Below are 54140 nucleotides of genomic sequence, written 5' to 3' on the forward strand. Positions count from 1 at the left end.
CTCGGCATCTCCAAATCCACTGTCAGCGAGATAGCCAGCTACGCGCGCGTGGCCGGCGTGGACTGGGCACTGGCCCAGAGCCTGAACGACGACGAACTCCAGGCCCGGCTCTACAAGCCACCCGTGGCGCGCGAGTCCCGGCACCTTGAACCCGACCACGCCCACATCCACCGCGAACTGCGCCGACCTGGCGTGACGCTGCAGTTGCTTTGGGAGGAATACCAGCAACAGCACAGCGGGCAGGCGTACAAGTACAGCGCCTTCTGCGAGAAGTACAAGGCCTGGGCCCGGCGCCTGCAGCGCTCCATGCGCCAGACCCACACGGGCGGTGACAAGCTCTTTGTGGACTACGCCGGCCAGACCGTTCCCGTGGTGGATGCTGACACTGGCGAGATACGCCAGGCCCAGGTCTTCGTGGCCGTGCTGGGCGCATCGAACTACACCTACGCCTGCGCCACCGCCAGCCAGAAGGCCACCGACTGGGTGGCCAGCATCATTAGCGCGCTGGAGTTCATCGGCGGCGTGCCCCGCCTGCTGGTGCCTGACCAGCCGCGCGCCCTCATGGCCCGACCCGACCGTTACGAGCCCACCGCGCACCGCCTGCTCGAAGAGCTCTGTGCGCACTACAGCCTGGCCGTGATGCCCGCGCGCCCGGCCAAGCCACGCGACAAACCCAAGGTGGAGGTCGCTGTGCAGGTGGTCGAGCGCTGGATTCTGGCCAGGCTGCGCCACCAGACCTTCTTCAGCCTGGCCGAGCTCAACCGGGCGATTGCCGCCTTGCTGGTGGACTTGAACCAGCGCGCGTTCAAGAAGCTGCCGGGCAACCGCACTAGCGCCTTCGCCGAACTCGACCGGCCAGCCCTGCGCCCCCTGCCGCCGGTGCGCATGCCCATCGCGCGCTTCAAACCCGCCCGCGTCAACATCGATTACCACGTTGAGCTCGATGGCCACTACTACTCGGTGCCCCACGCCCTGGTGGGTGAGCCGGTGGAGTTGCGCATCACGGCCGGCACGCTCGAAGTCCTGCACGGCAGCAAACGCGTGGCCGCCCACGCCCTCAATCCCCGACGGGGTGCACACACCACCACGCCCGAGCACATGCCGGCCTCGCACCGGGCGCACCTGCAGTGGACGCCGGCCAAGCTCATCGCCTGGGGTGAGCGCGTGGGCGCGGCCACCGCCGCCGTGGTGCGCTGGCAGATGGAGCACCGCCAGCATCCCGAGCAGGGTTACCGCTCCTGTCTGGGCCTCATGCGCCTGGGCCGTGAGTACGGGGCTGACCGGCTGGAGGCCGCCTGTGCGCGGGCGCAGTCGATTCGCTCACCGTCCTACAAGAGCATCGCCTCCATCCTGGGCTGCGGCCTGGACCAGCGGCCGCTGGATGCGCCGATGGCCGCACAGGCGAGCCTGCCGCTGCACGAGAACGTGCGCGGGCCGGGCTACTACCACTGAACTCCAACGTGCAAGCAAACCTAACAAGGAAGAACCATGCTCAACGAACAGACCTTGAACCAACTGCGCGCCCTGCGCCTGGACGGCATGGTGGCCGCCCTCAGCGACGCGGCCACCCACATCACGGCCAGCGAGCTGCCCTTTGAACAACGCCTGGCGCTGCTGGTGCAGCGCGAGGTGGACTGGCGTGACAGCAAGCGCCTGGAGCGCCTGTTGAAGGCGGCCCGCCTGAAGGTCTCCAGTGCCTGCCTGGAGGACATCGACTGGCGCGCCAGCCGGGGCCTGAGCCGAGAGGTCATCACCAGCCTGGCCGGCGGGGACTGGCTGCGCCATGGCCACAACGTGCTGCTCACCGGCGCCACCGGGTGCGGCAAGACGTGGCTCGCCTGCGCACTGGGGCAGCAGGCCGCGCGCCTGGGCTTCTCGGTGCTCTACACCCGCGCGCCACGGCTGCTGCAGGAGCTGCACGTGGCCCACGGCGATGGCAGCCTGGGCAAACGGCTGGCGCAACTGGCGCGGCTGGACCTGCTCATCCTGGACGACTTCGGCATCGCGCCGATTGCCGCGCACGAGCGAAACGACCTGCTGGAATTGCTGGACGACCGGGTGGGCACGCGCTCGACGCTCATCACCAGCCAGTTGCCGGTGACGGCCTGGCACGCCTGGCTGGACGAGCCCACGCTGGCCGACGCCATCCTGGACCGCATCGTGCACGGCTCGCACAAGATAGCCCTCAAGGGCGAGTCGATGCGCAAGCTCACCAAGGCCGTCTGAGCCGGCCGCGCCGACCGCCATTCCACGCTGATGGCGGACACTTCGGCTACGATTTGAGCGTCACTCAGGACACCCGCGCAACGTGTCCGCCATCGCCTGGAACGCTGTCCGCGATGGAAATGGAATCACTGTCCGCCATCAGTGGAATGCGCACCCAGCGGCCGGCCACGGCAGGCGGCCAGATGCCAGGCCAGCGCGTATTGGCCCACGGCCACGGTCAGCGCGATGTTCGGCAGCCGTGCCAGCAGCGGCACGCGCCACGCGGGGGCGCATTCGGGGCGGGGCGGTGCATCGCCCGAGGCGCCACGGCCCGGATAGCAAAAGCCCATCGGCACGATGGCCACGCGCGCCGGGTCATAGAACGTCTCCCGCGTCAGCCCCAGCCACGTGCGCAGGCGCTCGCCGCTCGCGTCATCAAAGGGGATGCCCGAGGCATGCACCTTGCGCCCCGGTGCCTGCCCCACGATCAGCAGGCGCGCGCGTGCATCGGCCTGCAGCACGGGGCGTGGGCCCAGCGGCAGGTAGGGCGCGCAGATCGTGCAGGCGCGCACGCGGCGCAGCAACGCATCCAGCGGCTCGTCGCGGCGTGTTTCGTCGCGCGGCAGTCCGTTGCGCGGCAATGCATGACCCGGCAATTCGTTGCGCGGTGGCTTCGCCATCAGTCCGCAATGCGTGCGCCGGCTTCGGACAGCAGCGCGCGCAACACCGAGCGGTGGCAGCGCGCCTCGTCCTCGCAGTAGCAGCCCACCGAGAAATTGTTGTGCTGCGACAGCGCGGCCAGCAGCGCGATGGTGTGGCGGTTCTCCGGCGTGGCCATCTCCTGGCGGAACTGCTGGGTGAAGGCGGCCCATTCCTTGGGCGTCTGCGCGGCCTGGGCGCGCTTGACGGTCTCGGGGCTGGGCGAGAGGTTGGGGTACCACACGTCATACCAGTCCTGCGCCGCGAACTGCTCCTTGGGCACTCCGCGCGGCGGGCGGCGCACGGTGCCGATGCGCGTGCCTTCGTCGCGTGCGCGGGGAGTGCCGAGGCGGACGATGCGGATGGGCATGGTGGGTACAGATACGGGCGACAGGAAGAGCTAACACCTGAACTCAGCCGCGCTGCACAGTGGCGGCAACGCATGCTAGCGTAGCGCATGCACGCGACTGCTGCCACGAACCAACGTCTAACACTCGCGGCAAGCCGCGCCGGACTGCGAAGCACGGAGGTCACCCGCAAGCGGAGTTTGCCGGCGTCGGCTTGTCCAATTGGTCAGGCAGCCCCAGCCATGCCAATTGTTAGGCATACGCTACCCACCCGCGGAACGTAAAAGCGGCGTAGAACAAGGAAACGCGCTTGAAGCCGGCTTTGCGCATCAGTTCTTCGTCCTGCATCGGCGACAGGATTTCCAGCCGCTCACCTATTGCTCGCACCAGCTGAGCCTTCGCAGGGTCTACGCCCGAAGAGGTCGTAAATGCTGCGTAGCGGGAAAGCCAGGCGTTTCGTAATTCGGGCTCTTGATCAAAGCTCAGATGCATGACAACCAGCGGCGCTCCTGGTTTCAAACGCCGGTGGATCTCTTGCAACGTTCTCAGCCGCTCTGGTGCTGATGTGAAATGCAGTGTCTGAAGACAGGATGCGGCGTCGAAGGGATCTTGGGGCGCAACATCAACATAACCCTCGTGCAGTCGGATGCGTGACATCAGTTCGCCAAGGGTTGATCGGGCCAGCTGAAGCATCTCCGAAGAGGGGTCGACGCCTTCGAAGTGCCAGCCTGGCTGGGCTTCGGCAAAACACTTGAGCTCTAAACCACCGCCTGCGCCCACAACAAGAACTCTGCCGTTGAATGGCGTATGTTCTGCAAGCAGCAGCGCAGCCATACGCCGCATGTCCAATAGCCCAGGAACGAGGCGACACGTGTTTTGCGCGTAATCAGCAATGTTGTGCGGGTCAGCGTTGGTGGTCATATGCGGGTATTGAGGCGGCCTACGTTGGCGATGAAAGGCGGCGCCCGGTTTGCCGGGTGACGTTCTCTCCATTGAGGCTTAGAGCTCACTTGGCACGGCTGCTACTTCATCTGGGCAATAGCCCCATGAAGATCGGCGTTGCCCCAGTGCTCAACGTACTGGCCATTCTTTATACGAACGATGTCAGTCACGCGGATGGTGATGCGGCGCCCCGTGGGAGGGACTCCGAGGAACACGCCTTGGTGAGTACCGGAAATCGTCTTCCGAGTTACGACCTTGTCTCCTTCGGCGATTTGATCGTGCAACTCGACGGTCAGATCAGGAAGGGCTGGACGAAGGATGTCTGTAAAGAATGCAGCGAAGCCATCGGGCCCTTTGGGCGTATCTGGTGGTGCAGTGTGGTTGACGAAGTCGGAGGCCACCAGTTCGTTGAATGCGTGCATGTCGCCTTGCTCAATGACCTCGCGATTGAAGCGCGCGACGATTTGTTTGTTTGCAGAGGAAGTATTCATGGCAGTGCTGAAATTGCGTGATCTCTAACGTTCGAGGTAAGGGCGGCTTGCACGAATGCGCAAGACGTCCCCATGACTGAGGGGTTAGGCCGCAGATGCATGCGACCCCTTGAGAACCTTGCGCATCAATGCATTCGGGACTGCGACGCCACGGATGACAGGTGTTCGCTGCTCGACGACCTCGAACCCGAAGCGGTGAAAGAACGGCTGGGCAGTGCGACTGACGTCAGATGTGAGTTCTGCGACCCCGAGTTGTCTTGCTTCAGACTCAAGCACTGCCATCAGCGCCTTTCCAATGTCTTGGCGAGGATGCCGACCTGAGACAAAGAAGTGATCGATGTACCCGTTTTCTTGAACATCGGCGTAGCCAACAGGCTTACCGTCAATCTCTGCAACAAACGGATTGATTCCGCGAATCTTGTTCTTCCAAAGGTCTTGATCCAGATCACCGAAGCCGTGAGCAACCAAGAGAGCAGGATTGCAACGCGGGACATAAGCAACCTGAGCTTTCTAACGGACTAGGTAAGCGGGCCGCCGAAGGCGGATCCGCTTGACCGCTGGGTTAGACACATCGGGTGAAAAGGTGCGTGGCAGCACAGGCAACGCGCTAGGAAAACAAGAGCTGCTGGCGCAGGTGGGATAAGAACCTGAGGTCAAAAAGACCACAAAACCACGCGCCAGGCCCCGGCAAGAAAAAAGGCGAAGCCCGATGCAACGCCAAACACCCAGCGCAAAAGCGCTTGCGAAGGTGAATGGGGCTTGGATATTCATGGACTTGAATGAGCTGGATATTGGCGGGACTAACGCCCGCGCTAACAGGCGACTATCAGCGAAGCTGGTTGACGTCCTGTTGAACAACCAGTTAGGCATTCTTTGCGGTGAACCTGTAGGTGCCATTAGATTGACCGCATTCGCAAGTTACTCTGAGAGCACCGGCGCCATTGTCAGGTTTCCGCATGACTGGTTTGACTGTGAGAGTGCCCCCGCATGTTCGGCATCGCGTATCCACTGGACTGCCACTGCGATAGCTAGATAGTGCTTGAAATATTGCGTCGGTGTCCGGAAGAGCATTCTCTGCTAACACCTCTGATGTTTCAGCTTTTCCAACACTTTTTGCAACAAGCATGGTGACCCAGAAGAGCGGGATGGCCAGCAGAGGATACGAAACGCTCCAGATATCGGTATCAGAGGTTGGCTCACATAACTTAAGAGTACGTTCACAAAACACATACGACAAGCTGGCTCCGAAGAAGAGAACCGCCCCCAAAAAGACTGATCCAAAAGCAAATGCAATCACCAACAGACAGCCATCGCTACCTCGACTAGACCTGCCAGCCATTGCGGACGCAACCAGTCCAACAGCGACGGCAATACAGGCCAGAGCGGTAATTGATGCCATGTACGGACTAACGGACTAGGTAAGCGGGCCGCCGTAGGCGGATCCGCTTGACCGCCGGGTTAGGTGTGTTAACGGCCACTAAACACCCGATATCCGGCGAAAGTAAAAACGATGCCGACCAATAGCCATAGCAGGCTGCCCAAAAGCCCACCAGCGCGAGCACCAAAGAACTGCGTGACCAATAAAGTCAAACCGCAAATGGACTTACAGCTAAGCCCACCGCTCTGCGCCGCACCGCCAAGCAGAAGGTTGGCACTTACCACGAGGGCAAAAATCCCAAGCGCCAGAACGAATGCACCTACCATTTTCGCTTCTCGTCGCATTTGAGCCTAACGGACTAGGTAAGCCGCCCGCAGCATGCGGGTCGGCTTGAGCGCCGGGTTAGACCCAAAGCGCAAAAACGAAAGTGACCGCACAGGCCACGGACTACGAAAACAATAGCTGCTTGCGCTTGCTGCACAAGGGATAGAGGCCAAAAAGGCTTGAAACTGGCGCAACCCACGCAGGCGAAGCCCGAGCGAACGCCAAACACCCAGCGGATAAACGCTTGCGAGGGTAAATGGCGTTTGAATATTCATGGGCTGAAATGAGCAGGAATAAAAAGCAGGCTAAAGCTGATGTAACCGGCGCTGCGCGGCTTTATCGCGCAGCGTCCGAGTTGACCGTCGGGGTAACTTTCTGCACGAGAAAATTTACCTCCGGATTAAGCCATGGCCCGAAAATAGAAAACGGACTCGTAATAACTTGCTGCAACCTGAACTGCGCTTGCACAAGTGCTTGTAACTTACGATAATCAAAACCCATGTGTTCGTAGTGAAAGGCAAAACCAGGTGCTATTGCCGCCACTGGACGGTCTTTCGGTGGAGAATACAGCGCAGCGAGCAAAATATTTTTGATTGAAGCATCGAATGCACCAAAACGGCGTGTCATGCGAAAAATCCCTTTGTATAGGGCTGGAATCCCAACTTCTACAGGAACACCGATAACTGCTTTGCCTTTGCTGCTCAGTAGTCTATTGAATTGCCATAGGGCGTCTTGTGTTTCTGCTTTTGGGAGATGTTCAAAGACTTCAAGACAGAAAATGAGATCAACTGAACCTTCAGTCATTTTTTCTAAATCACTACAGAAACTGACCTGTGGTAAGTCTGCCAAATTGTCCTTTGCTTCGGCCATCAGGGAGGAAGTTGGCTCGTAGCATACTATCTTCGCCTTTGGGAATTGCAAAGCAATGAGTTTGCATAACTCGCCATTTCCAGCACCAAAATCAAGGACGCATTGTGGATTGAGACTTCTATCGGCAATGCGAGAGGCAACGACAAGCCTGCGCGACTGAAGCCAACGTTTTATCGGGTTTTTGTCTTTGAACGTGATGTCTGAGTAGGCCATAAATGAAAACTAACGGCCAAGGTAAGCCGCCCGCCGTAGGCGGGTCGGCTTGAACGCAGGGTTAGACCCGAAGGCCAAAAGGGAGCGCCCGGACTTGGACCAGGGCGCAGCCCACGAAAAAGCGCTGGGCCACGAGAGCGGCGCAGCGCTGCAAGAATGATAGCTGGTGGCGCTTGCTACAAAGGCGCTGGAGGCCAAAAAGGCTTGAAAGCCTTTGGAGCAGGGCCAAGCGCTGGAACAAGTGGCTGCGCGCATAAAGAGGGGGTGATGGGACTAACGGCCAAGGTAAGCGGCCCGCAGAATGCGGGTCCGCTTGACCGCAGAGTTAGACCCGAAGGCCAAAAGGGAGCGCCCAGCCTTGAAGACGTGCGCAGCCCAAGAAAAAGCGCTGGGCCACGAAAGCGGAGCAGCGCTGCAAGAAGGATAGCTGGTGGCGCTTGCTGCACAAGCGCTGGAGGCCCAAAAGGCTTGAAAGCCTTTGGAACAGGGCAGAGCGCTGGAACGGGTGGCTGCGCGCATGAAACGGGTGATGGGACTAACGAACCAAGGTAAGCGGCGGCGAAGCCGTCCGCTTGACCGCAGAGTTAGACCCGAAGGCCAAAAGGGAGCGCCCAGCCTTGAAGATGTGCGCGGCCCAAGAAAAACCACTGGGCCACGAAAGCGGCGCAGCGCTGCAAGAAGGATAGCTGGTGGCGCTTGCTGTACAAGCGCTGGAGGCCCAAAAGGCTTGAAAGCCTTTGGAACAGGGCCGAGCGCTGGAACAGGTGGGTGCGCGCATGAAACGGGTGATGGGACTAACGGCCAAGGTAAGCCGCCCGCCGTAGGCGGGTCGGCTTGAACGCCGGGTTAGACCCGAAGGCCAAAAGGGAGCGCCCGGACTTGGACACGGGCGCAGCCCACGAAAAAGCGCTGGCCCATGAAAGCGGCGCAGCGCTGCAAGAATGATAGCTGGTAGCGCTTGCTGCAAAAGCGCTGGAGGCCAAAAAGGCTTGAAAGCCTTTGGAACAGGGCCGAGCGCTGGAGCAAGTGACTGCGCGCATAAAACGGGTGATGGGACTAACACCTGAGTTAAGCCGCGCCGCGAAGCGGCGTCGGCTTGGACGATTTGTTAGGGCGCCAAGCCTGCCGAAGCGCTGACACCCGAGCGCGAGAGCGCACACGCCGATCCTACCCGAAGTTGCTTGTGGCGTGGCGAGCAAGACAGCCCGAGCGCGCAGCGAAGATCCCGCGTGAATCAGCCTGGCGAAGCGAGATGGTCTGGTGCGGGAAAGCCGCCACAGCCCACGAGCGCAACCCGAGAACTCAAAGAACACCGAGAGCGCAGCAGCAATGCCGCGAGAACCCTCAAGAGCCCTGCTGCCGCGTGAAATGACGAGCGCGCGACCGAAACTCAATTCCTACCGACTGCGGGCAGAACAACAGGAGTTCAATTGCTTTGCAGCAGCGGAAGCAAAGCTTTTAAGCGCCCTAACACCTGAGTTAAGCCGCGCCGCGAAGCGGCGTCGGCTTGAATGAATTGTTAGCCTGCGTCCACGATGCCGAACTTGGCCTGCAGCTCACTAAGCGCGTAGACGCGAACCACTGTGGGAATTGCTGCTTCATCGGCTACAGCCATGAATCGCTTCTGGGTTGCTTCGACGTCTGATGTTCGATCGACCACGGCAACGAGGATCAGGTTAACGCTCTTGAGATTGTTGCCGAGCACGTAAGATTGGGCGCGATGCAGCACTTGCTGTAGAAGCGCTCTCGGCGGAGGTTTTGCGACGTACTTGACCTCAACAATGTTCATTCTGTTGTTGTGGACGAACGCGCCATCAAAATGCTGATTTGGTCCTGCTGAAACCTGCCGGCTGATCGGCTGGCCGAACTCTGCCTGCACGGCACGGAGTGCAAGATCCTCTGCCTGGAAGTACTGAGCGCGAAACTGCGGCGTGGGCGTCGGAGTAGCCTGCGGAGGTACAGCCGTTGGGGAAGCGGGAACGGGCTCGTCATCAGGCGCCGGAAGTGCCGGCGAGTTAGCAAGGGCGTTCGCCTCCTCAATTTCTTGGTTCGCCCTGGCAGCTTGCTCGGGAACCGATAAGGACTGCATTGCCTTGACTGAGAACGGTCCGGCAGTCACGTCACTGCCAGACTTGATCCTCTCCGTCAAAGCCTCCAAGAGCAGCTGGATGGGCTTATGAAACCGCCAGGCGATGCCGCCGATTAGGCCGACCCAAAGGAGGGTTTGTAGAAATGGTCCCCAGTGCTCCATTGTTTCCTCAGCAGGCTAACACCTGAGTTAAGCCGCGCCGCGAAGCGGCGTCGGCTTGGACGAATTGTTAGGCAGCATCACTCACACCAAACCTCACAGACCTTCTTTGTGCGCAGGTTTAGGATTTTTGCCGAAGCGCATGCGCCGTACGGACTGCCCTCCAGAAAGATGACTCGATCACCTTCTTCCATGTTGAAGCAGTAAGTTTTTGCCTCGTACTTCTCGCCATTGATAATGAAAAGCTCGTCGTCGTGCGAGACCTCAATCTCGTATTCCGTAGCTGCACTAACGGTGGATGCAACGACGAGCAGCGCTGCAGTGGCGGTCCAGCGGGTAATTCTTTTCACGGTGCGTCTCCCCTTCATGTGTGCTGCCTAACGGCCAAGGTAAGCGGCCCGCAGAATGCGGGTCCGCTTGACCGCAAAGTTAGACCCGAAGGCCAAAAGGGAACGCCCTGCCTTGAAGAAGGGCGTAGCCCACGAAAAAGAGCTGGGCCACGAAAGCGGCGCAGCGCTGCAAGCATGATAGCTCGTGGCGCTTGCTGCACAAGCGCTGGAGGCCCAAAAGGCTTGAAAGCCTTTGGAACAGGGCGGAGCGCTGGAACGGGTGGCTGCGCGCATAGAGCGGGTGATGGGACTAACGGCCAAAGTAAGCGGCTGGCCGTAGGCCAGTCCGCTTGACTGCAGAGTTAGACCCGAAGGCCAAAAGGGAGCGCCCAGCCTTGACGACGTGCGCAGCCCAAGAAAAACCGCTGGGCCACGGAAGCGGCGCAGCGCTGCAAGAATGATAGCTGGTGGCGCTTGGCTGGCAAGCGCTGGAGGCCAAAAAGGCTAGAAAGCCTTTGGAACAGGGCCGAGCGCTGAAATAAGTGGCTGCGCGCATAGAGCGGGTGATGGGACTAACAGCCCAGATAAGCCGCCCGCCGTAGGCGGGTCGGCTTGAGCGCAGAGTTAGACCCGAAGGCCAAAAGGGAACGCCCTGCCTTGAAGAAGGGCGCAGCCCACGAAAAAGCGCTGGGCCACGGAAGCGGCGCAGCACTGCAAGAATGATAGCTGGTGGCGCTTGGCTGGCAAGCGCTGGAGGCCCAAAAGACTAGAAAGCCTTTGGAACAGGGCGGAGCGCTGAAATAAGTGGCTGCGCGCATAGAGCGGGTGATGGGACTAACTAGAATTAGATCTCTGCATGCTATCGACCGGCCGCGGCCTAAGTCAAGCAGGCTGTCAAGCCTCTCCATAAACGCCCATGGCAGCGGTAATTTAGACCGCCTAAAATTTCACGGATGGATGCGCCTTCCGTTTCACGCCCACCCGCCGTGCGACAGCCGCCCCGGCTGCTGGAGTCGATGCGCGAGCGCATCCGGGTGCTGCACTATTCCATTCGCACCGAGCAGGCTTACGTGGATTGGGCGCGCCGTTTTATCTTGTTCCATGACAAGCGCCATCCGCGCGAGATGGGGGCACCGGAGGTCACCGCTTTTCTGACCCACCTGGCTGTTGAGCGCAATGTGTCCGCCTCTACGCAGAACCAAGCCAAGGCCGCCATTTTGTTTCTCTACAAAGAGGTGCTGCAGCAAGACTTGCCCTGGCTGGATGAGATTGTTTCGGCCCGCAAGGCGCGCCGCCTGCCGGTGGTGTTGACGCAGCGCGAGGTGCGCGAGCTGCTGATGCACCTGCAGGGCACGCAGTGGCTGGTTGCCTCGCTGCTGTACGGCACGGGGATGCGCATTCTGGAGGCACTGCGCCTGCGCGTGAAGGATGTGGAGTTCGAACGGCGTGAACTGATCGTGCGCGAAGGCAAGGGGAACAAGGATCGTGTGACCGTCCTGCCCGAGAATCTGATCACACCGTTGCGCGAGCAGATGGAGCGCGCCCGTGCGCTGCACCGCAAGGACTTGGATGCGGGTCTTGGTGCCGTATGGTTGCCTGATGCGTTGGCCGTGAAGTACGCGAATGCAGCCACGGCCTGGGGATGGCAGTACGTATTCCCCAGCGCGGTGCGTTCGGTGGACCCGCGCTCGGGCGTGCAGCGGCGCCATCACCTGCTGGAGCAGTCGGTGCAGAAGGCCGTGGCGCTGGCAGCGCGCCGCGCGGGCATCGACAAGCCCTGCACACCGCATGTGCTGCGGCATTCTTTTGCCACCCACATGCTGCAGGCAGGTTACGACATCCGCACCGTGCAGGAGTTGCTGGGTCACAAGGATGTGAGTACCACCATGATCTACACCCATGTCTTGAACAAGGGCGGGCGCGGGGTGTTGAGCCCGCTCGATACGCTATGAGTCGCGCTTCCCCGCTGGCCCACCAGCCCTTGGCCGAACGCCTGCGTCCGCGTTCGCTGGCCGAGGTCATTGGCCAGCAGCATGTGCTGGGGCCGGGCATGCCGCTGCGGCTGGCGTTTGAATCGGGCCGCCCGCACAGTTGCATCCTGTGGGGGCCGCCCGGCGTGGGCAAGACCACGATTGCGCGCCTGATGGCCGAGGCGTTCGATGCGCAGTTCATCAGCATCAGCGCCGTGCTGGGCGGCGTAAAGGACATCCGCGATGCCGTGCAGCTGGCCGAGAGCGCACGCGACGGGCTGATGCAGCAGCGCACCATCGTCTTCGTGGACGAGGTGCACCGCTTCAACAAGAGCCAGCAGGACGCGTTCTTGCCGCATGTGGAAAGCGGCCTGTTCACTTTCGTGGGGGCGACCACCGAGAACCCTTCGTTCGAGGTCAACTCGGCCCTGCTGTCGCGTGCCGCGGTCTATGTGCTGCAGCCTCTGGGCAGCGACGACTTGAAGCAAATTGTGGCCAAGGCCCAGGCGCTGCAAGCGCTACCAGCTATTGAAAATGCAGCGCTGGAGCGCCTCATCGCCTATGCCGACGGGGATGCGAGGCGCCTGCTCAACACGCTGGAAACCCTGGAGGTCACCGCAAGCCAGGCGGGCATCGAGCGCATCGAAGACGCCTGGCTGCTGCAGGTGCTGGGCGAGCGCATGCGCCGCTACGACAAGGGTGGCGAACAGTTCTACGACACCATCAGCGCGCTGCACAAGTCGGTGCGCGGCTCCGATCCTGATGCTGCGCTGTACTGGCTGGTGCGCATGCTCGACGGCGGGGCGGACCCCCGCTACATGGCGCGGCGCATCGTGCGCATGGCCTGGGAGGACATCGGTCTGGCCGATCCGCGCGCCATGCAGATCGCGCACGACGCTGCGCAGACCTACGAACGCCTGGGCAGCCCTGAGGGCGAGCTCGCGCTGGCGCAGGCCGTGATCTACCTCGCCGTGGCGCCCAAGAGCAATGCGGGCTACATGGCCTACAACAAGGCCCGCGCCTTCGTGAAGCAGGACGGCACGCGCCCCGTGCCGCTGCACCTGCGCAATGCGCCCACCCAACTCATGAAGCAGTTGGACTACGGCAAGGACTATCGCTACGCGCACGACGAAGAGGGCGGCTTTGCCGCGGGCGAGAACTACCTGCCCGATGGCATGGATCCGCCGGGCTTTTACGCACCGGTGCCGCGCGGGCTGGAGATCAAGATCGGCCAGAAGCTCGATGAACTGCGCGCGCGCAATGCGGCAGCGCAGCGTGGCCCCGACGACGTGCCCCCAGACGCCTAGGCTTCGAGTGGCTTCTTGTGTGAGGGGCTAGCGGCGGGCCGACCACGGTCCCGTTGCACGGCATTGTTCAGCCCAATCCATGACCCGTTGGGAATAAGCGCATTCCCTGATCGCGTCGCAATCATCAATATTTCTAATGCGCGCGGCACCCGCCTGATGGGCCCTCCAATCAAGGGAAAACCCCGTCCAAACGTGGTAGGGACGGCGTGTTTCCTCTGACTACAATTTCTTCACAAACCCGCGCAGACCCTTGCCTGGCGGGTTTTTTGCTAGATGGCGAACGGGCCCACAAGGCTGCATCGATTCGCGGTGCTTGGCTGGTGTGCACGTCAATAGTCGATACAAAGGACTCAACATATGGACATCTTGCTGCAGCAGATCATCAATGGTCTGGTTCTGGGCAGCATGTACGCCTTGATAGCCTTGGGCTACACCATGGTGTACGGCATCATCCAGCTCATCAACTTCGCGCACGGGGAAGTGCTCATGGTCGGCGCGCTGACCAGCTGGAGCTGCATCGGCCTCATGCAGGAGGCCATGCCGGGCGCGCCCGGCTGGCTCATTCTGCTGCTGGCCACGCTGATCGCCTGCGTGGTGGCGGCGGTACTCAATTTCGCCATCGAAAAAGTCGCCTACCGGCCGCTGCGCAACAGCCCGCGCCTGGCCCCCTTGATCACCGCCATCGGCATGTCGATCCTGCTGCAGACGCTGGCGATGATCATCTGGAAGCCCAACTAGAAACCGTACCCCACGCTGCTGCCCACCCAGCCGTTCCAAGTGGGCGGCGCGGTGATCACCACCACCCAGGTGCTGATCCTGGGCGTGACGGTGGTGGCGCTGGCTTCCATGGTCTACCTGGTCAACTACACACGGCTGGGCCGCGCCATGCGCGCCACGGCAGAGAACCCGCGCGTGGCCGCGCTCATGGGCGTGAAGCCCGACATGGTGATCTCGGCCACCTTCATCATCGGCGCGGTGCTGGCCGCCATCGCCGGCATCATGTGGGCCTCCAACTACGGCACGGCGCAGCACACCATGGGCTTCTTGCCGGGGCTGAAGGCGTTCACCGCGGCGGTGTTCGGCGGCATCGGCAACCTGGCTGGCGCCGTGGTGGGCGGACTTCTGCTGGGGCTCATCGAGGCCATCGGCTCCGGCTACATCGGCACCCTCACCGGGGGCGTGCTGGGCAGCCACTACACCGACATCTTCGCCTTTATCGTGCTCATCATCATCCTGACGCTGCGCCCCTCGGGCCTGCTGGGTGAGCGTGTGGCCGACCGCGCCTGAGGAGCCAACGACCATGAAAAACCACAAGATCCAATGGATCCTGGGCGGCATTGCGCTGCTGGTTCTGCCCCTGGTGCTGCAGTACTTCGGCAACGCATGGGTGCGCATCGCCGATTTGGCCCTGCTGTACGTGATGCTGGCGCTGGGCCTGAACATCGTGGTGGGCTACGCTGGCCTGCTCGACCTGGGCTACGTGGCGTTCTATGCCGTCGGTGCCTACATGTTCGGCCTGCTGGCCTCGCCGCACCTGACGGAGAACTTCGCCTGGTTTGCCGCCAATTTCCCCGACGGGCTGCACATGTCGCTGTGGATGGTGATCCCGCTAGCCCTGGTGCTGGCGGCGTGCACCGGCGTGCTGCTGGGCATACCGGTGCTCAAGCTGCGCGGCGACTACCTGGCCATCGTGACGCTGGGCTTTGGCGAAATCATCCGCATCTTCATGAACAACCTGGACCACCCGGTCAACATCACCAACGGCCCCAAGGGCCTGGGGCAGATCGATTCGGTGAAGATCTTCGGGCTGGATCTGGGCAAGCGGCTGGAGCTGTTCGGCTACGACATCAACTCCGTCACGCTGTACTACTACCTGTTCCTGTTCCTGGTGCTGGTCACCATTTTGGTGTGCTATCGCCTGCAGGATTCGCGCATTGGGCGCGCGTGGATGGCCATCCGTGAGGACGAAATCGCCGCCAAGGCCATGGGCATCAATACCCGCAACATGAAGCTGCTGGCCTTTGGCATGGGCGCTTCGTTCGGCGGTGTGGCCGGCGCCATGTTCGCGGCGTTCCAGGGATTCGTCTCGCCCGAGTCGTTCAGCCTGATGGAGTCGGTGATGATCGTTGCCATGGTGGTGCTGGGCGGCATCGGCCACATTCCCGGCGTGATCCTGGGTGCCGTGCTGCTGTCCGCGCTGCCCGAGGTGCTGCGCTATGTGGCCGGCCCGCTGCAGGCGATGACCGACGGGCGGCTGGACTCGTCCATCCTGCGCCAACTGTTGATCGCCTTGGCCATGATCATCGTGATGCTGCTGCGCCCGCGGGGCCTGTGGCCCGCGCCCGAGCATGGCAAGAGCCTTGCGCAGAAGTCCTGACACCACCGGTAGAGCAACAACATGGCAGATACATCGAAAGAAGTGGTGCTGAAGGTCGCGGGCATCTCCAAGCGTTTTGGCGGCCTGCAGGCGTTGTCCGACGTGGGCATCACCATCCAGCGCGGCCAGGTCTATGGCCTGATCGGCCCCAATGGCGCGGGCAAGACGACGTTCTTCAACGTCATCACCGGCCTGTACACGCCCGATGCGGGCAGTTTTGAACTCGCGGGCCAGCCCTACGAGCCCCGCGCTGTGCACCTGGTGGCCAAGGCGGGCATTGCGCGCACCTTTCAGAACATCCGGCTGTTCGCCGACATGACGGCGCTGGAGAACGTGATGGTGGGGCGGCACATCCGCACGCATTCCGGGCTCTTCGGGGCCATCTTCCGCACCAAGAGCTTCAAGGAGGAGGAGGCGGCCATCGCCAAGCGCGCGCAGGAGCTGCTGGACTACGTGGGCATCGGCAAGTACGCCGATTTCAAGGCGCGCACGCTGTCGTACGGCGACCAGCGCCGCCTGGAGATCGCGCGCGCCCTGGCCACCGATCCGCAACTGATCGCGCTGGACGAACCCGCCGCCGGCATGAACGCCACCGAGAAGGTGCAACTGCGCGAGCTGATCGACCGCATCCGCAACGACAACCGCACCATCTTGCTCATCGAGCACGACGTGAAGCTGGTCATGGGCCTGTGCGACCGTGTCACGGTGCTGGACTACGGCAAGCAGATTGCCGAGGGAACCCCTGCCGACGTGCAGAAGAACGAAAAAGTGATCGAGGCCTATCTGGGCACCGGCGGGCACTGAAGGACGCAAGACATGGCCGAAAAATCCAACAAAGTTCTATTGCAGGTCAAGGGCCTGAAGGTGGCCTACGGCGGCATCCAGGCCGTCAAGGGGGTGGACTTCGAGGTGCGCGAGGGCGAGCTGGTCACATTGATCGGCTCCAACGGGGCGGGCAAGACCACCACCATGAAGGCCATCACCGGCACGCTGGGCATGAACGATGGCGACATCGAGTACCTGGGCCAGAGCATCAAGGGCAAGGGCGCGTGGGACCTGGTCAAGCAGGGGCTGGTGATGGTGCCCGAGGGGCGCGGCGTGTTCGCGCGCATGACCATCACCGAGAACCTGCTCATGGGCGCCTACACGCGCGACGACAAGGCGGGGATTGCCGCCGACATCGAAAAGATGTTCACCATCTTCCCGCGCCTGCGCGAGCGCAAGGACCAGCTGGCGGGCACCATGTCCGGAGGCGAGCAGCAGATGCTGGCCATGGGCCGCGCGCTGATGAGCCAGCCCAAGGTGCTGCTGCTGGACGAGCCCTCCATGGGCCTGTCGCCCATCATGGTGGACAAGATCTTCGAGGTGGTGCGCGACGTGTATGCCCTGGGCGTGACCATCGTGCTGGTGGAGCAGAACGCCAGCCGCGCGCTGGCGATTGCCGACCGCGGCTACGTGATGGAGTCGGGCCTGATCACCATGGCCGGCGGGGGACGGGATCTGCTCAGCGATCCGCGCGTGCGCGCCGCCTACCTGGGTGAGTGAAAGGGCGGCCGCTGGCCGCTGGAACAGGCACCGCTGCGGCGGTGCTTTGTTTTTTATAGCTACCAGCGCTTGATGGATATGCGCTAGAGTGTGATTTGGCTTGTAAAATCCGCCGCGCCATGCACGCCCTGCAATCCCTGCCCATCCCCCTCCAGACCATCCTGCTGCTGGTTGCCAGCAACATCTTCATGACCATGGCCTGGTACGGCCACCTGAAGAACCTGGCCACCGCCCCGTGGTACGTGGCGGCGCTGGTGAGCTGGGGCATCGCCCTGTTCGAATACCTGTTGCAGGTGCCGGCCAACCGCATTGGGCATACGCAGTTCAGCGTGGGGCAGCTCAAGATCATGCAGGAGGTGATCACGCTGACGGTGTTCGTGCCCTTCGCCGTGTTCTACCTGAACGAGCCGCTCAAATGGGACTACCTCTGGGCGGGTTTGTGCCTCGTCGGGGCGGTGTACTTCATCTTCCGCAGCGCGTAGGAGCCGAGCCGCCCCGGCCCTGCCGGGGGCGCGGGTCTCTGCGCATCCGCTTTGACCTGGTGCGCCGGGCGGCTGTCTGGCGCCGGTTAAACTCGCGGTTTTCGCAGATTTGTCACGTCTTGGTCATCTCTGCGTCACATATACCGCCAGAAGGTTCGATCAGGAGTCGGCATGTTGTTTGGAAAGCTGTTGCCCCGCGAGGGCAATTTTTTCGAGATGTTCAACCAGCATGCAGACCGCATCGTCGAGGCCGCGCGGGCGTTCTCGCAACTGGTGGCGAACTACAGCGACACCCACCTGCGCGACCAGTACAACCAGGACGTGGACAACGCCGAGCGCGCCGCCGACCGCGTGACGCACGAGGTCAACCGCACGCTGCACAAGACCTTCATCACGCCCATCGACCGTGAGCAGATCCACTCGCTGATCAACACCATGGACGACGTGGCCGACCTGATCCAGGACTCGGCCGAGCCCATGGCGCTGTACGACATCCACCACATGACGGACGAGATCACCCGCCTGACGGACCTCAGCCTCAAGTGCTGCGAGCGCGTGCAGGACGCGGTGAAGCTGCTGTCGCGCATTGCCGATCCGGCCGTGGCCGAGGCCGCGCTCAAGACCTGCGAGGAAATCGACCGCCTGGAGGGCGACGCCGACCGCGTGCTGCGCAGCGCCATGAGCAAGCTGTTCCGCGAGGAGCCGGACGTGCGCGAGGTCATCAAGCTCAAGGCCATCTACGAGCTGCTGGAGACCATCACCGACCGCTGCGAAGACGTGGCCAACCTCATCGAGGGCATCATCCTCGAGAACTCCTGAGGCGCGGCCGCAGGCCTGCGCTTCGCATCCCTGGCAGGGCTCGCACCCTCATTCCCAGCATGGAAACAGTACAAACCGCCCTGTGGATCGTGGTCGTGCTCGTGGCGCTCGCCATCGTGTTCGACTTCATGAACGGGTTCCACGACGCCGCCAACTCCATTGCCACCGTGGTCTCCACGGGCGTGCTCAAGCCCACGCAGGCCGTGGTCTTCGCGGCCTTCTTCAACTTCGTCGCCATCTTCGTGTTCCACCTGAGCGTGGCGGCCACCATCGGCAAGGGCATCGTGGACCCGAGCGTGGTGGACACCCACGTGATCTTCGGCGCGCTGGTGGGGGCCATCACCTGGAACGTCATCACCTGGTACTACGGCATCCCCAGCAGCTCATCGCATGCACTGATCGGCGGCATCGTGGGCGCGGTGATCGCCAAGACCGGCGCGGGCGCACTGGTGGCCAGCGGCATTTTCAAGACCGTGGCCTTTATCTTCGTGTCGCCCATGCTGGGTTTCCTGCTGGGCTCGTTGATGATGCTGATCGTGGCCTGGGTCTTCCGTCGCACCAGTCCGAACCGCGTGGACAAGTGGTTCCGCCGGCTGCAGCTCGTCTCCGCCGGGGCCTACAGCCTGGGCCACGGCGGCAACGACGCGCAAAAGACCATCGGCATCATCTGGCTGCTGCTGATCGCCACGGGCTACGCCTCGGCGGGCGATGCTTCGCCCCCCATGTGGGTCATCATCTCGTGCTACGCGGCCATCGGCATGGGCACCATGTTCGGCGGCTGGCGCATCGTGAAGACCATGGGCCAGAAAATCACCAAGCTCAAGCCCGTGGGGGGCTTCTGCGCCGAGACCGGCGGCGCGATGACGCTGTTCATCGCCACTGCGCTGGGCATCCCCGTGTCCACCACCCACACCATCACGGGCGCGATCGTGGGCGTGGGTTCCACCCAGCGCGCCAGCGCCGTGCGATGGGGTGTGGCCGGCAACATTGTCTGGGCGTGGATCCTGACCATCCCCGCCAGCGCCTTCGTGGCGGCGATCGCCTATTGGGTGAGCCTGCAGCTCTATTGACGACCTTTGCGGGGGCGGCGGAGCCGGTGGACGCCAGTTCTATGCCGCAGTGCGCGGCGCCCGCGATCTGCCAGGCTGGAGTGATTTTGCTATCGTTTGAGTAGCTGCTCGCGCTTGCCTATCAAGCGCTGGATCCTGATTTCATTGTGAAATCTTGCGCGCTTCCTCGATCTGGTATTCAAAGTAGCGCTGGAAACTGAAGGCAATGCTGGCCATCAGCACGGCCGTGCCCACCAGCAGCGAGGTCGCAATGGCAAACACCGTGAACCAGTGCGTCCGCCCCGGCGCGGCGTCGGGCGCCGCAGCGGGGTTGAAGCGCGCGTTCCACCGCTCGGGCGTCATCAGACCGTAGAGGATCGCGCGCAGTGCGCAGCCTGCGATCGTGAATCCCAGCAGCGGAATCAGCATCCAGCTCAGTTGGTCGTCCTGCCCCCATTGCTGCACGCGCTGGATGCCGTACACGCCCAGGGCCGTGGGGATCGGCAGCAGCCAGCCGATCCAGTCGCCCAGTCCGTGCAGGTAAAAGCGGTGCAACCCCAGCGGGCCGCCCAGGAACGCCAGCCACGCGGCAACAGTCTTGTTCTTCATGGCCGCGATTATTGGCGCGCCTTCATTCGGGGGCGGTGGTATCGCCCGCCCCCAGGGGCTTTTCCATGAGCACGATGTCGCGCCAGGCGCCGAACTTCCAGCCCACGGAGCGCATCACGCCCACGTCGGTGAAACCTGCGGCCCGGTGCACGCCGATGGAGCCCGCATTGGCCGAGTCGCCGATCACTGCCAGCAGCTTGCGTACGCCGGCGGCCTCGGCCTGCATGGCGAGGGCCTCCAGCAACTGCCGTCCCAGGCCCCGGCCGCGTGCCGCGTCGGCGACATAGATCGAATCCTCGGCCGAGAAACGGTAGGCCGGGCGGGGCTTGAACCAGTTGCAGTAGGCAAAGCCCAGGACCTGGCCCGCTTCTTCGGCTACCAGGTAGGGCAGGCCCTTGGCCAGCACATCCGCGCGCCGCGCCGCCATGTCCTGCGCCGTGGGCGGGTCGATCTCGAAGGTGCCCGTGCCGTGCAGCACATGGTGGGTGTAGATGGCGGTGATGGCGGCGACGTCTTCGTCCCGGCTGGCGCGGATGAGGGGCATCTTTTTTGTGTTGTGGATATAATCGCGGACTTTGCAGCGTGTCGCTGGCCGGGTGGCCAAGTCGCGTGTCTCAAACGCCGCAAAACAGAGCGCAGCCACTGCTGTGTAACCACCCGAAGGATTCATTATGGTCGTGATTCGACTCTCCCGCGGCGGCTCCAAGGGCCGTCCGTTCTTCAACATCGTCGTTGCCGACAAGCGCGTGCGCCGCGACGGCCGCTTCATCGAGCGCCTGGGCTTCTACAACCCTTCCGCCAAGGAAGGCGAAGAAGGCCTGCGCATCGCCCAGGACCGCCTGACGTACTGGAAGGGCGTGGGCGCACAACCCTCTCCCACCGTGGACCGTCTGATCAAGCAAGCCGCCCAGAAGGCCGCCTGATCGTTCGCACTCCCGAAAAGGGCGGGCTCCGTTGGTGCAACTGACGGACCCCGCCTTTTTTCTTTGCCTCACCCTCGCATCCCGCCGCCATGCCTCAGCTGCCTGTCCTGGAAACCGCCGAACTGCCCTCCGACGCTGTGGAGGTGGGCCGCATCACCGATGCCTGGGGCGTGAAAGGGTGGTTCAAGGTGCTGCCCTACAGCAGCAACCCCGAGGCCCTGCTCGCCGCCAAGTCCTGGCTGTTGCAGCCGGCGGAAAAGGGCGCCAAGAGTTTTTTCACCGGCACCGTGCTGCTGCCCATCCGGCAGGCGCGCACGCATTCGGACTCCGTGGTCGCCTGGGCGCAGGGTGTGGACGACCGTGACGCAGCAGAGGCGCTGCGCGGCGCGCGCATCTTCGTGCCCCGCGCCAACTTCCCCGCGGCGGGCGATGACGAGTACTACTGGGTGGACCTGATCGGCCTGCCTGTGGTCAACCGCGAGGGCGTGGCGCTGGGCACCGTGCGCGACCTGCTGCCCACGGGGCCGCAGACCACGCTGGTGCTAGCCTACGAGCACGAAGGCAAGCCGCACGAGCGCATGATTCCCTTTGTGTCGGCCTATGTGGACAAAGTGGACCTGGCGGGGCGCTGCATCACCGTGGACTGGCAACCCGACTATTGAGGCGGTTGTCCGCGTGCCATGCGTTTCGATGTCATCACCCTGTTTCCCGAGCTGTTCGAGCCGTTTCTTGCCAGCGGCGTGACGCGGCGCGCCTACGCGTCGGGCCAGGTAGCGGTGCGGCTGTGGAACCCGCGCGACCATGCGGAGGGCAACTACCGCCGCGTGGATGACCGGCCCTTTGGCGGCGGCCCCGGCATGGTCATGCTGGCCGAGCCGCTGGCGCGCTGCCTGGCCGCCATCCGCGCCGATCGCGCCGAGGGCCAGCAGGCGCGGGCGCCCCTGGTGCTGTTCTCCCCCATTGGCCGCCGGCTGGACCATGCCGCGGTGCAGGACTGGTCCGCCGGCGCGGGTGCCATCTTGCTGTGTGGACGCTACGAAGGCGTGGACCAGCGTTTCATCGACGCCTACGTGGATGCGCAGATCAGCCTGGGCGACTTCGTGCTTTCGGGCGGCGAGATCGCGGCCATGGCGCTGCTGGATGCCGTGGCGCGTCTGCAGCCGGGCGTGCTGCACGACGAGGGCAGCCACCAGCTCGACAGCTTCAATCCCGCGCTGGACGGCCTGCTGGACTGTCCGCACTACACGCGCCCCGAGGAATGGGCCGGCCGCGCCGTGCCCGCGCCGCTGCTGTCTGGCCACCATGCGCAAATCGAGCGCTGGCGGCGCGATCAGCGCCTGCTCATCACCGCGCGCCACCGCCCGGACCTGCTGCAGGCCGCGCGCGAGCGCGGGCAGCTCACGCGCGCGGACGAGGCCCTCTTGGCGCAAAACGCAAGCTTGCTATAATCGCCTGTTCTCGATCCTCTGGCCGGCCGCTGTGGGCCTGAACCATAGCCACAAAGGCGCCAATAGGGGCGCCCTGCCAATCCTGGCGCGGACATGATCGTCGGAAACCAACCATGAACCTGATCCAGATCCTCGAGCAGGAAGAAATCGCCCGCTTGAACAAGACCATTCCCTCGTTCGCGCCTGGCGACACCGTCATCGTGAACGTGAACGTTGTGGAAGGCACCCGCAAGCGCGTGCAGGCCTACGAAGGCGTGGTGATCGCCAAGCGCAACCGTGGCCTGAACAGCGGCTTCACCGTGCGCAAGATCTCCAGCGGCGAAGGCGTGGAGCGCACGTTCCAGACCTACAGCCCGCTGATCGCCAGCATCGAAGTGAAGCGCCGCGGCGACGTGCGCCGCGCCAAGCTGTACTACCTGCGCGAGCGCAGCGGCAAGTCGGCGCGTATCAAGGAAAAGCTGCCTTCGCGCGTCAAGGCAGCTGCAGTGGCCGCATAAATACGGCTGCGCTTCCCGCGCGACTCGAAACCGCTACAGTGCGAAAGCCTGTAGCGGTTTTTTCTTTTTGAACCCCCGTGAGTTCTCATCGTCCTGTCGGCGCGTCCTCTGCGGCGGCCCTGCCTTCGCTGTCCTCGCTGCCCCACTTCGATCCGCGCACCGTGCCGCTCGTAGGGGTGGACGACCATTTACCCGCCGTGCCCCCCCATGCGCAGACGCCGGAGGCACTGCGACTGCGCTTTGCCGCGCCGCCGCCCTGGACGCCTGAGGTGCAGCGCGAGAAGAAGTTCGCGGAACGCGAGCCCGCGCACGCCGCCGTCCTCGTGCCCATCGTGCTGCGCGAGCGGCCCACGGTATTGCTCACCGAGCGCACGGCGCACCTGTCCACGCATTCCGGCCAGGTGGCCTTTCCGGGAGGGCGCACCGATCCCGAGGACCGCGATGCCGCCGCCACCGCGCTGCGCGAGGCGCAGGAGGAGGTAGGCCTGGAGCCGCACTGGGTCGAGGTGCTGGGCAACCTGTCGATGTATGTGACCGGCACCTCGTTCCTCGTCACGCCAGTGGTCGCGCTGGTGCGGCCGGGCTTCGCGCTCCAGCCCAACCCGTACGAGGTGGCCGACGTGTTCGAGGTGCCGCTGGACTTCCTGCTCAACCCCGCGCACCACGAGCGCCATCGGCTGCAGTGGCAAGGCGCGCAGCGCGAATGGTTCGCCATGCCCTACCAGGACGGCGCGACGACGCGCTACATCTGGGGTGCCACGGCTGGCATGCTGCGCAACTTCTACCGCTTCATGATGGCGTGAAGGGGGCGCCGCAGCGAGGCTGCCGCACTGTCGCCCGTGGTGTTGGGCCTTGTAACAAGCGCCAGTATGATTGCCGCATGAGTTTCTTTGCCATCCTGTTCGCATTGCTGATCGAGCAGGCGAGACCGCTCGCGCGCAGCAACCCCATCCATGCAGGACTGCGTGCCTGGGCGGTGTCGGTGAACCGCAACTGCGACGCGGGGCAGTCGCACCACGGCTGGGTGGCCTGGGGACTGGCCGTGCTGGTGCCGCCGCTGGTGGTGTTGGCGGTGCACCTGGCGCTGCTGCACTGGCTGGCGTGGCCGTTCGCCCTGGTCTGGAACGTGGCCGTGCTCTACGTGACGCTGGGCTTTCGCCAGTTCAGCCACCATTTCACGGGGATACGCGACGCGCTGGAGGAGGGCGACGCGGCCGATGCGCGGGCGCGTCTGGCGCAGTGGAAGCAGGTGGAGGTGAGCGAGCTGCCACGCAGCGAGATCGTGCGCCACGTGATCGAGTACTCGGTGATTGCGGCGCACCGCCATGTGTTTGGCGTGCTGGCGTGGTTCTCCATTCTTGCGGCGCTGGGGTTGGGCCCGACCGGGGCGGTGCTCTACCGCCTGGCGGAGTTCGTGTCGCGCTACTGGGGCGCGCGTGCGCGTGAGGCGACGCAGCCGCCCAGCGAGTCGCTGCAGCAGGCTGCGGCCCAGGCATGGACGGTGATCGATTGGCTTCCCGCACGGCTGACGGCGTTGTCCTTTGCCGTGGTGGGCAGCTTCGAGGAGGCCATCGAGGGCTGGCGCTTCCACGCACAGCGCTTCCCCAACGACAACGATGGCGTGGTGCTGGCGGCAACCGCCGGGGCCATCAATGTGCGCCTGGGCGGCGAGGCGCTGCGCAGCCGCGCAGGTGCGCAGGTGCAGCCGGGCTTCGAGGTGGACGCCGACATTGGCGACAGCGACAGTACTCCTGGCCGCGAGCCCGAAGTAGGCCACCTGCGCAGCGTGGTGGGGCTGGTGTGGCGCTCGGTCGTGGTGTGGATGCTGCTGCTGGCCTTGCTCACCTTCGCGCGGCTGCTGGGGTGATGCTCCTTATTTAATAGCTGTCAGCGCTTGCTGTATAAGCGCAAAAGCCACTTTTTGCTTCAAACTCAGTAGGGGCTCTCGCTCAACTCCGCAAACAACTCGCCATAGATGCGGTAGCGCTGGGGGCTGATGGCCTGCGCGTCCTGTTCGTCACGCACCTGGGCCTGCACCGCGCACCCGGGCTCGTGCAGGTGGGTGCAGTTGTAGAAGCGACAACCCTCGGCATGGGCTGCGATGTCGGGCATGTAGCGCGCCAGATCGGTGGGCGCGAGGTGGCGCAATCCAAATTCCTGAAAGCCGGGCGAATCGATGAGCGCCGTGGTGCGCTGCGGGTCGATCCAGTACAGCGTGGTGGTGGTGGTGGTGTGGCGGCCCGAATTGAGGGCCTGCGAGATCTCGCCCGTCTGTGCCGAGGCGCCGGGCACCAGCAGGTTGACCAGCGTGCTCTTGCCGGCGCCCGAGGGGCCCAGCACCAGCGTGGTCTTGCCGGCCAGCAGGTGCATCAGCATGTCGCGGTCCACCGCCCCCGATTCGCTGAGCGACAGCGGCAGCACGCGGTAGTGGTGCTGCGTGTCCTGCTCGCCCCCCATGTGGCGGTAGGGCCACAGGCGCTCCCAGGCGCGCGCGAACGGCTCGACCAGGTCGCTCTTGTTGAGCGCGATCAACGGCGTGATGCGCGCCGCTTCCGCGGCGATGAGGGCGCGCGCGAGTTGGCTTTCGGAGAACACAGGCTCGGCCGCGATCAGGATCAGCACCTGGTCCAGGTTGGCGGCGAACGACTTGGTGCGCACCTCGTCCTGGCGGTACAGCAGGTTGCGCCGCTCCAGCACCTTTTCGATGGTGCCCTCGTCGCCATGGCCGCGGCCCTGGCCGGGCGCGGCGGGCTGCCACAGCACGCGGTCGCCCACCACGGCCTGGCTCTTCTTGCCGCGCGGATGGCAGATGCGGCGCTCGCCGCCCGCGCTCTCCACCACGCAATGGCGGCCGTGGCTGGCGACCACCAGGCCTTCAAGGCGCGCAGGGGCTTGGGCCATGGGCTCAGGGTGCGATCAGTGCATCGATGCGCGTCGCGCAATCGATGTCGGTCGCCGAAATGCCGGCCACATCATGCGTATTCAGGCGCACCACGCAGCGGCCGTAGTGCACCGACAGATCGGGGTGGTGGTCCTGCGCATGGGCAATGAAGGCCACGGCATTCACGAAGGCCATGGTCTCGTGGTAGTTGGCGAAGCGGTAGGTCTTCTCGATGGCGACATCGGCGCCGTCGCCGGACAGTTGCCAGCCCGGCAGATCGACCAGTTTTGCTACTATTTCAGTAGCTGTCAGCGCGCGCCTGGTTTGTGTGGACCAGTCTTTCTTGGGGAACATCGAATTCATGGCTGCAAGGCCACGGGCAGACGCGCCAGGCGCTCCGTGGCGGGAGGGTGGGAGTAGTAGAACTTCGCAAACACCGGATCGGGCGTGAGCGTGGAGGCGTTGTCTTCGTAGAGCTTGAGCAGGGCGGACGCCAGGTCGCCGCCGCTGCTCTGGGCCGCGGCGTAGGCATCGGCCTGGAACTCATGGCGCCGCGAGAGCTGCGCCAGTACGGGCGTGACGAACAGCGTGAACACGGGCGCTGCAAGCAGGAACAGCAGCAGCGCCAGCGCGTCGTTGGGCGCGGCGCCGGGCACGCCCGGCAGCATCAGGTTGGGTTGCACGCCCAGGCCCGTGTAGAACCACGCGCGCGTGGACAGCCAGCCCAGCAACGCAAAGCCCGCCAGGCTGATGGCGAACATGCCGACCAGGCGCCGCGTGATGTGCTTGTGCTTGAAGTGGCCGAGTTCGTGCGCGAGCACGGCTTCCACTTCGCCGGGCGACAGCTGCTTGAGCAGCGTGTCGTAGAACACCACGCGCTTGGCCTTGCCCACACCGGTGAAATAGGCGTTGGCGTGCGCGCTGCGGCGGCTGCCGTCCATTACGAACAGGCCCTTGGCTGCGAAGCCGCAGCGTTGCATCAGCGCGGTGACGCGCGCCTTGAGCGATTCGTCCTCCAGCGGCTGGAACTTGTTGAACAGCGGCGCGATGAACAGCGGGAAGACCACCATCAGCAGCAGATTGAAGCCCATCCACGTGCCCCAGGCCCACAGCCACCACAGCGGTCCGGCGGCGCCCATGAGCCACAGGATCAGCGCCGCGATCGGTAGGCCGATCACCGCGCCCAGCAGCGTGGACTTGAGCAGGTCGGCCAGCCACAGGCGCAGGGTCATCTGGTTGAAGCCGAAGCGCTGTTCGATCACGAAGGTCTGGTACAGCGCGACGGGCAGGTCGATGGCACCCCCGATGAGCACGAAGCAGCCCAGCAGCGCCAATTGCTGCAGCATGCCACCGCCCAGCCAGGACAGCAGCGCCTGGTTCAGCGCATCCAGCCCACCCAGCAGCGTCCAGCCCAGCACCACGGCGGTAGCCAGCGCCATTTCCAGCAGGCCGAAGCGCGCCTTGGCAATGGTGTAGTCGGCCGCCTTCTGGTGCGCGGCGAGCGGAATGCGGTGGGCGAAGACCGTGGGCACGGCGCCGCGGTGCTGCGCCACGTGGCGGATCTGGCGTGTGGCCAGCCACAGGCGCAAGGCAAGGCCTGCGAGCAGCAGTCCGGCGAACACCAGTGTGGTCAGGTGAGATGGCGAGAGGAGGGAGGCGGAAGGAGGCTGCATCTGCGCGCGAGTTTAGGCCATCGGCGACAATTCCCGGCATGTCTGACACTGCCAACCCTACTGCTCCCGCGCTTGCCAAATCCGACCAGAACCTCGTCTGGCTGGACTGTGAAATGAGCGGCCTCAACCCCGAAACCGAACGCCTGCTGGAGATCGCCGTGGTCGTCACCAGTGCCGACCTCACGCTGCGCGTCGAAGGGCCGGTCTTCGCCATCCACCAGGCGGACGCGGTGCTGGACAGCATGGACGCCTGGAACAAGGGCACGCATGGCCGCAGCGGCCTCATCGACAAGGTGCGGGCCTCCACGATCACCGAGGCCGATGCCGAGCGCGAGCTGCTCGCCTTCCTGTCGCGCTATGTACCCAAAGGCGTGGTGCCGATGTGCGGCAACAGCATTGGGCAGGACCGGCGCTTCCTGGTGAAGTACATGCCCAAGCTGGAGGCGTTCTTCCACTACCGCAATGTGGACGTGAGCACGCTGAAGGAGCTGGCCAAGCGCTGGAAGCCCGAGGCCTACAGCTCGTTCAAGAAGGCGCAGCGCCACACGGCCCTGGCCGATGTGCACGAATCCATCGATGAACTACTGCACTACCGCACGCATCTGCTGGCCGTTTGATCCCCGTTTGCGGGAAAACCCGAATCGTGCGACAATTGCAGGCTTGCGTGAAAACGACTCCCAAACCCGACTGAAGGTTTGGCCGCATCGCGCAGCCCTTGCGCATCTCCCTTCTCACAATGGGTTGCGGGCCTTGAACGGTTTCCAGCGTTCCAGTGCCTGCGTCAATGACCCACCCGCCCAGCTCTCACTGCTGGTGCAGGTTTCGTTGGATGGTTGATGTTTTGATGAACCACTGACGAAGCCGCCGCGGGTTGCACCCGCGCGCTTCATACATACGACATGACAGACACCATGCACGTGCAGGGCGAGATCGCGCCTGCCCAATCCCCTATGGCCGCTTCGATTGAGGCGCCTGTTTCTCCGACCACCGCCGCGCCCGCTCTGCCCGCCGGCTTCATCGAACTGGGCCTTGCGCCCGAACTGGTGCAGGCTGTGGCCGACCTCGGCTACACCGAGCCCACGCAGGTGCAGACTCGCGCGATTCCCTTGGCCATGGGCTCGGGCGATGACGCGAGCTTCATCGATCTGATGGTCTCCAGCCAGACTGGCAGCGGCAAGACTGCGGCCTTCCTGCTGCCCGTGCTGCACACGCTGATCCGCCAACAGGCCGAGGCCGAAGTCGCCGAGCGCGCCGCTTTCGAGCGCGCCGCCGCCGAGGCGGCCGCGCGTGGCGAGGCTCCCCCAAAGCGCCCCAAGCGCAAGAACCCCACGCAGGCGCGCAACTTCAAGGCGGCGACGCCCGGTGCGCTGGTGCTGTGCCCCACGCGCGAACTGGCGCAACAGGTGGCGCACGATGCCATCGATCTGGTCAAGCACTGCAAGGGCCTGCGCATCGCCAACGTGGTGGGTGGGATGCCCTACCAGTTGCAGATCGCCAAGCTGCAGAATGCCAACCTGGTGGTGGCGACGCCGGGCCGCCTGCTGGACCTGCAGCGGTCGCAGCAGATCAAGCTGGACCAGGTGCAGTTCCTGGTGGTCGATGAGGCCGACCGCATGCTGGATCTGGGCTTCTCCGACGACCTGGCCGAGATCAACCAGCTCACCGCCCAGCGCAAGCAGACCATGATGTTCAGCGCCACCTTCGCGCCGCGCATCCAGCAGCTCGCCATGCGGGTGATGCACGACAACGGCGCATCGGTGAAGAAGATCCAGATCGACACGCCGCAGGAAAAGCACGCCAACATCAAGCAGATGCTGTACTGGGCCGACAACGCGCAGCACAAGCGCAAGCTGCTGGACCACTGGCTGCGCGATGCCTCCATCGACCAGGCCATCGTGTTCGCCAGCACCCAGGTGGAGTGCGATGGTCTGGCCAATGACCTGCAGCAGGAAGGTTTCAGTGCCGTGGCCCTGCACGGCGCACTGAGCCAGGGCCTGCGCAACCGCCGCCTGATGGCGCTGCGCAATGGCCAGGTGCAGATCCTGGTGGCGACCGACGTGGCCGCACGCGGCATCGACGTGCCGACCATCACCCACGTCTTCAACTTCGGCCTGCCCATGAAGGCCGAGGACTACACGCACCGCATCGGCCGTACGGGCCGCGCCGGCCGCGACGGTTTGGCCGTGACCTTTGCCGAGTTCCGCGACCGCCGCAAGATCTTCGACATCGAGGGCTACAGCCGCCAGCAGTTCAAGGCCGAGGTGGTCGCAGGCCTGGAGCCTACCCAGCGCTTCCCGCAAGGCGGCCGCGCAGACTTCGGCGGTCGTGGCGGGCGTGATGGCCACCGTGGCCCGCGCGAGCAGCGCTTTGGCCGCGGCGGCAGCGAGCGCGGCTTTGGTGATCGTGGTGGCTATGGCGACCGTGACCCACGTGGCAGCTTCGGCGACCGTGGCGGCTTCAATGACCGTGGCGGCTTTGCCGACCGCGGCCCGCGCGGCGCAGCCCCCCGCTCTGGCGAGGGCTATGGCGCACCGCGCGGTGGCGATCGTGGCAACAGCTTCGGCGGCCGCCGCGACGGTGAAGGCTATGGCCGCAAGAGCGGGTTTGGCGAAGCCTCCCGGTTTGGTGACGCCGGCCGCCATGGTGGTGGCCGCGGTGACGCTGCAGCACCCCGCGCAGACTTTGGCCGCAAGCCCGCGTTTGCCAAGCCGCAGGGCGCGGGCAAGCCGTTCGTACCCCACGGTGCCGGCAAGCGCCCGGCGCGCAACGACCGCTAAGCCGGCAGCGCGGACCCCATGACAAGCCAGCCCTCTCGTCCAGGGCTGGCTTTTTTATTGCGCGCCAACTCCCCGCGAAACGCACCGGGGCCGCGCAGGAGATCAACAACCCGTTCGTCCGGGCCGGGGCCGTGGACCTCTCGGAAGGCAGGCTATTGCGGCTTGAGGGGTGAGTTGCTGGACGTGGCCGTGCACCGGTCCGGGGCCGGGGAGGTAGACGCAGAAGCTGCACGACTGCGGCGCCAGGGGCGCCGGTCGCCGCGGCACACGGGGCCGCGCGCCGCTCTCAGCCCACGTGCATGGTGTGGCGGCCGATGTCCGGCCAGCGGTGGTGCAGGTAGATCCAGGACACCAGCCCCACCAGCATCAGCAGCAGTGAGGCCGCCGCCAGCGCCAGGGCCGAATGCATGACCAGCGGCGCCACTACGCCCGCCACCAGGCCGTTGGCCGTGGCGCCCACGAATGCCTGCAGCGACGAGGCCATGCCCCGGCGCTGCGGGTACAGGTCCAGCACCAGCAGCGTGACCACGGGCACCATCAGGGCCCAGCCGAACGAGAAAATGCCGATGGGCCACAGCGCCCACGACACATGCGGCGCCAGCGCCAGGTTGGCGCCCAGGTTGAGCAGCGCCATCGCCAGCATGATCACGAAGCCGTGGCGGATCTGGCGCTTGGGCGGGATGCGACCGGCCAGCCGGCCGCTGGCCCAGGCGCCGCCCATGATGCCGGCGATGTTGATCACGAAGAACCAGAAGAACTCCGTGGGCCCCAGGCCCAGCAGCTCACCCAGGAAGGCCGGGGCCGACAGCACGTACAGGAACATGCCGTTGAACGGCACGCCGCTGGCCAGCGCCAGCAGGATGAAGCGTGGGCTGGTGCCCAATTCCCAGTAGCCGCGCAGCAGGTGGCCCATGTGGATCGGCTGGCGCTTGTGCACGGGCAGCGACTCGGGCAGCAGGCGCCAGTTGGCCACCCACAGCAGCACGCCCACGCCCGTCAAAAACCAGAACACGCTGTGCCAGCCCAGGTGCACCGACAGCCAGCCGCCCACGATGGGCGCGATGGCCGGCGCCACGCCGAAGAAAATCGTCACCTGCGCCATGACGCGCTGCGCCTGCGTGGGCGGGAACATGTCGCGGATCACGGCGCGCGACACCACAATGCCCGCGCCGGCCGACAGGCCCTGCAGCGCCCGGAACGCTACCAACTGTCCGATGCTCTGCGACAGCGCGCAGCCCAGGGAAGCGAGCGTGAAAACGGCCAGGCCCCACAGCACCACGGGCCGACGCCCGAAGCTGTCGGACAGGGAGCCATGGAACAACGTCATGAAGGCGAACGCGAACAGGTAGGCCGACAGCGTCTGCTGCATCTGCACCGGTGTGGCCTGCAGCGCGCCCGCGATGGCGGGGAAGGCGGGCAGGTACGTGTCGATGGCGAACGGCCCCACCATGCCCAGCAGAGCCAGCAGGATGGCCAGTGCCCAGCGCGGCGCGCGCCACAGGTGTTCCGCGTCAGAGTGCATGGTGTGGGAAATCGGGGGAGGGCGCGCAACGCAGGCGCCGTGCAAAGCGCCGCATTATCGGCCAAGCCCCTCGTCCGCGCCCGCGATGGGTGCGTGTGGAAGCTATGCTATTGATAGCTGTCAGCGCTTGCTGTGCAAGCGCTAGAGGTCTAAAAAGCCTTCAGCCGTACCGGATGAGTCTCAATGGCCGCCGTGCGGCTTGCCATGGCCCATGGCCGGTGCGGCCGTGGCGCTGACGGCGCGCACGGGCGCCTGCAACTCCTGTGTCGTGCGTTGGCCATCCTTGGCTTCGAAAACCAGCGTCAGGGGCACGGTCGAGCCTTGGGCGACGGGCTGCTTCAGGTCCAGCAGCATGATGTGGTAGCCGCCGGGCTTGAGTTCTACGGCCTGGCCGGCTGGCAGGTCCAGCGCGGGCAGCGGGCGCATCTTCATCACGTTGTCCACGAGCTTCATTTCATGGACTTCGGTGACGCCGGCCACCGGGCTGCTGGCGCTGACCAGTCGGGCATCCTGCGCGGCCGTCAGGCGCATGAAGGCGCCGGTGGCCTTCTGTTGCGGCACCGTGGCGCGCACCCAGGCGTCCTGCACGGTGACCTGGGCGTGGGCTGCGCCGGCCACGAGCAGGGTGGCGGCGATGGCGAAGCGGGAGACGAGCGATTGGGAGAACATGAAAAATCCTTGAATAAACGATGGGGCAGGCGGTCAGCGCTGCCGTGGTATGCGAGAAGAGTGAGGGTGCACGGTGGCCCGTGCCCGCCGTTTTCAAAACGGTGCGAGGGCGAGTGGCGCCGCAGGCGGGGCGCGCGGCGGGAAAGGCGCGCGGCTGAGCGCCGGTACATGGGTCTGGCGCACCACATCCGCAGATGGGACATGCGGGAGCTGCTGCAGGCCGCGCCACGGGGGTGCATCCAGAGCGGGCAGCAGGGGCGGCAGGCACAGGGCGCAGTCCAGCGCATGCGCGGGGTCGGAGGCATCGTTGGTGCCCACCGCGCTGTTGCCGGCGGCAACCCAGCGCTCCTCGCCCGAGGCGGTGCAGACGCGCTCTAAATGGCCTGCCTGCACGAAGGGCGCTGCCGTCGCCACGCCCAGCGACACGGCAAAGCACGCCAACAACAGGCGTGCCAGGTGACGGGCGTTGCGCAGGATGTGCATGGTGGGCGCATTATCGGTGGGTGAGGGCGCGCCGGCCAGCCGCCAGCCACCCAAGTTGCGGCCCTGTGGCCAGGGCGTCAGAACGTGCGCGTGCCGGGCGCGGCGAGTTGACGCAGCTGGTGTGCATCGCACAGGCGCCAGGTGCGCCGCTCGCCGCGGATCCAGCCTTTGGCCTGCCACTGGGCGAGCAGGCGGTTCAGCGTCTCGGCGCGGATGCCCAGGCGCGCCGCCAGGTGCCGCTGGCTGGTGGGCAGCTCGACCGGCTCGCCGCCCTCGCTGCACCGCGCCACCAGGTAGGCGGCCAGGCGCTGCTGCGCATTGCTGCTGGTGAGCCAGTCCACCTCGTTCACGCAGTGGTACAGGCGCAGGCTCAGCGATTCCAGCAGCCGCAGCGCCAGCAGCGGGTGGCGCTCGCACGCCGTGCGCAACGCCTGCCGGGGAATGCGCCAGACCCGCGTGGCGCCTTGCGCGCGCGCCGTCATCGGATAGAGCCCGTGCGGCATGAACATGGCCGCCTCGGCCACCCACTGCCCGGGGGTGAAACAGTGCAGCATGCGCTCCTCGCCCGTGGCGTCATAGCGCAGCACTTCCACGGCACCCTGCGCGACCAGCAGGCAGTGGCAGGCGGCTTCGCCTTCGTGGAACAGCGTTTCCCCATCGGGGTGCGTGCGCGCGAGGGCATGCTGGGCCAGATCCTGCAATGCCGGCGCCGGCAAGCCCTGCAGCAGCGCGTTCGCAACCAACAGGCTGCTCGCCTCTCTGAAGCCGCTCTGTTGCGCGTCCGCCGCGCCGCCCGGGGGCCGCGATGGGCGCCAGGGGTGCGATGGGCCTGAATAGGTGGGGAGGAGAAGGCCCGCATCAAGCGGGCGAAGGGGCGGGAGAGCCGGGCTGGCGTGGAGCCCAGATCGCCATGAAAAAAGCCGAATCCGCGCTGCGGATTCGGCTTGGCTGTCTTTGGTGGGCCCTGAGTGACTCGAACACTCGACCAACGGATTAAGAGTCCGCTGCTCTACCAACTGAGCTAAGAGCCCTCTCTTTTCAGAGGTGCCGCGTTGCAGCACAGCCATGGATTATGCACCATTTTTTTGCCTCGCTGCGACGTCGGCCGAAAAATTTACATCAACAGGTGCTCGCCAGCGTTGTCGCCGCCCAGGATCACGTAATTCACCTTGCGGATGTCCATGAGCTTTTTGCCGCCCGAATAGCTGATGGAGCTCTGGATGTCCTGTTCCATCTCGGTCAGGGTGTCCGCCAGCTTGCCCTTGATGGGCTCCAGGATGCGCTTGCCCTCGACGTGCTTGTACTCGCCCTTGTTGAAGTCGGATGCCGAGCCGTAGTACTCCTTGTACAGCTCGCCGTCCACTTCCACGGTCTTGCCGGGCGATTCTTCGTGGCCCGCGAACAGCGAGCCCACCATCACCATCGTGGCGCCAAAGCGCACGCTTTTGGCAATATCGCCGTGGCTGCGGATGCCGCCGTCGGCAATGATGGGCTTGGTGGCCACGCGCGCGCACCACTTCAGCGCCGACAACTGCCAGCCGCCCGTGCCGAAGCCGGTCTTGAGCTTGGTGATGCACACCTTGCCGGGGCCGATACCTACCTTGGTCGCGTCCGCGCCCCAGTTCTCCAGGTCGATCACGGCCTCGGGCGTGCCCACGTTGCCGGCGATCACGAAGGCCGCGGGGATCTTGGCCTTCAGGTACGTGATCATGTTCTTCACGCTGTCGGCGTGGCCGTGCGCGATGTCGATGGTGATGTACTCGGGGCAGATGCCCTCGGCCACAAAGCGGTCCACCGTGTCGTAGTCGGGCTGCTTCACCCCGAGCGAGATCGATGCGAAGCACCCTTGCGCATGCATGTCCTTGACGAATTGCACGTTGTCCAGGTCAAAGCGGTGCATGACGTAGAAGTAGCCGTTCTGCGCCAGCCAGGTGCAGATCTTCTCGTCGACCACCGTCTTCATGTTGGCGGGCACCACGGGCAGGCGAAAGCGGCGCCCGCCCAGCTCCACGCTGGTGTCGCACTCCGAGCGGCTTTCCACGCGGCACTTGCGCGGCAGCAGCAGGATGTTGTCGTAGTCGAAGATTTCCATGAGGTTCCAAGCTCCTGTAGAGGTCGCGCGCGAGGGATTTCGCGGGCGATGGGGCGCTTGGCCTGAAGACCGGTTTCGCGGATGGACCGGTGGCTGCGGCCTCATCGAACCCCGCTGTGCGCGGGCACAAAAAACCGGGCGTCAAGAAACTTGGGCCCGGTGCGCGATTGTAGGTCCTTTGCCCGGCTTGTGGTGCTCACTCGTCCTGCGCTGCGTGCACGCAGGCGATGATGGCGCGGGTGGCGGTGCGCTCGAGCGCCTGCATGTCGGGGCCTTCGGGTGCGGCCATGCAGGCGTGGGCCACCAGACCGTAGAGGAGGGTTTGCGCGCCCAGGGCGGCCGTGGCCGGGCTGTGCCCCTCGGGCCAGTCGTTTGCGGTCTTGATCGCGTGCGCCCAGGCCTGCACGAAGCGTTCGTACATCGCGAGATAGGCCTGCAGGCTGGAAAAGTGGCGCTCCAGCAGGTAGTGCGCGGCCCACTCCCGGGGGGGGCGCTGGTGGCGCGCGAGCACGGCCCGCACGATGGCCTGCACCTTGATGGCCAGCGGCGCGCCTTCGTGCTCGGCGCCTGCGCCGCGCAGTGCCGCCAGCAGCGCCTTGCTGCGCAGGTGCAGGCTCACGCGGGCCAGATCGTCCATGCTGCTGTAGTAATCGTAGAAGCTGCCGATGGCCGTGCCCGCGACGAGCGAGACCTCGCGCACCGTGACGGCGGCGTAGCTGCGCCGCTCCACCAGAACCTGAACAAAGGCCTCGCGCAGGGCGCGCGCGGTGTGGCGCGCGCGCTCCTGCCGCGGCCTGCGACGCGTGCCCGGCGCGGCGGCTGGCGCGCGTTTTCGCGTGGCCTGGTTAGAAGAGGTTCTGGAGGGTTTCATGGACCGTCGAATCCGAACATGTTTCGGGGCTGTGCCGCCTAGAATTTTTCTGTGTTGCCGACGGGTTTGCGGGGGCCTCCCTTGGACCGGCCGGAGCCTGAACAAAACCGCCATCCAGGCCGGGCCCGGGTGGCATTACAGGAGAAGCGCATGTTGGGGATCCACCCGGACAATCAGGTGCCGGAACTCAAAGACTATAACCTCTACACCAGCGACCCGCCGCTGCAGGCTGCGGTGCAGCGCGGCGGCGCGACCTGGCGCACGCAGGAACTCGTGCGCCAGGGTGCCGAGTATGGCGCGGCCGACACCTTGCGCGCGGGGGAAGAGGCCAATACGCACCTGCCCGAGCTGCACATCTATTCACCGACGGGCGCGCGCATCGACGAGGTGCGCTTTCACCCGGCGTGGCACCGCATGATGGCGATCGCCCGGCGCAACGGCATCTGCAACCTGCCGATGTTCGATGCGCGCCCCTCGGCCTGGGTGGCGTATGGCGCGTCGATCTACATGCATTGCCAGGTCGAGGCCGGCTCCACCTGTCCGAGCACGATGACCAAGGCGAGCATTCCCCTGCTGAGAAAAAACGCCCCGCTCTGGGCGCAGCTCGAATCCAAGCTCGCATGTGACGAGTACGACGCGCGCGACGTGGTTTCTCTGGACAAACCCGCACTCACCATCGGCATGGGCATGACCGAGAAGCAGGGCGGCAGCGACTTGCGCACCAATACCACCACGGCCGTGGCCGCCGGCAGTGGCGCCTGGGGCGATGAATACCTGATCAACGGCCACAAATGGTTCTTCTCGGCGCCCATGTGCGACGGGCATCTGGTGCTGGCCAACGCCCTAGAGGGTGGTCTGACGTGCTTTTTCGTGCCGCGCTGGCGCCCGGATGGAACGAAGAACGGCGTGCACATCCTGCGCCTGAAGGACAAGGTGGGCGATCGCTCCAACGGCAGCGGCGAGGTGGAATTTCATGACGCCTGGGGCGTGCGCGTGGGCGAGCTCGGGCGCGGCATTGCCACGACGGTGGAGATGGCCAGCCAGACGCGCCTCGACTGCGCGCTTGCGGGTGCGGGCCTGATGCGCCAGGCACTGGTGCAGGCGCTGCACCATGCGCGCCACCGCTTTGCGTTTGGCAAGGCGCTGGTGGACCAGCCGGCCATGACCGTCCTGCTGGCCGACATGGCGCTGGAGGCGCAGGCCGCGCTTCTGCTGGCGATGGATCTGGCCGAGCGCCATGGCAGCGATGAAGCCGCCGACGTGACGTGGCGGCGCATCCTCACCCCGGCGGCCAAGTTCTGGAACTGCAAGCGCTCGGTGGCCTTCACGGGCGAGGCGATGGAAGTCTTTGGCGGCAATGGCTACGTGGAAACCGGCCCCATGGGGCGGCTCTTCAGGCAGGCGCCGGTCAATTCGATCTGGGAAGGCTCGGGCAACGTGATGTGCCTGGATGTGCTGCGCGCCGTCTCGCGCGAGCCGCAGGCGGCGTTGCAGTTGCTGCAGGACCTGCGCGCGCAGCTGGGCGCAGAGCCACGCGTGGCGGCACGCCTCGATGGCCTGCAGGCCGCCTTGCGCGACCCCGAGCAACTGGCGCGGCGCGCGCGCTGGTTCGCGCAGGAGCTGGTGCTGGTGGCGCAGGCCGCCCTCATGCTGCGCCATGCGAGCGCGCAGGCCGCCGCGGCCTTCGTCGCCAGCCGCTTCGGCGGCGACTGGGGCATGGTGCTGGGCGCCGACTGCGGCACCAGCGATCCGGCGGCGCTGCTGCGTGAAGCCTGGGTCGAGTGAGGGCCTGAAAGAGATTTTCATGCGAGGAGACCCATCAAGATGATCGATTTCGTTTCGGTACTGGACCAGCACGCACGCACGCGAGGCCATGAGCTGGCCTTGCGCGCCGACGGGCGCGACTGGACTTACACGCAACTGGCCGAGCAGACGCGCCGCGCGGCGCACGTGCTGGCCGACGCGGGTGTGGTGGCGGGCGAGCGCATCGCCATCTTCACGCTGAACACGCCGGGGTTCGTGTTTGCGCTCTTCGGCGCGTGGCGCCTGGGCGCGGCCGTGGTACCGGTGAACCACAAGCTGCAGGCGCCGGAGGTGCAGTACGTGCTGCAACACAGCGGCGCGCGCGTGGCCGTGGTCGACGCCGCCCTTGCGCCCGTGGCGCGGCGTGTGCAGACCGGGGTGCGTTGGCTCGCGACGGCGGGTGATGCCGAGGGCTGGGCGTCGCTTGACGCGCTGATGGCTCAGGCCGAGCCATATGGGGCCGAGCACCCCGCGCCGGCGGGCGATGTCCTGGCTGAAGTCCTCTACACCTCGGGCACCACGGGCCGGCCCAAGGGCTGTCTGCACAACCACGCCAATCTGTTCCAGACCGCGGTGTGCGCGGCGGCATCGGTCTCGCTCACGCCATCGGACCGGGTGCTCACGGCCATGCCCATCTGGCATTCGTCGCCGCTCAACAACTGGTTCCTGGGCGCGCTGCTGATTGGCGCCGCCAATGTCCTGCTGCGCGAATACACGCCGCAGGCGTTTGCCGATGCGCTGGTGCGCGAGCGCATCACCTTCACCTTCGGCGCGCCGATCGCCTTGCTCGCGCCGCTGCAGGTGGTGGCTGGCATAGGTGAATATGACTTCGGCGCGATGCGCATGTGGGCCTGCGGCGGCGGGCCGCTGAGCGCCGACAACACCCGGCGCCTGATGGCGGGTTACCGTACCAGCCGCCTGATGCAGGTCTATGGCATGACCGAATCGGGGCCCCTGGGCGCGGTGCTCTATCCCGAGGAGGCCGAGCGCAAGGCGGGCTCCATCGGCCGCTGTGGCAATCCCGGCGTACTGCTGCAACTGCGCCGCCCCGATGGGCGCCCGTGCGCGGCGGGGGAAGTGGGCGAGATCCACCTGCGCAGCGCGTCGATGATGGAGGGCTATCTGGACGATCCGCAGGCCAGCACGGCGGCGTTCACCGAGGACGGCTGGTATCGCAGCGGCGATCTGGCGCGCATCGACGAAGAGGGCTACATGTTCATCGTCGATCGCATGCGCGACATGATCGTGACCGGCGGCGAGAACGTCTACTCCAGAGAAGTGGAAGACGCGCTCTCGGGGCATCCCGATGTGGCGCAAGTGGCCATCATTGGCCGTCCGCATCCGGACTGGGGCGAGACGGTGACGGCTATCGTCGTACCCAAGCCGGGTGTGGCGTTGCGGGAAGATGAACTCAAGCAGTTCCTGGAGCCGCGTCTGGCGCGCTACAAGATTCCGCGCATTTACGAGTTTCGCGCCGAACTGCCCTGCACGCCCAGCGGCAAGGTCCAGAAGCACTTGTTGCGTCACGTAGCGTCCATCTGACACGGGAGCATCCGGGCATTTTTACAATGCCTGGATGTTTCCTGATTCGTCCGTGCCGGCTGTTGCCGCACCCTTGCTCGCCCACCTCAACCCCGAGCAGCTCGCTGCCGTCACGCTGCCCGCGGGCCATGCGCTGATTCTTGCCGGCGCGGGTTCGGGCAAGACGCGCGTGCTCACCACGCGCATCGCCTGGCTGCTGCAGACCGGGCAGGCCTCACCCGGCGGCATCCTGGCCGTCACCTTCACCAACAAGGCCGCGAAGGAGATGCTCACGCGCCTCGCCGCGATGCTGCCGATCAGCGTGCGCGGCATGTGGATCGGCACGTTCCACGGTTTGTGCAACCGCATGCTGCGCGCGCACCACAAACTAGTGGATCTGCCGCAGACTTTCCAGATCCTGGATGCGCAGGACCAGCTTTCGGCCATCAAGCGCCTGCTCAAGGCGTACAACGTTGACGAGGAGCGTCACCCGCCCAAGCAGGTCGCGTGGTTCATCAACGGTTGCAAGGAAGAGGGGCTGCGCCCGGCGGGAGTGCCCGCGCCCAATGAAGAGACGAAAAAGCGCGTGGAGCTTTACCAGCTCTACGAGGCGCAGTGCCAGCGCGAGGGCGTGGTCGATTTCGCCGAGCTGCTGCTGCGCTCGTACGAGCTGCTGCGCGACAACGACCCGGTCCGCGCGCACTACCAGCGGCGCTTCGCGCACATCCTGGTCGATGAATTCCAGGACACCAACCGCCTGCAATACCTGTGGCTCAAGCAGCTCGCTGGCGACGTGGTCGATGGGCGGCTGGTGACCCAGGGCAGCGTGATGGCCGTGGGCGACGACGACCAGAGCATCTACGCCTTTCGTGGCGCGCGCGTGGGCAACATGCAGGACTTCGTGCGCGAGTTCGGCGTGGGCCAGCAGATCAAGCTGGAGCAGAACTACCGCTCCTACTCCAACATCCTGGACAGCGCGAACGCGCTGATCGCACACAATAGCCGGCGCCTGGGCAAGAACCTGCGCACCGAGCAGGGACCGGGGGAGCCGGTGCGCATCCACGAGGCCGAGAGCGACCTGATGGAGGCGCGCTGGCTGGTCGATGAAGTCCGTGCGCTGGCGGCGGGCGGCATGGCGCGCCAGCAGATCGCGGTGCTCTACCGCAGCAATGCGCAAAGCCGGGTCCTCGAATCTCAGCTCTTCAATGCGGGTGTGCCCTACCGCGTCTATGGCGGCCTGCGCTTTTTTGAGCGCGCCGAGATCAAGCATGCGCTGGCCTATCTGCGCCTGCTGGAGAACCCGCACGACGACACCAGCTTTGCCCGCGTGGTGAACTTTCCGCCGCGCGGTATCGGCGCGCGCACGCTGGAAACCTTGCAGGACAGCGCCCGCGCCAGCGGCTGCTCGCTCTGGGATGCGGTCAGCAGCGTGCCGGGCAGCGCGGGCGCGAAGCTCGGCGGCTTCGTTGCGCTGATCGACGTGATGCGCGAGCGCAGCCAGGGGCAGACGCTGCGCGCCATCATCGAGCAGGTCATCGATGAAAGTGGCCTGGCCGCGCACTACCGTCAGGACAAGGAGGGCGAGGACCGGCTGGAAAACCTGCAGGAGCTGGTGAGCGCGGCCGAGAGCTTCGTGATGCAGGAGGGCTTTGGCCGCGACGCGGTGGCGCTGCCGCTTGATGAGCAGATGGCCACGCTCAGCCAGAGCCCGGCGAGTCAGGGGCTGAATCCGGACGTGCCCATTGATGGCACGGCGATTGACGAGCCCACGGGCGAGACGCTCTCGCCGCTCGTGGCCTTTCTCACGCACGCGGCGCTGGAGGCGGGCGACAACCAGGCGCAGGCCGGGCAGGACGCGGTGCAGCTCATGACGGTGCACGCGAGCAAGGGGCTGGAGTTCGATGCGGTCTTCATCTGCGGACTTGAAGAAGGGTTGTTTCCACACGAGAACGCGATGAGCGACCGCGATGGCCTGGAGGAAGAGCGCCGCCTGATGTACGTGGCCATCACCCGCGCGCGCCAGCGCCTGTACCTGAGCCATTCGCAGACGCGCATGCTGCACGGGCAGACGCGCTACAACGTCAAGAGCCGCTTTTTTGATGAGCTACCCGAGGAGGCGCTCAAATGGATCACACCGCGCCAGGCAGGGTTTGGATCTTTTGCTCCTGATTCAGGAGCTGCTCGCGCTTACCAGTCGGGCGCTAGAGGCCAATTTGGCTTCAAGACCGAAGTATTCGCCAGTCCCCCCGTACCCCCGGTCAAGGCGGCGCCGGGCCATGGCCTGCGCGTGGGGCTGGCGGTGTTCCACACCAAGTTCGGCGAGGGCAAGGTGCTGGCCATCGAGGGCGCGGACGCCGACGCGCGGGCGCAGGTGCACTTTCCGCGCCACGGCACCAAGTGGCTGGCGCTGTCGGTGGCCAAGCTCACCATCGTCGAATAAGTGCTCGCCCAGAGACCGCGGCCTTCTGTCTTGCTTATTCAAAAGTAACTTGAAATTTCCCCGACATCGGGAGGCAGCGCGGGCTTCACGCCCAGGGAATGCCGCGTGGGGCTTGAGACGTATGGGGCCAGCGCATGTCCCTCATCGATTTTTCGGGATAACTTTTGATTACAGGAAACCCCGCTGGCACGCATTGCCGCGAATAAATTGCTCCTTGGGAATGAACGCCGCCAGCGCCCCTGTGATGCGCGTTCACTGTCAAGCACCACGCAAGGAGTAGAGATGGGGATGGAACACAGAGGAACCCTGGGTTGGATGGCGGTGGCCATGGCGGCGGTGTGGCTCGCGGGCTGCAAGGATCCGGCGGGCACGGCGGCGGTGCAGGCCTCCACACCGACTCCGGCCACGGCTCCACCCTCCGCCACGGCTGCGGCGCCGGCGGCGACAGCCACGGCGGCGCCTGCCGCAGCAGCGGTGGTTGCGGCTCCCCCTGGTGCTGCTCCGGCCGCGCCACGCACCTTGCCGCTGGGCGTGCAAGGCGTGGCACCGGCGGGGGTGACGGTGCGCGTCAAGAGTGTGCAGATCGGGGGGGACGCCACGGTGCTGGATGTGAGCATCTCCTTTGCCAACCGCATCACCGACTCCACCATGCTGGCGCTGGCCGATACCTACCTGCAGGACGAAAGCGGCGCGCGCCTGCACGTCAAGCGGCCGGACCACAACCGGGACATCACCATCCGCGAAGGCCAGACCCTGGATGGGCAACTGGTTTTCCTGGGCCGCGTGCTGCCCACCGCGCGCACGCTCAAGCTGGTCTTCAATGACGGCAACGATGGCGACAACATCGTGGCGCCGGGGCTGTCCATGGACCTGCCGCTGCAGGCGGGCTGATGGCGGTGCGGTGTTCGCCAGCCTGGCAGGCTGCCCTGTGGGCCGCGTGCTGCGCCGCTGTGGCCTCAGCAGCGCAACCATTGGAAGTGCGGCGCAGCAGCCAGTCGCTCGCGGCGACGCCCACCCATTTGCAACCAGCGGACGCTGCCCCGCTGACCCAATTGCAGCCGCACGTGACGCACGGCGGCCTGGTGCCGCGCGAGACCGAAACCCGGCTGCAGGTGGCGGCAGGGCCGGCCACGCTGCTGCGCGCGGCCGAGGTGCCGCCGCAGCGGCTGGAGCAGACCCGCGCGCTGCTGGTGGAACTGCAGGCCCAGCCCACGCCCGAGCAGGCCATCTCCATCGACCTGCCTGCCGATGTGTTGTTTGACTTTGACAAGGCCGAGTTGCGGGCCGATGCCGCGCGCTCGCTTGACAAGGCGGCCGAGCTGCTCAAGAGCTACCCCCAAGCGCCCATCGACGTGGTGGGACACACAGACGGCAAGGGGGGCGATGCCTACAACGACGCCTTGTCGCAGCGCCGCGCCGCCGCCGTTGCCGCCGCGCTGCAGTCGCGCACGGGGCGGCCGATCGCCACGCGCGGCATGGGCAAACGCCAGCCTGTCGCGCCCAATACCACGCCGGATGGGCGGGACGATCCCGATGGGCGCCAGCGCAACCGGCGCGTGCAGATCGTGATCGGGGCATTGCCGGTGCGGTAGGGGATAGGACCCGGGCCCGCGCGTGGCTCAGGCGCTGTGGGCCTGTGTGTTCCTCGCGCGTACACAGAGGGCCCGGCGTGCGAAACAATGTCTTGAAGATGTCATGTACACGTCATGCGGGCGCAACAGACGTACTCCAGGATCGCGGGACCTTGATTGCCACTACCGAGTCCAACGACCCATGAACACCACGATCGTTTCCGAGTACGACGACAATGAAATCGTCAACCATTCGTCCAACCAGCACATCGACAGCGTCCTGGCCGCGCGCCTGAGCCGTCGCAGCGCCCTCAAGGGCGGTGTCGGCGCCACCACTGCGGCTCTGCTGGGCGGCGTGAGCCTGAGCGCCTGCGGCGGCGGCAGCGACGATGACGAAACTCCCGCACCCGAGCCGATCCGCCTCAACTTCAATGCCGTCGCCAAGAGCAACGCCGACCTGGTAACGGTACCCGAGGGTTACCAGGTCAGCATCCTGCACGCCCTGGGCGACCCGATCCACTATGGCGACGAGTCCTGGAAGGACGATGGCTCCGAGACGGCCGAGTCCTATGACCGCCGCATCGGCGACGGCCACGACGGCATGTACTACTTCGGCATGTCCGACGACGGCAAGTTCGACCCCAGCCGCTCCGACCGCGGCCTGTTGTGCGTGAACCATGAGTATGTGGTTGCGCCTTATGGTCTGCATCCCACGGGGCGCATCACGGTGGACGGCAAGCGCCCGGCCGAGCAGGTGGACAAGGAAATCCGCGCCCACGGTGCCAGCGTGGTGGAAGTCAAGCGCAAGAGCGGCAGCAACGAGATGGAGATGGTGCGCGGCTCCAAATACAACCGCCGCATCACCTCGGCCACGCCGATGGACTTTGGCGGCCCCGCCGCCGGCAACGCCAAGCTGTTCAACAAGCTCTCGCCGGACGGCAAGCAAGCCTTCGGGATGAACAACAACTGCGCCAACGGCTATACGCCCTGGGGCACCTATCTGACGTGCGAGGAGAACTTCCTGAACGTCATCGGCCGTGCCGCCGGCGACGACGCCCAACGCTCCGCCACCGAAATCGTGGCCCTGAAGCGCTATGGCTTGCCCGAGAACCGCAAGAGCCCTTACCTCTGGGACACCGCCGAGGGCGAGCAGTACCAGCGCTGGAACAGCAAGGTGAGCGCCGCCAGCGCCGCTGAGGACTATCGCAACATCTTCAACACCTTCGGCTGGGTGGTGGAGATCGACCCCTTCCGCCCCGACAGCAAGCCCGTCAAGCGCACGGCGCTGGGCCGCTTCAACCATGAAGGGGCATGGCCGGCGCCCGCCAAGGCCGGCGAGCCGATCGTCATCTACTCTGGCGACGATGCGCGCAACGAGTACGTGTTCAAGTTCGTGTCCGATGCCAAGTGGGATCCGAAGGACATCAACGGCGGCGTGGCCGCCGGTGCCAAGTACCTGGACAAGGGCACGCTGTACGCCGCCAAGTTCAACAACGATGGCAGCGGCGAGTGGCTGGAACTGACGTTCGGCAAGAACGGCATCGACGCCACCAACGCGCTGTACCCGTTCGCCGACCAGGCCGATGTGGTCATGCACTGCCGCCTGGCGGCCGACGCCCGCGGCGCGACCAAGATGGACCGTCCCGAGTGGGGTGGCGTGAACCCGTTGAACAACGAGGTGTACATGACCATGACCAACAACTCGCAGCGAACGGCCGCCACGCTGAACGCCGCCAACCCGCGCGTGGGCAACACCAATGGCCACATCATCCGCTGGAAGGAAGAGGGCGGCCAGGCGGGTACCAAGTTCCAGTGGGACGTGTACCTGTTCGGCGCGCGCAGCGACAACAAGCAGAGCGAGAACCTGTCGGGCCTGACCGCCGTGAACGATTTCTCCAGCCCCGACGGCCTGCATTTCGACCAGCGCAGCGCCAATGCCGGCGGCCTGCTGTGGATCCAGACCGACGACGGTTCCTACACCGATGTGACCAACTGCATGATGCTGGCCGCCATTCCCGGCAAGGTCGGTGACGGCGGCAAGGTCACCACCAAGGAGGGCCAGGCCACGATCATGGGCTCCAAGCCCACCGAGGCCACGGTGCGCCGCTTCCTGGTCGGCCCGTTCGACTGCGAGATCACGGGTGTGGTGGTCACGCCCGACGGCAAGACGCTGTTCTTCAACGTGCAGCACCCGGGCGAGGATGCTGAGAAGGCCAACTTCGCCACCAGCACCTTCACCAGCTACTGGCCCGGCAACCAGCCTGGGATCACCAGCAGCCACAAGGGCCTCAAGCGTCCGCGCTCGGCCACCGTGGTGGTGACGCGCAAGGACGGCGGCACGATCGGTATCTAACCGGCTTGCACGGGAGCCGTCTCTCGCCTTGCGCGCAGGACGGCTCCGCGGTACTTCCAACCCGCCTCTGGCGGGTTTTTTCTTGCCTGTTCAGGGCGAGGGCGCGGGTGGAACCTTGTTCGCTGAGGAGCAGCCACCCCAAGCGCACTGTTTGGCTCGGGGCACGCCCGGGTACGCCGAAGCGCGCGGGGACTCGGCCCGCTCCGTCCGAATATCTGGAAGCACGGGACCGGGCGGAGCGCCCCGACGACTCCGCTGGCGCAGCTTTATGAATCCTGCTCGGGTGACGCCGCAGCGGACGAGTCGCCGTGGTCGTGGTGGGGCGCGTCGAAGCTGTCGCGGAACGTGAACACCACCGACGAGAAGAACATGGCGGCCAACATCATCGCCGTCGCCACCATGATGCCGCCGGCCATGCCGGCGCCCAGGCCGATGGCGCTCAGCATCGTGACCAGCAGGCTGATGACCACGCCTGCGCCGAGGAACACGCCCATCCACGACAGCCCATACACCGTGAAGGCCCCGAAGTTGCGCAGGCAGGCGACGATGCTGAAAAACAGCGCCTTCACGGGCGGCACGTTGTGCCAGTGCACCAGGCCGGGCGCGTGCCAGAACAGCAGCGACAGCGGCACGTACAGCAGCAGCGACAGCCACATGGCCGCCTGGAAGCTGCCCGACTCGGCCATCTCGCGCGTCAGCGGCTCGCCGCCCAGGTACACGCGTGCGAACTGCCCGCCGTCCACCAGGGCCGACAGCCCCATCAGGCCGAGGAAGCCCACGGCGTAGAGCGCGCCCAGGGTCAGCATGTGGTTCAGCCGCTGCTTGCCGGTGCGAAACGCCACCAGCAGCAGTGCGGGCGTGGGCACGCGGTCCTGGCTGGCCTCGGCCGCGGCCACCATCATGGCCAGCGTGGCCGAGGGCAGCAGGCCCAGCGCCACGGCGGGACCGATCAGCGGCAGCATGGTGGCCAGCGACATCGCCGCCATGGTCATGAAAAACAGCGCGGCCAGCGCCATGGGCTGGCGCCAGAACACGCGAATGCCCAGGCGTACCCATTCCAGGCCCGCGCGCGCGGGGACGATGTGCAGTTTCATGGATTGGAAATCGAAGGTGGAGCGCCGCGGCAGCGGTGCGGGCGCATGGGGGAATTTACCCCAGTTGCCGCTGCACAGGCCGCAGCGGTGGATGAAACCAACGGTTATGTGTGGAGTGGCTGTTGCGCGGCGCGCGGCGCACCATGGTGGCTACAGAGTCACCGGATGGGCCGCGCGCTGGCGCAGCACGCGCTCAAAGTGTGTGGGATCGTGGGGCTTGAGCATGGCGGCCTCGCGCGGCAGGTAGAAGTCCCACAGGCGCGAGATCCAGAAGCGCAGCGCCCCGGCCCGCAGCATGGCGGGCAGCAGGGCGCGTTCAAGCACGGTGAGCGGGCGCACGGCCTGGTAGGCGTCGATCATGGCCTGGGCGCGCGGCGCGGCGTGCGCGCCTGTGGACAGGTCGATGCACCAGTCGTTCAGGCACACGGCCAGATCGAAGAGGAAGGTGTCCACGCCCGCGAAATAGAAGTCGAAGAGGCCCGTGAGTTCCTCGCCTTCGAACATCACGTTGTCGCGGAACAGATCGGCATGGATGGGGCCGCGCGGCAGCGCCGCGTAGGCGCTGGAGGCCGCCACATGGTTCTGGTAGGCCAGTTCGGACTGCAGCAGCGCCGCCGGCTCGGCGCCGATGTGCGGCAGTACCACCGGCACGGTCTCGTTCCACCAGGGCAGGCCGCGCAGGTTGGGCTGCTGGCGTTCATAGCCGCTTGCTGCCAGGTGCATGCGCGCCAGCATGGTGCCCACGGCCGCGCAGTGCGCTTCCTGGGGGCTGAGCTGGCTCTTGCCGCGCAGCTTGGTGGCCAGCGCAGCAGGCTTGCCGCACACCTGGTGCAGGATCTCGCCATGCTTGTCGGCCTGCGGGTCCGGCACGGGGATGCCCGCGTGCGCCAGATGCTTCATCAGGTGCAGGTAGAAAGGCAACTGCTCTGCGGTGAGGCGCTCGAACAGCGTGAGTACGTACTCGCCCTGCTCGCAGGTGACGAAGTAGTTGGTGTTCTCGATGCCGCCCTCGATGCCGCGCAGCTCGAGCAGCTTGCCCAGCTGCAGCCGGCGCAGCAATTCGCGCGCCTCTTTGGTGGAGACTTCGGTGAAAACGGCCATCGGTCAGTACGTCAGTGCACGCGGCGTGCTGAAAAAAGCGGGGGAAGGAGCGGGCGATACGGGCCGCCCAGGAATGCCGCGTTGGCTGCGGTCAGAAATTGCGCAAGTTCCACACGCGCGGTGCGGTCACGGTGTCCGACTCGTTGAAGTTGCCGGGGCGTGCGCGGGCTCCGTCGTTGGAGCGCACTTCATACGCGGGCAGCGGCGTGCCGGTCTTGGGTTGCACGGTGATGCTCTGCGTCTGCCCGCCCACGCGCAGCTCTTGCACGCGGCTGCCGGCGTCCTCCACCACGATGTGCTCTACGCGCTGGTTGTGGCGCCCTTCAGCCTGCTGCTCTCTTTCCAATAGCTGGCCGCGCCCGTCCGCACTGGGTTGAATGGCATTTTGGCTTGCATTCTGAGCCAGGGCGGGAGCACTGGCCAGGGCCAGCAGCAGGAAGGTGGAGTGGAGAGCGCGCATGGCGCGATTGTAGGCGCCGTGCGCCGGCGTGCGCGCTCAGCGCTGCGGTGGGCAGGTGCTGGCGCTGCAGACCTGTGTGTACTTGCCGATGAAGGTGCGGAAGTTCTTGCCGAGCTTGCCCATCTCCTCGCATACGTCGCCGCGCGCATCGAAGGCAAAGCCCTGCGTGCCGGCGGCATTGAACAGCTCCACGCGCGTGAGGCCCAGGCGCGCGAACTGCGCTGGGTCGTGCCACTGCTGCGCGCAGATGTTGTGGAAGACGAAGGTGTTGTACACCAGCTCGGTGACCTCGGGCTTGTTCATCTGCGCGCGCAGCACGCCGCCGTCAAACTGTGCGGCACTGATGCCGTGCAGCGACTTCTGCATCGAAGGCGGCACGTTCTTGAAGTCCGGGTTGGCCCACGCCAGGGTGGTGGTGGCGCAGGCGAGGAGGGCGAGCAGGTGGTGTTTCATGGGGCAGCCTTGGGGAGAGGGGAGGGCGCGGCGCACCGCCGGGCCATGGCGACGGATTGTGCCGCTTTCCACTGCACCTGCCCGCGTGCGGGGTGCTGATTGCGATGGCGGCCACGGCCGATGAGCGTGGGAGAATTCGCCGATGACACGCCCCAAGACCCTGGTGCTGGTGGATGGCTCCAGCTACCTGTACCGCGCATTCCATGCCATGCCCGACCTACGCGCCGTGCCGGGCGATCCCGCCAGCGCCCCCACGGGGGCCATCCGCGGCATGATCAACATGCTGCAGGCGCTCAAGAAAGAAGTCCCGGCCGACTACGCCGCCTGCGTTTTCGATGCCAGCGGCCCCACTTTTCGCGATGCGCTGTACCCCGAGTACAAGCAGCACCGCGCGCCCATGCCCGATGACCTGCGTGCGCAGATCGAGCCCATCCACGAGGTGGTGCGGCTGCTGGGCTGGCCGGTGCTGTGTATCCCCGGCGTGGAGGCCGACGACGTGATCGGCACGCTGGCTGCTACCGCCGCCGGCCAGGGCATGCAGGTGGTGATCTCCAGCGGCGACAAGGACCTGAGCCAGCTGGTGAACGAACACATCACCATCATCGACACCATGAACGGCAAGAAGCGGGACGTGGCCGGCGTGACCGCCGAGTTCGGCGTGCCCCCGACGCTCATGGTGGACTACCAGGCCCTGGTGGGCGATGCCGTGGACAACGTGCCCGGCGTGCCCAAGGTCGGCCCCAAGACCGCCGCCAAATGGCTCACGGAATACGGTTCGCTGGATGCGCTGCTGGCCAACGCGGGCGCCATCAAGGGCGTGGCCGGCGAGAACCTGCGCGGGGCGCTGGACTGGCTGCCCACCGCACGCACGCTGGTCACCATCAAGACCGATTGCGACCTGGCAGGCCACCTCGATGGCCTGCCTGCTATCGATGCGATAGCTGTTGGCGCTGAGCAGGCGGACGCGTTGCGCGATTTTTATCAAAAGTATGGCTTCAAGAGCCTGGCACGCGCGCTGCCGTCCGCGGTGGTGCCGGATGCTGGCGCCAGCGGAGACCTCTTCGCCACGCCCGACGCCAGCGCCGTCGCCGTGCAGGCGCAGCAGCGCGAGGTGACCTACGACACCATCCTCACCTGGGAGCAGCTCGACGGCTGGCTCGCGCGCCTGAAGGCCGCGCCGCTGGCGGCGCTGGACACCGAGACCACGTCGCTGGACGAGTTGCGCGCCGAGATCGTGGGCGTGTCCTTCAGCGTTGAGCCCGGAGCCGCCGCTTACATCCCGCTGGCGCACAACGGCCCTGACGCGCCGCCGCAGCTGCCGTTGGCCGAGGTGCTGGAGCGCCTGCGCCCCTGGCTGGAAGACCCGGCCTGCCCCAAGCTGGGCCAGCACGTGAAGTACGACCGGCATGTGTTCGCCAACCATGGCATCCAGGTGCGCGGCTATGCGCACGACACCATGCTGCAAAGCTACGTGCTGGAAGTGCACAAGCCCCATGGCCTGGCCAGCCTGGCCGAGCGCCACACGGGCCGCACCGGCATCAGCTACGAAGACCTGTGCGGCAAGGGGGCCAAGCAGATCCCGTTTGCCCAGGTCCCGGTGGACAAGGCTGCGGCCTACTCGTGCGAGGACTCCGACCAGACGCTGGATGTGCACCGCGTGCTATGGCCCCAGCTGCAGGCCGACGACAAGCTGCGCGGCATCTACGAGCTGGAGATGGCCTGCAGCGAGACCTTGTTTCGCATCGAGCGCAATGGCGTGCTGATCGACGCGGGCAAGCTGGCCGCCCAGAGCCACGCGCTGGGCCAGCGCATCGTGCAGCTGGAGCAGGAGGCGTACGCCATCGCCGGCCAGCCCTTCAACCTGGGCTCGCCCAAGCAATTGGGTGAAATCTTCTTCGACAAGCTGGGCATGCCCGTGGTGAAGAAGACCGCCACCGGCGCGCGCAGCACCGACGAAGAGGTGCTGGAGAAGCTGGCCGAGGACTACCCGCTGCCCGCCAAACTGCTGGAACACCGCAGCCTGTGCAAGCTCAAGGGCACCTACACCGACAAACTCAGCACGCTGGCGGACCCGCGCACCGGCCGTGTCCACACCCACTACGCGCAGGCCGTGGCCGTCACCGGGCGGCTGTCCAGCAACGAGCCCAACCTGCAGAACATCCCCATCCGCACGCCGGAGGGCCGGCGCGTGCGCGAGGCCTTCGTGGCACCCGCGGGCCGCGTGATTGCCAGTGCCGACTACAGCCAGATCGAGCTGCGCATCATGGCGCACATCAGCGGCGACGAGGCGCTGCTGCACGCCTTCCGCGAGGGCCTGGACGTGCACCGCGCCACGGCGGCCGAGGTGTTCGGCGTGGCGCTGGACCAGGTGAGCAGCGAGCAGCGCCGCTACGCCAAGGTCATCAACTTCGGCCTGATCTACGGCATGAGCAGCTTCGGCCTGGCCAAGAACCTGGGTATCGAGACCAAGGCGGCGGCGGCCTACATCGACCGCTACTTCCAGCGCTACCCCGGCGTGAAGCAGTACATGGAAGAGACCAAGGCCCAGGCCAAGGCGCGCGGCTACGTGGAGACCGTGTTCGGCCGGCGCCTGTACCTGCCGGAGATCAACTCGCCCAACGGCCCGCGCCGCGGCGCGGCCGAGCGCGCCGCCATCAACGCGCCCATGCAGGGCACGGCGGCCGACCTCATCAAGAAGGCCATGGTGGCCGTGCAGGGCGAGCTGGACGCGCGCAAGCCCGAGGTGCTCATGATCATGCAGGTGCACGATGAACTGGTGTTCGAGCTGCCCGAGGGCGAGGTGGACTGGCTGCGCCGTGAGATCCCGCGCCTGATGGCCGGCGTGGCCGCGCTGCAGGTACCGCTGCTGGCCGAAGTGGGCGTGGGGCCCGACTGGGACAAGGCGCACTGATAGCGCTTGTCGCCCGGTGGCGCGGGCGGGTCGCATGCGCAAAACGGCCATTGCCGCTACATTGGCACGCCATGCCTCCTGGCCAGCGCCGGGGGGCGTTCGTCCCCCAACCCTTGCCACCCCTTGCCACCCCTTGCCAGGAGCCTCCGTCATGCACAGCGATCTCCAGAACGACTTCGATGCACTCGTCCCCGGCCGTAGCACGGCAGCCGGCGCCAGCCGCCGCACCGCGCTGGGCGTCATGCTGGGGGCCGGCTATGCCGCCGCGGCCGCGCCGGTGATGGCGCAGACAGCGGTCTCCACCCCGGCCGACGGGCTCACGGCGGGGGAGGTGCACTTTGCGGTGAACGGCTTTGACGTGCGCGCCTACCGCGCGGCGCCGCAGGGCAAGACGGGGCTGCCCGTGGTGCTGGTGATTTCAGAGATCTTCGGCGTGCACGAGTACATTGCCGACGTTTGCCGCCGCCTGGCGCACGAGGGCTACCTTGCCGTTGCCCCCGACCTGTTCGCGCGCCAGGGCGACCCGCGCGCCTACAGTGAAGTCGCCAAGCTCATGAGCGAGCTGGTGTCCAAGGTGCCCGATGCCCAGGTCATGGCCGACCTGGATGGCGCCGTGCAATGGGCCGGAGCCCATGGCGGTGACCTCCAGCGCGTGGGCATCACCGGCTTTTGCTGGGGCGGCCGCATCACCTGGCTCTACGCCGCGCATGGCCCGGTGAAGGCCGGGGTGGCCTGGTATGGCCGTCTGGTGGGGCAGGCCAGCGCCCTGAATCCCAAGCACCCCGTGGACCTGGCGCCCATCCTCAAGGCACCCGTGCTGGGTCTGTATGGCGAAAAAGATGCCGGCATACCTCTTGACACGATTGATAAGATGAAAAGCGCCCTGTCAGAAGGGTCTGCCGCAGCGAAAGCCTCGCGGTTCGTGGTCTACCCGGACGCGCCGCATGCCTTCCATGCCGACTACCGCCCGAGCTTTCGCAAGGAAGCCGCGCAGGACGGCTGGAAGCGCACGCTGGCCTGGTTCAAGCAGCACGGCGTGGCGTGAGCCGCGGCAGCCAGCACGCACACAAGCCCTTCGGGGCTTTTTTTGATGGCGCGGAGAGTTTGGTTTTGATTGAAATTGGCATCTAGGCCAATAAGAGAAAGCGCAAGCAGCTATGACATTGATAGCAATCATCCTGGCCACGTTGGCCGCGGGCATTGGCAGTGTGTGGGTGGCGGCGGCGCTGCTGCGCCTGGGCATGGGCACGCGCCAGCGCGTGGGGCCGCAGCACCTGCTGAGCCTGGCCGCGGGCGCGCTGCTGGCCACCGCCTTCATGCATCTGCTGCCCGAGGCGTTCGAGAGCCAGGCCAGTGCGCACGACCTGTTTGCCACGCTGCTGCTGGGGCTGGTGTTCTTCTTCCTGCTGGACAAGGCCGAGCTGTGGCACCACGGCCATGAGCACAGCCCGTCCGAGCGGCACATCCATGGCCAGGGCCACCACGACCACCACCCTGACCACGCGCACGACCACCACCATGGCCCGGGCCAGCACGGGCATGGCGGCTGGGCGTTGCTGACCGGCGACAGCGTGCACTGCTTTGGCGACGGCGTGCTGATCGCCTCGGCCTTCATGGCGGACACGCGGCTGGGCGTGGTGGCCGCGCTGTCGGTGCTGGCGCACGAGGTGCCGCACCACATCGGCGACCTGGTGGTGCTGCGCCACAGCACCCGCCACCGCAACGCGGCGCTGCTCAAGGTCTCGCTGGCGGGCGCGCTGACGGCGCTGGGCGGCCTGGTGGGCTACTACCTGGTGGGGCTGTGGGACGGCGGGCTGCCGTATTTCCTGGCCATCGCCTCCAGCAGCTTAGTGTACGTGGCGCTGGCCGACCTGATCCCGCAACTGCAAAAACGCCTCTCGGCCGCGCAGACGCTGGCGCAGATCGCCTGGCTGGCGGCCGGCATCGCGGTGGTGACCTTTGTGAGCGGGCTGGCGCACGCGCATTGAGCACGGCAGCGCGTTCGCCGGTGTGCGCGCCGCGCCTGCCTGCCCGGGGAGGACCGCGGCGCCAGTCCAAGGGCCGGCGGCCGCGCAGAGGGTGCAGCCGTTTAGAGGGTGCGGGCGTGTGGGCGCCTGGAACGCCGTGAACGCCGCAGCCGTATCAACCCGTGGCCAGCGCCTCGCGCACCCCGGCCACCTGGCGGCGTGAGACCGGCAGGGGCTCGGTGAGTCCATGCAGGCGCACGGCCCAGCCTTCGCCCTCCTCGGCGTCGTAATAGCGCTCCAGCGCGCGCATGGCGCGGCGGGCCACCAGCGTGCTGCGGTGCACGCGCAGAAAGTGGCCCGCGTGGCGCGCCTCCAGGTCGGACAGCGCGCTGTCGATGACGAAGCTGCGCGTGAGGGTGCGCACCG

Annotated in this window: 59 protein-coding genes, 1 tRNA gene and 2 pseudogenes (1 of these 62 running past the window's edge); 28 read left to right on the forward strand and 34 right to left on the reverse strand. The window is 65.7% G+C overall.

Annotation, left to right across the window (positions count from 1 at the left end; genetic code table 11):
• Together istA and istB are read left to right on the forward strand one after the other, a co-directional pair.
• On the forward strand, positions 1-1452 hold a 1452-nt coding region (istA, locus tag BV908_RS04715), incomplete at its 5' end, for an IS21 family transposase (RefSeq protein WP_103737366.1).
• A 36-nt stretch (positions 1453-1488) separates the two neighbouring features.
• The gene (gene istB, locus BV908_RS04720) at positions 1489-2226 is read left to right on the forward strand and encodes an IS21-like element helper ATPase IstB (RefSeq protein ID WP_011805003.1); all 738 of its coding nucleotides are present in this window, start codon (positions 1489-1491) and stop codon (positions 2224-2226) included.
• A 182-nt stretch (positions 2227-2408) separates the two neighbouring features.
• On the opposite strand, the pseudogene BV908_RS04725 reads toward istB, so the two are convergent.
• The 17 genes and pseudogenes from BV908_RS04725 to BV908_RS04800 all read right to left on the reverse strand — a co-directional run.
• Positions 2409-2885 (reverse strand): annotated as a pseudogene (locus tag BV908_RS04725) (uracil-DNA glycosylase family protein); the annotation flags it as partial.
• The gene (locus tag BV908_RS04730; protein ID WP_015914045.1) at positions 2885-3274 is read right to left on the reverse strand and encodes a DUF488 family protein; all 390 of its coding nucleotides are present in this window, start codon (positions 3272-3274) and stop codon (positions 2885-2887) included. The gene BV908_RS04730 and the pseudogene BV908_RS04725, both read right to left, overlap by 1 nt.
• Positions 3275-3503: 229 nt before the next feature.
• Positions 3504-4172 (reverse strand): class I SAM-dependent methyltransferase, encoded by a 669-nt coding sequence (locus BV908_RS04735; protein ID WP_103737367.1) that lies wholly within the window; start codon positions 4170-4172, stop codon positions 3504-3506.
• A gap of 101 nt (positions 4173-4273) precedes the next feature.
• Positions 4274-4684, reverse strand: a complete 411-nt coding sequence (locus BV908_RS04740; protein WP_103737368.1) for an ester cyclase — start codon at positions 4682-4684, stop codon at positions 4274-4276.
• Positions 4685-4768: 84 nt separating this feature from the next.
• On the reverse strand, positions 4769-5152 hold the full coding sequence (locus BV908_RS04745; protein ID WP_103737369.1) for a GNAT family N-acetyltransferase: 384 nt from the start codon (positions 5150-5152) through the stop codon (positions 4769-4771).
• A 999-nt stretch (positions 5153-6151) separates the two neighbouring features.
• The gene (locus tag BV908_RS22050; protein ID WP_146052198.1) at positions 6152-6388 is read right to left on the reverse strand and encodes a hypothetical protein; all 237 of its coding nucleotides are present in this window, start codon (positions 6386-6388) and stop codon (positions 6152-6154) included.
• Between the two features lie 24 nt (positions 6389-6412).
• Positions 6413-6661 carry a DUF1010 domain-containing protein gene (locus tag BV908_RS04750; protein WP_103737370.1) on the reverse strand — a complete coding sequence of 83 codons (249 nt, stop codon included), beginning with the start codon at positions 6659-6661 and terminating at the stop codon, positions 6413-6415.
• Positions 6662-6722: 61 nt separating this feature from the next.
• Entirely contained in the window at positions 6723-7469 is a 747-nt protein-coding gene (locus BV908_RS04755; RefSeq protein WP_103737371.1) for a class I SAM-dependent methyltransferase, read from the reverse strand.
• Positions 7470-7478: 9 nt separating this feature from the next.
• Complete coding sequence (locus BV908_RS04760; protein WP_103737372.1) at positions 7479-7724, reverse strand: DUF1010 domain-containing protein; 246 nt, start codon at positions 7722-7724, stop codon at positions 7479-7481.
• Positions 7725-7742: 18 nt separating this feature from the next.
• A complete protein-coding gene (locus BV908_RS04765; RefSeq protein ID WP_103737373.1) occupies positions 7743-7988 on the reverse strand; it encodes a DUF1010 domain-containing protein in 246 nt (81 codons plus the stop codon).
• A 16-nt stretch (positions 7989-8004) separates the two neighbouring features.
• Positions 8005-8247: a DUF1010 domain-containing protein gene (locus BV908_RS04770; protein WP_103737374.1), complete on the reverse strand. Its 243-nt coding sequence runs from the start codon at positions 8245-8247 to the stop codon at positions 8005-8007.
• Between the two features lie 16 nt (positions 8248-8263).
• Entirely contained in the window at positions 8264-8509 is a 246-nt protein-coding gene (locus tag BV908_RS04775; RefSeq protein ID WP_103737375.1) for a DUF1010 domain-containing protein, read from the reverse strand.
• A gap of 479 nt (positions 8510-8988) precedes the next feature.
• Positions 8989-9720 (reverse strand): hypothetical protein, encoded by a 732-nt coding sequence (locus tag BV908_RS04780; RefSeq protein WP_103737376.1) that lies wholly within the window; start codon positions 9718-9720, stop codon positions 8989-8991.
• Positions 9721-9797: 77 nt separating this feature from the next.
• Complete coding sequence (locus BV908_RS04785) at positions 9798-10067, reverse strand: hypothetical protein (protein ID WP_210433993.1); 270 nt, start codon at positions 10065-10067, stop codon at positions 9798-9800.
• Positions 10068-10094: 27 nt separating this feature from the next.
• Complete coding sequence (locus tag BV908_RS04790) at positions 10095-10340, reverse strand: DUF1010 domain-containing protein (protein WP_103737377.1); 246 nt, start codon at positions 10338-10340, stop codon at positions 10095-10097.
• A gap of 16 nt (positions 10341-10356) precedes the next feature.
• Positions 10357-10602 (reverse strand): DUF1010 domain-containing protein, encoded by a 246-nt coding sequence (locus BV908_RS04795; protein ID WP_011806488.1) that lies wholly within the window; start codon positions 10600-10602, stop codon positions 10357-10359.
• Positions 10603-10618: 16 nt separating this feature from the next.
• Complete coding sequence (locus tag BV908_RS04800) at positions 10619-10954, reverse strand: DUF1010 domain-containing protein (RefSeq protein WP_348639060.1); 336 nt, start codon at positions 10952-10954, stop codon at positions 10619-10621.
• A 45-nt stretch (positions 10955-10999) separates the two neighbouring features.
• On the opposite strand from BV908_RS04800, the gene BV908_RS04805 reads away from it, so the two are divergent.
• From BV908_RS04805 to BV908_RS04845, 9 genes and pseudogenes are all read left to right on the forward strand, one after another.
• A complete protein-coding gene (locus tag BV908_RS04805) occupies positions 11000-11998 on the forward strand; it encodes an integron integrase (protein WP_015914043.1) in 999 nt (332 codons plus the stop codon).
• Positions 11995-13323, forward strand: coding sequence for a replication-associated recombination protein A (locus BV908_RS04810; protein WP_103737379.1), 1329 nt, complete (start codon positions 11995-11997; stop codon positions 13321-13323). The genes BV908_RS04805 and BV908_RS04810 overlap by 4 nt, the downstream gene beginning before the upstream one ends.
• A gap of 357 nt (positions 13324-13680) precedes the next feature.
• Positions 13681-14610, forward strand: a pseudogene (locus BV908_RS04815) (branched-chain amino acid ABC transporter permease).
• Positions 14611-14623: 13 nt separating this feature from the next.
• Positions 14624-15700, forward strand: a complete 1077-nt coding sequence (locus BV908_RS04820; RefSeq protein ID WP_047349897.1) for an ABC transporter ATP-binding protein — start codon at positions 14624-14626, stop codon at positions 15698-15700.
• Positions 15701-15721: 21 nt separating this feature from the next.
• Positions 15722-16504: an ABC transporter ATP-binding protein gene (locus tag BV908_RS04825; RefSeq protein ID WP_011806480.1), complete on the forward strand. Its 783-nt coding sequence runs from the start codon at positions 15722-15724 to the stop codon at positions 16502-16504.
• A 12-nt stretch (positions 16505-16516) separates the two neighbouring features.
• Positions 16517-17245 (forward strand): ABC transporter ATP-binding protein, encoded by a 729-nt coding sequence (locus BV908_RS04830; protein ID WP_011806479.1) that lies wholly within the window; start codon positions 16517-16519, stop codon positions 17243-17245.
• Positions 17246-17364: 119 nt separating this feature from the next.
• Complete coding sequence (locus BV908_RS04835; RefSeq protein ID WP_011806478.1) at positions 17365-17727, forward strand: DMT family protein; 363 nt, start codon at positions 17365-17367, stop codon at positions 17725-17727.
• Between the two features lie 171 nt (positions 17728-17898).
• Positions 17899-18546 carry a DUF47 domain-containing protein gene (locus BV908_RS04840; RefSeq protein ID WP_103737380.1) on the forward strand — a complete coding sequence of 216 codons (648 nt, stop codon included), beginning with the start codon at positions 17899-17901 and terminating at the stop codon, positions 18544-18546.
• A gap of 59 nt (positions 18547-18605) precedes the next feature.
• Entirely contained in the window at positions 18606-19616 is a 1011-nt protein-coding gene (locus BV908_RS04845) for an inorganic phosphate transporter (RefSeq protein ID WP_011806476.1), read from the forward strand.
• Between the two features lie 141 nt (positions 19617-19757).
• Here the strand turns inward: BV908_RS04845 and BV908_RS04850 are convergent, their stop codons facing one another.
• Together BV908_RS04850 and BV908_RS04855 are read right to left on the reverse strand one after the other, a co-directional pair.
• Positions 19758-20204 carry an NINE protein gene (locus tag BV908_RS04850; RefSeq protein WP_103737381.1) on the reverse strand — a complete coding sequence of 149 codons (447 nt, stop codon included), beginning with the start codon at positions 20202-20204 and terminating at the stop codon, positions 19758-19760.
• 22 nt (positions 20205-20226) lie between these two features.
• Positions 20227-20748 (reverse strand): GNAT family N-acetyltransferase, encoded by a 522-nt coding sequence (locus tag BV908_RS04855; RefSeq protein WP_088886181.1) that lies wholly within the window; start codon positions 20746-20748, stop codon positions 20227-20229.
• A gap of 127 nt (positions 20749-20875) precedes the next feature.
• Here BV908_RS04855 and rpsP point away from each other — a divergent pair, with 127 nt between their 5' ends.
• The 6 genes from rpsP (at position 20876) to BV908_RS04885 (ending at position 24939) form a co-directional block, all read left to right on the forward strand.
• Entirely contained in the window at positions 20876-21127 is a 252-nt protein-coding gene (gene rpsP / locus BV908_RS04860; RefSeq protein ID WP_011806473.1) for a 30S ribosomal protein S16, read from the forward strand.
• 89 nt (positions 21128-21216) lie between these two features.
• A complete protein-coding gene (rimM, locus tag BV908_RS04865; RefSeq protein WP_103737382.1) occupies positions 21217-21789 on the forward strand; it encodes a ribosome maturation factor RimM in 573 nt (190 codons plus the stop codon).
• A gap of 18 nt (positions 21790-21807) precedes the next feature.
• A complete protein-coding gene (gene trmD, locus BV908_RS04870; RefSeq protein ID WP_103737383.1) occupies positions 21808-22575 on the forward strand; it encodes a tRNA (guanosine(37)-N1)-methyltransferase TrmD in 768 nt (255 codons plus the stop codon).
• Positions 22576-22688: 113 nt separating this feature from the next.
• Entirely contained in the window at positions 22689-23072 is a 384-nt protein-coding gene (gene rplS, locus BV908_RS04875; RefSeq protein WP_011806470.1) for a 50S ribosomal protein L19, read from the forward strand.
• Positions 23073-23191: 119 nt separating this feature from the next.
• Positions 23192-23875, forward strand: coding sequence for a CoA pyrophosphatase (locus tag BV908_RS04880; RefSeq protein ID WP_103737507.1), 684 nt, complete (start codon positions 23192-23194; stop codon positions 23873-23875).
• Positions 23876-23952: 77 nt separating this feature from the next.
• On the forward strand, positions 23953-24939 hold the full coding sequence (locus BV908_RS04885) for a CobD/CbiB family protein (RefSeq protein ID WP_103737384.1): 987 nt from the start codon (positions 23953-23955) through the stop codon (positions 24937-24939).
• A gap of 65 nt (positions 24940-25004) precedes the next feature.
• On the opposite strand, the gene rsgA is transcribed toward BV908_RS04885, so the two are convergent.
• Genes rsgA through BV908_RS04900 form a run of 3 tightly spaced genes read right to left on the reverse strand, consistent with a single transcriptional unit; the run spans position 25005 to position 27626 of the window.
• On the reverse strand, positions 25005-25973 hold the full coding sequence (gene rsgA, locus BV908_RS04890; protein ID WP_041838880.1) for a ribosome small subunit-dependent GTPase A: 969 nt from the start codon (positions 25971-25973) through the stop codon (positions 25005-25007).
• Between the two features lie 4 nt (positions 25974-25977).
• Positions 25978-26316: a 4a-hydroxytetrahydrobiopterin dehydratase gene (locus tag BV908_RS04895; RefSeq protein ID WP_103737385.1), complete on the reverse strand. Its 339-nt coding sequence runs from the start codon at positions 26314-26316 to the stop codon at positions 25978-25980.
• The gene (locus BV908_RS04900) at positions 26313-27626 is read right to left on the reverse strand and encodes a M48 family metallopeptidase (RefSeq protein ID WP_103737386.1); all 1314 of its coding nucleotides are present in this window, start codon (positions 27624-27626) and stop codon (positions 26313-26315) included. Before BV908_RS04900 ends, BV908_RS04895 begins: the two co-directional genes overlap by 4 nt.
• Positions 27627-27664: 38 nt before the next feature.
• Here BV908_RS04900 and orn point away from each other — a divergent pair, with 38 nt between their 5' ends.
• Both orn and BV908_RS04910 read left to right on the forward strand, forming a co-directional pair.
• Positions 27665-28243 (forward strand): oligoribonuclease, encoded by a 579-nt coding sequence (orn, locus tag BV908_RS04905; RefSeq protein WP_103737387.1) that lies wholly within the window; start codon positions 27665-27667, stop codon positions 28241-28243.
• Positions 28244-28525: 282 nt separating this feature from the next.
• Positions 28526-30403: a DEAD/DEAH box helicase gene (locus tag BV908_RS04910; protein ID WP_088886187.1), complete on the forward strand. Its 1878-nt coding sequence runs from the start codon at positions 28526-28528 to the stop codon at positions 30401-30403.
• Between the two features lie 286 nt (positions 30404-30689).
• Here the strand turns inward: BV908_RS04910 and BV908_RS04915 are convergent, their stop codons facing one another.
• The 7 genes from BV908_RS04915 to BV908_RS04945 all read right to left on the reverse strand — a co-directional run bounded on the left by BV908_RS04915 (position 30690) and on the right by BV908_RS04945 (position 36040).
• Entirely contained in the window at positions 30690-31925 is a 1236-nt protein-coding gene (locus BV908_RS04915) for a multidrug effflux MFS transporter (protein WP_088886188.1), read from the reverse strand.
• A gap of 180 nt (positions 31926-32105) precedes the next feature.
• Positions 32106-32594 (reverse strand): copper chaperone PCu(A)C, encoded by a 489-nt coding sequence (locus BV908_RS04920; protein ID WP_103737388.1) that lies wholly within the window; start codon positions 32592-32594, stop codon positions 32106-32108.
• A 93-nt stretch (positions 32595-32687) separates the two neighbouring features.
• Positions 32688-33077, reverse strand: a complete 390-nt coding sequence (locus BV908_RS04925) for a DUF2946 family protein (RefSeq protein ID WP_103737389.1) — start codon at positions 33075-33077, stop codon at positions 32688-32690.
• Positions 33078-33154: 77 nt separating this feature from the next.
• Positions 33155-33820, reverse strand: a complete 666-nt coding sequence (locus BV908_RS04930; protein WP_103737390.1) for a Crp/Fnr family transcriptional regulator — start codon at positions 33818-33820, stop codon at positions 33155-33157.
• Positions 33821-34032: 212 nt separating this feature from the next.
• Positions 34033-34108 (reverse strand) — tRNA-Lys (locus BV908_RS04935).
• A gap of 83 nt (positions 34109-34191) precedes the next feature.
• Positions 34192-35169 (reverse strand): GMP reductase, encoded by a 978-nt coding sequence (locus tag BV908_RS04940; RefSeq protein ID WP_015914016.1) that lies wholly within the window; start codon positions 35167-35169, stop codon positions 34192-34194.
• Positions 35170-35365: 196 nt separating this feature from the next.
• On the reverse strand, positions 35366-36040 hold the full coding sequence (locus BV908_RS04945; protein ID WP_103737391.1) for a TetR family transcriptional regulator: 675 nt from the start codon (positions 36038-36040) through the stop codon (positions 35366-35368).
• A 150-nt stretch (positions 36041-36190) separates the two neighbouring features.
• Here BV908_RS04945 and BV908_RS04950 point away from each other — a divergent pair, with 150 nt between their 5' ends.
• The 6 genes from BV908_RS04950 to BV908_RS04975 all read left to right on the forward strand — a co-directional run bounded on the left by BV908_RS04950 (position 36191) and on the right by BV908_RS04975 (position 45728).
• Positions 36191-37825 carry an acyl-CoA dehydrogenase family protein gene (locus BV908_RS04950; RefSeq protein WP_103737392.1) on the forward strand — a complete coding sequence of 545 codons (1635 nt, stop codon included), beginning with the start codon at positions 36191-36193 and terminating at the stop codon, positions 37823-37825.
• A gap of 39 nt (positions 37826-37864) precedes the next feature.
• Positions 37865-39385 (forward strand): AMP-binding protein, encoded by a 1521-nt coding sequence (locus BV908_RS04955; RefSeq protein ID WP_103737393.1) that lies wholly within the window; start codon positions 37865-37867, stop codon positions 39383-39385.
• Between the two features lie 34 nt (positions 39386-39419).
• Entirely contained in the window at positions 39420-41804 is a 2385-nt protein-coding gene (locus BV908_RS04960) for a UvrD-helicase domain-containing protein (protein ID WP_103737394.1), read from the forward strand.
• Between the two features lie 288 nt (positions 41805-42092).
• A complete protein-coding gene (locus BV908_RS04965) occupies positions 42093-42695 on the forward strand; it encodes a hypothetical protein (RefSeq protein WP_246867442.1) in 603 nt (200 codons plus the stop codon).
• On the forward strand, positions 42695-43396 hold the full coding sequence (locus BV908_RS04970; RefSeq protein ID WP_103737396.1) for an OmpA family protein: 702 nt from the start codon (positions 42695-42697) through the stop codon (positions 43394-43396). Before BV908_RS04965 ends, BV908_RS04970 begins: the two co-directional genes overlap by 1 nt.
• Before the next feature lie 181 nt (positions 43397-43577).
• Complete coding sequence (locus BV908_RS04975) at positions 43578-45728, forward strand: PhoX family phosphatase (protein WP_015914011.1); 2151 nt, start codon at positions 43578-43580, stop codon at positions 45726-45728.
• Between the two features lie 266 nt (positions 45729-45994).
• On the opposite strand, the gene BV908_RS04980 is transcribed toward BV908_RS04975, so the two are convergent.
• From BV908_RS04980 to BV908_RS04995, 4 genes are all read right to left on the reverse strand, one after another.
• Positions 45995-46822, reverse strand: a complete 828-nt coding sequence (locus BV908_RS04980; RefSeq protein WP_103737397.1) for a BPSS1780 family membrane protein — start codon at positions 46820-46822, stop codon at positions 45995-45997.
• A 150-nt stretch (positions 46823-46972) separates the two neighbouring features.
• On the reverse strand, positions 46973-47923 hold the full coding sequence (locus tag BV908_RS04985) for a homoserine kinase (protein WP_103737398.1): 951 nt from the start codon (positions 47921-47923) through the stop codon (positions 46973-46975).
• A 91-nt stretch (positions 47924-48014) separates the two neighbouring features.
• The gene (locus BV908_RS04990; RefSeq protein ID WP_103737399.1) at positions 48015-48383 is read right to left on the reverse strand and encodes a hypothetical protein; all 369 of its coding nucleotides are present in this window, start codon (positions 48381-48383) and stop codon (positions 48015-48017) included.
• A 36-nt stretch (positions 48384-48419) separates the two neighbouring features.
• Complete coding sequence (locus tag BV908_RS04995) at positions 48420-48836, reverse strand: hypothetical protein (protein WP_047351590.1); 417 nt, start codon at positions 48834-48836, stop codon at positions 48420-48422.
• A gap of 142 nt (positions 48837-48978) precedes the next feature.
• Here BV908_RS04995 and polA point away from each other — a divergent pair, with 142 nt between their 5' ends.
• The 3 genes from polA (at position 48979) to BV908_RS05010 (ending at position 53735) form a co-directional block, all read left to right on the forward strand.
• Positions 48979-51747 carry a DNA polymerase I gene (gene polA, locus BV908_RS05000; protein WP_103737400.1) on the forward strand — a complete coding sequence of 923 codons (2769 nt, stop codon included), beginning with the start codon at positions 48979-48981 and terminating at the stop codon, positions 51745-51747.
• Positions 51748-51898: 151 nt separating this feature from the next.
• Positions 51899-52792, forward strand: coding sequence for a dienelactone hydrolase family protein (locus BV908_RS05005; protein ID WP_011806435.1), 894 nt, complete (start codon positions 51899-51901; stop codon positions 52790-52792).
• 112 nt (positions 52793-52904) lie between these two features.
• Complete coding sequence (locus BV908_RS05010) at positions 52905-53735, forward strand: ZIP family metal transporter (RefSeq protein WP_103737401.1); 831 nt, start codon at positions 52905-52907, stop codon at positions 53733-53735.
• Positions 53736-53889: 154 nt separating this feature from the next.
• On the opposite strand, the gene BV908_RS05015 is transcribed toward BV908_RS05010, so the two are convergent.
• Positions 53890-54140, reverse strand: partial view of a LytTR family DNA-binding domain-containing protein gene (locus tag BV908_RS05015; RefSeq protein ID WP_015914004.1) — the end only. The gene runs 502 nt beyond the window's last position; only the last 251 of its 753 coding nucleotides appear in the window; its start codon lies off the right edge, out of view — the gene reads right to left on this strand; the stop codon is at positions 53890-53892.

This window comes from Diaphorobacter sp. LR2014-1 (assembly GCF_002916785.1).
GTDB lineage: Bacteria > Pseudomonadota > Gammaproteobacteria > Burkholderiales > Burkholderiaceae_C > Diaphorobacter > Diaphorobacter nitroreducens.

What these genes read in the sequence shown, in the direction of transcription:
- BV908_RS04835 (WP_011806478.1), top strand. Translation starts at nt 17,365, where the DNA reads ATGCACGCCCTGCAATCCCTGCCCATCCCCCTCCAGACCATCCTGCTG.
- BV908_RS04825 (WP_011806480.1), top strand. Translation starts at nt 15,722, where the DNA reads ATGGCAGATACATCGAAAGAAGTGGTGCTGAAGGTCGCGGGCATCTCC.
- BV908_RS04980 (WP_103737397.1), bottom strand. Translation starts at nt 46,822, where the DNA reads ATGAAACTGCACATCGTCCCCGCGCGCGCGGGCCTGGAATGGGTACGC.
- BV908_RS04820 (WP_047349897.1), top strand. Translation starts at nt 14,624, where the DNA reads ATGAAAAACCACAAGATCCAATGGATCCTGGGCGGCATTGCGCTGCTG.
- trmD (WP_103737383.1), top strand. Translation starts at nt 21,808, where the DNA reads ATGCGTTTCGATGTCATCACCCTGTTTCCCGAGCTGTTCGAGCCGTTT.
- BV908_RS04750 (WP_103737370.1), bottom strand. Translation starts at nt 6,661, where the DNA reads ATGAATATTCAAACGCCATTTACCCTCGCAAGCGTTTATCCGCTGGGT.
- BV908_RS04915 (WP_088886188.1), bottom strand. Translation starts at nt 31,925, where the DNA reads ATGCACTCTGACGCGGAACACCTGTGGCGCGCGCCGCGCTGGGCACTG.
- rimM (WP_103737382.1), top strand. Translation starts at nt 21,217, where the DNA reads ATGCCTCAGCTGCCTGTCCTGGAAACCGCCGAACTGCCCTCCGACGCT.
- BV908_RS04945 (WP_103737391.1), bottom strand. Translation starts at nt 36,040, where the DNA reads ATGAAACCCTCCAGAACCTCTTCTAACCAGGCCACGCGAAAACGCGCG.
- BV908_RS04740 (WP_103737368.1), bottom strand. Translation starts at nt 4,684, where the DNA reads ATGAATACTTCCTCTGCAAACAAACAAATCGTCGCGCGCTTCAATCGC.
- rplS (WP_011806470.1), top strand. Translation starts at nt 22,689, where the DNA reads ATGAACCTGATCCAGATCCTCGAGCAGGAAGAAATCGCCCGCTTGAAC.
- BV908_RS04755 (WP_103737371.1), bottom strand. Translation starts at nt 7,469, where the DNA reads ATGGCCTACTCAGACATCACGTTCAAAGACAAAAACCCGATAAAACGT.
- BV908_RS04810 (WP_103737379.1), top strand. Translation starts at nt 11,995, where the DNA reads ATGAGTCGCGCTTCCCCGCTGGCCCACCAGCCCTTGGCCGAACGCCTG.
- rsgA (WP_041838880.1), bottom strand. Translation starts at nt 25,973, where the DNA reads ATGGCCCAAGCCCCTGCGCGCCTTGAAGGCCTGGTGGTCGCCAGCCAC.
- BV908_RS04845 (WP_011806476.1), top strand. Translation starts at nt 18,606, where the DNA reads ATGGAAACAGTACAAACCGCCCTGTGGATCGTGGTCGTGCTCGTGGCG.
- BV908_RS05005 (WP_011806435.1), top strand. Translation starts at nt 51,899, where the DNA reads ATGCACAGCGATCTCCAGAACGACTTCGATGCACTCGTCCCCGGCCGT.
- BV908_RS04990 (WP_103737399.1), bottom strand. Translation starts at nt 48,383, where the DNA reads ATGCGCGCTCTCCACTCCACCTTCCTGCTGCTGGCCCTGGCCAGTGCT.
- BV908_RS04975 (WP_015914011.1), top strand. Translation starts at nt 43,578, where the DNA reads ATGAACACCACGATCGTTTCCGAGTACGACGACAATGAAATCGTCAAC.
- rpsP (WP_011806473.1), top strand. Translation starts at nt 20,876, where the DNA reads ATGGTCGTGATTCGACTCTCCCGCGGCGGCTCCAAGGGCCGTCCGTTC.
- BV908_RS04895 (WP_103737385.1), bottom strand. Translation starts at nt 26,316, where the DNA reads ATGAATTCGATGTTCCCCAAGAAAGACTGGTCCACACAAACCAGGCGC.
- BV908_RS04950 (WP_103737392.1), top strand. Translation starts at nt 36,191, where the DNA reads ATGTTGGGGATCCACCCGGACAATCAGGTGCCGGAACTCAAAGACTAT.
- BV908_RS04840 (WP_103737380.1), top strand. Translation starts at nt 17,899, where the DNA reads ATGTTGTTTGGAAAGCTGTTGCCCCGCGAGGGCAATTTTTTCGAGATG.
- BV908_RS04855 (WP_088886181.1), bottom strand. Translation starts at nt 20,748, where the DNA reads ATGCCCCTCATCCGCGCCAGCCGGGACGAAGACGTCGCCGCCATCACC.
- BV908_RS04775 (WP_103737375.1), bottom strand. Translation starts at nt 8,509, where the DNA reads ATGCGCGCAGTCACTTGCTCCAGCGCTCGGCCCTGTTCCAAAGGCTTT.
- BV908_RS04955 (WP_103737393.1), top strand. Translation starts at nt 37,865, where the DNA reads ATGATCGATTTCGTTTCGGTACTGGACCAGCACGCACGCACGCGAGGC.
- BV908_RS04830 (WP_011806479.1), top strand. Translation starts at nt 16,517, where the DNA reads ATGGCCGAAAAATCCAACAAAGTTCTATTGCAGGTCAAGGGCCTGAAG.
- BV908_RS04925 (WP_103737389.1), bottom strand. Translation starts at nt 33,077, where the DNA reads ATGCACATCCTGCGCAACGCCCGTCACCTGGCACGCCTGTTGTTGGCG.
- BV908_RS04800 (WP_348639060.1), bottom strand. Translation starts at nt 10,954, where the DNA reads ATGGAGAGGCTTGACAGCCTGCTTGACTTAGGCCGCGGCCGGTCGATA.
- polA (WP_103737400.1), top strand. Translation starts at nt 48,979, where the DNA reads ATGACACGCCCCAAGACCCTGGTGCTGGTGGATGGCTCCAGCTACCTG.
- BV908_RS04940 (WP_015914016.1), bottom strand. Translation starts at nt 35,169, where the DNA reads ATGGAAATCTTCGACTACGACAACATCCTGCTGCTGCCGCGCAAGTGC.
- BV908_RS04770 (WP_103737374.1), bottom strand. Translation starts at nt 8,247, where the DNA reads ATGCGCGCACCCACCTGTTCCAGCGCTCGGCCCTGTTCCAAAGGCTTT.
- BV908_RS04960 (WP_103737394.1), top strand. Translation starts at nt 39,420, where the DNA reads ATGTTTCCTGATTCGTCCGTGCCGGCTGTTGCCGCACCCTTGCTCGCC.
- BV908_RS04985 (WP_103737398.1), bottom strand. Translation starts at nt 47,923, where the DNA reads ATGGCCGTTTTCACCGAAGTCTCCACCAAAGAGGCGCGCGAATTGCTG.
- BV908_RS05010 (WP_103737401.1), top strand. Translation starts at nt 52,905, where the DNA reads ATGACATTGATAGCAATCATCCTGGCCACGTTGGCCGCGGGCATTGGC.
- BV908_RS04735 (WP_103737367.1), bottom strand. Translation starts at nt 4,172, where the DNA reads ATGACCACCAACGCTGACCCGCACAACATTGCTGATTACGCGCAAAAC.
- BV908_RS04995 (WP_047351590.1), bottom strand. Translation starts at nt 48,836, where the DNA reads ATGAAACACCACCTGCTCGCCCTCCTCGCCTGCGCCACCACCACCCTG.
- BV908_RS04730 (WP_015914045.1), bottom strand. Translation starts at nt 3,274, where the DNA reads ATGCCCATCCGCATCGTCCGCCTCGGCACTCCCCGCGCACGCGACGAA.
- BV908_RS04965 (WP_246867442.1), top strand. Translation starts at nt 42,093, where the DNA reads ATGGAACACAGAGGAACCCTGGGTTGGATGGCGGTGGCCATGGCGGCG.
- BV908_RS04910 (WP_088886187.1), top strand. Translation starts at nt 28,526, where the DNA reads ATGACAGACACCATGCACGTGCAGGGCGAGATCGCGCCTGCCCAATCC.
- BV908_RS04805 (WP_015914043.1), top strand. Translation starts at nt 11,000, where the DNA reads ATGGATGCGCCTTCCGTTTCACGCCCACCCGCCGTGCGACAGCCGCCC.
- BV908_RS04970 (WP_103737396.1), top strand. Translation starts at nt 42,695, where the DNA reads ATGGCGGTGCGGTGTTCGCCAGCCTGGCAGGCTGCCCTGTGGGCCGCG.
- BV908_RS04760 (WP_103737372.1), bottom strand. Translation starts at nt 7,724, where the DNA reads ATGCGCGCAGCCACTTGTTCCAGCGCTTGGCCCTGCTCCAAAGGCTTT.
- BV908_RS04795 (WP_011806488.1), bottom strand. Translation starts at nt 10,602, where the DNA reads ATGCGCGCAGCCACTTATTTCAGCGCTCGGCCCTGTTCCAAAGGCTTT.
- BV908_RS04920 (WP_103737388.1), bottom strand. Translation starts at nt 32,594, where the DNA reads ATGTTCTCCCAATCGCTCGTCTCCCGCTTCGCCATCGCCGCCACCCTG.
- BV908_RS04765 (WP_103737373.1), bottom strand. Translation starts at nt 7,988, where the DNA reads ATGCGCGCAGCCACCCGTTCCAGCGCTCTGCCCTGTTCCAAAGGCTTT.
- orn (WP_103737387.1), top strand. Translation starts at nt 27,665, where the DNA reads ATGTCTGACACTGCCAACCCTACTGCTCCCGCGCTTGCCAAATCCGAC.
- BV908_RS04790 (WP_103737377.1), bottom strand. Translation starts at nt 10,340, where the DNA reads ATGCGCGCAGCCACCCGTTCCAGCGCTCCGCCCTGTTCCAAAGGCTTT.
- istB (WP_011805003.1), top strand. Translation starts at nt 1,489, where the DNA reads ATGCTCAACGAACAGACCTTGAACCAACTGCGCGCCCTGCGCCTGGAC.
- BV908_RS04780 (WP_103737376.1), bottom strand. Translation starts at nt 9,720, where the DNA reads ATGGAGCACTGGGGACCATTTCTACAAACCCTCCTTTGGGTCGGCCTA.
- BV908_RS04900 (WP_103737386.1), bottom strand. Translation starts at nt 27,626, where the DNA reads ATGCAGCCTCCTTCCGCCTCCCTCCTCTCGCCATCTCACCTGACCACA.
- BV908_RS22050 (WP_146052198.1), bottom strand. Translation starts at nt 6,388, where the DNA reads ATGGTAGGTGCATTCGTTCTGGCGCTTGGGATTTTTGCCCTCGTGGTA.
- BV908_RS04885 (WP_103737384.1), top strand. Translation starts at nt 23,953, where the DNA reads ATGAGTTTCTTTGCCATCCTGTTCGCATTGCTGATCGAGCAGGCGAGA.
- BV908_RS04850 (WP_103737381.1), bottom strand. Translation starts at nt 20,204, where the DNA reads ATGAAGAACAAGACTGTTGCCGCGTGGCTGGCGTTCCTGGGCGGCCCG.